Source organism: Aeromicrobium sp. Root472D3, from assembly GCF_001426485.1.
Classification (GTDB): domain Bacteria; phylum Actinomycetota; class Actinomycetes; order Propionibacteriales; family Nocardioidaceae; genus Aeromicrobium.
Genome location: NZ_LMET01000001.1, coordinates 1,320,012 through 1,376,423 on the forward strand (window position 1 = coordinate 1,320,012; position 56,412 = coordinate 1,376,423).

General features: G+C 72.2%; 52 protein-coding genes and 1 pseudogene (1 of these 53 cut by a window edge). 35 read left to right on the plus strand and 18 right to left on the minus strand.

Annotation, left to right across the window (positions count from 1 at the left end; genetic code table 11):
- Positions 1–94: 94 nt before the first annotated feature.
- The 7 genes and pseudogenes from groL to ASD10_RS06575 form a co-directional block, all read left to right on the plus strand.
- Positions 95–1,681, plus strand: a pseudogene (gene groL, locus ASD10_RS06540) (chaperonin GroEL); the annotation flags it as partial.
- 104 nt (positions 1,682–1,785) lie between these two features.
- Positions 1,786–3,201, plus strand: a complete 1,416-nt coding sequence (locus tag ASD10_RS06545; RefSeq protein WP_056606363.1) for an RNB domain-containing ribonuclease — start codon at positions 1,786–1,788, stop codon at positions 3,199–3,201.
- A gap of 55 nt (positions 3,202–3,256) precedes the next feature.
- Positions 3,257–4,246, plus strand: a complete 990-nt coding sequence (locus ASD10_RS06550; protein ID WP_157432477.1) for an ABC transporter substrate-binding protein — start codon at positions 3,257–3,259, stop codon at positions 4,244–4,246.
- 783 nt (positions 4,247–5,029) lie between these two features.
- Positions 5,030–6,541: an IMP dehydrogenase gene (gene guaB / locus ASD10_RS06560; RefSeq protein WP_056606367.1), complete on the plus strand. Its 1,512-nt coding sequence runs from the start codon at positions 5,030–5,032 to the stop codon at positions 6,539–6,541.
- Positions 6,542–6,652: 111 nt separating this feature from the next.
- The gene (locus tag ASD10_RS06565; protein ID WP_082556059.1) at positions 6,653–7,726 is read left to right on the plus strand and encodes an NYN domain-containing protein; all 1,074 of its coding nucleotides are present in this window, start codon (positions 6,653–6,655) and stop codon (positions 7,724–7,726) included.
- A 38-nt stretch (positions 7,727–7,764) separates the two neighbouring features.
- Positions 7,765–8,871, plus strand: a complete 1,107-nt coding sequence (locus ASD10_RS06570; protein ID WP_056606372.1) for a GuaB3 family IMP dehydrogenase-related protein — start codon at positions 7,765–7,767, stop codon at positions 8,869–8,871.
- Positions 8,868–9,356, plus strand: a complete 489-nt coding sequence (locus ASD10_RS06575; protein ID WP_056606375.1) for a GNAT family N-acetyltransferase — start codon at positions 8,868–8,870, stop codon at positions 9,354–9,356. The genes ASD10_RS06570 and ASD10_RS06575 overlap by 4 nt, the downstream gene beginning before the upstream one ends.
- 2 nt (positions 9,357–9,358) lie before the next feature.
- Here the strand turns inward: ASD10_RS06575 and ASD10_RS06580 are convergent, their stop codons facing one another.
- The gene (locus ASD10_RS06580) at positions 9,359–9,958 is read right to left on the minus strand and encodes a hypothetical protein (protein ID WP_056606378.1); all 600 of its coding nucleotides are present in this window, start codon (positions 9,956–9,958) and stop codon (positions 9,359–9,361) included.
- Positions 9,955–10,290 (minus strand): PadR family transcriptional regulator, encoded by a 336-nt coding sequence (locus ASD10_RS06585; RefSeq protein WP_056606380.1) that lies wholly within the window; start codon positions 10,288–10,290, stop codon positions 9,955–9,957. Before ASD10_RS06585 ends, ASD10_RS06580 begins: the two co-directional genes overlap by 4 nt.
- A 155-nt stretch (positions 10,291–10,445) precedes the next feature.
- Between ASD10_RS06585 and efeO the strand changes: the two genes are divergently transcribed.
- The 5 genes from efeO (at position 10,446) to ASD10_RS19490 (ending at position 16,802) form a co-directional block, all read left to right on the plus strand.
- A complete protein-coding gene (gene efeO, locus ASD10_RS06590; RefSeq protein ID WP_056606383.1) occupies positions 10,446–11,588 on the plus strand; it encodes an iron uptake system protein EfeO in 1,143 nt (380 codons plus the stop codon).
- Between the two features lie 28 nt (positions 11,589–11,616).
- A complete protein-coding gene (efeB, locus tag ASD10_RS06595; RefSeq protein ID WP_235501773.1) occupies positions 11,617–12,912 on the plus strand; it encodes an iron uptake transporter deferrochelatase/peroxidase subunit in 1,296 nt (431 codons plus the stop codon).
- Positions 12,913–12,984: 72 nt separating this feature from the next.
- Positions 12,985–14,691 (plus strand): GMC oxidoreductase, encoded by a 1,707-nt coding sequence (locus tag ASD10_RS06600; RefSeq protein ID WP_056606389.1) that lies wholly within the window; start codon positions 12,985–12,987, stop codon positions 14,689–14,691.
- Positions 14,692–15,038: 347 nt separating this feature from the next.
- Positions 15,039–16,598 carry a glutamine-hydrolyzing GMP synthase gene (guaA, locus tag ASD10_RS06605; RefSeq protein ID WP_056606392.1) on the plus strand — a complete coding sequence of 520 codons (1,560 nt, stop codon included), beginning with the start codon at positions 15,039–15,041 and terminating at the stop codon, positions 16,596–16,598.
- Between the two features lie 72 nt (positions 16,599–16,670).
- Complete coding sequence (locus ASD10_RS19490) at positions 16,671–16,802, plus strand: hypothetical protein (protein WP_255355116.1); 132 nt, start codon at positions 16,671–16,673, stop codon at positions 16,800–16,802.
- A gap of 22 nt (positions 16,803–16,824) precedes the next feature.
- Here the strand turns inward: ASD10_RS19490 and ASD10_RS06610 are convergent, their stop codons facing one another.
- Entirely contained in the window at positions 16,825–17,208 is a 384-nt protein-coding gene (locus ASD10_RS06610; protein WP_200938140.1) for a VOC family protein, read from the minus strand.
- Positions 17,209–17,298: 90 nt separating this feature from the next.
- On the opposite strand from ASD10_RS06610, the gene ASD10_RS06615 reads away from it, so the two are divergent.
- From ASD10_RS06615 to ASD10_RS06625, 3 genes are all read left to right on the plus strand, one after another.
- Positions 17,299–17,961: a hypothetical protein gene (locus ASD10_RS06615; protein ID WP_157432478.1), complete on the plus strand. Its 663-nt coding sequence runs from the start codon at positions 17,299–17,301 to the stop codon at positions 17,959–17,961.
- Positions 17,962–18,035: 74 nt separating this feature from the next.
- Positions 18,036–18,836 carry an SDR family NAD(P)-dependent oxidoreductase gene (locus ASD10_RS06620; protein WP_056606397.1) on the plus strand — a complete coding sequence of 267 codons (801 nt, stop codon included), beginning with the start codon at positions 18,036–18,038 and terminating at the stop codon, positions 18,834–18,836.
- 7 nt (positions 18,837–18,843) lie between these two features.
- A complete protein-coding gene (locus ASD10_RS06625; protein WP_056606399.1) occupies positions 18,844–19,644 on the plus strand; it encodes an alpha/beta fold hydrolase in 801 nt (266 codons plus the stop codon).
- A gap of 26 nt (positions 19,645–19,670) precedes the next feature.
- Here ASD10_RS06625 and ASD10_RS06630 read toward each other — a convergent pair whose 3' ends face one another.
- A complete protein-coding gene (locus ASD10_RS06630; protein WP_056606402.1) occupies positions 19,671–20,855 on the minus strand; it encodes an NAD(P)/FAD-dependent oxidoreductase in 1,185 nt (394 codons plus the stop codon).
- A 74-nt stretch (positions 20,856–20,929) separates the two neighbouring features.
- Here ASD10_RS06630 and zwf (ASD10_RS06635) point away from each other — a divergent pair, with 74 nt between their 5' ends.
- Both zwf (ASD10_RS06635) and ASD10_RS06640 read left to right on the plus strand, forming a co-directional pair.
- On the plus strand, positions 20,930–22,390 hold the full coding sequence (zwf, locus tag ASD10_RS06635; RefSeq protein ID WP_056606405.1) for a glucose-6-phosphate dehydrogenase: 1,461 nt from the start codon (positions 20,930–20,932) through the stop codon (positions 22,388–22,390).
- Positions 22,383–24,203, plus strand: a complete 1,821-nt coding sequence (locus tag ASD10_RS06640) for a glycoside hydrolase family 15 protein (protein ID WP_056606408.1) — start codon at positions 22,383–22,385, stop codon at positions 24,201–24,203. The genes zwf (ASD10_RS06635) and ASD10_RS06640 overlap by 8 nt, the downstream gene beginning before the upstream one ends.
- An 8-nt stretch (positions 24,204–24,211) precedes the next feature.
- On the opposite strand, the gene ASD10_RS06645 is transcribed toward ASD10_RS06640, so the two are convergent.
- Positions 24,212–24,907 carry a GAF and ANTAR domain-containing protein gene (locus ASD10_RS06645; protein ID WP_056606410.1) on the minus strand — a complete coding sequence of 232 codons (696 nt, stop codon included), beginning with the start codon at positions 24,905–24,907 and terminating at the stop codon, positions 24,212–24,214.
- A 75-nt stretch (positions 24,908–24,982) separates the two neighbouring features.
- Between ASD10_RS06645 and ASD10_RS06650 the strand changes: the two genes are divergently transcribed.
- Together ASD10_RS06650 and ASD10_RS06655 are read left to right on the plus strand one after the other, a co-directional pair.
- Positions 24,983–26,500, plus strand: a complete 1,518-nt coding sequence (locus ASD10_RS06650; protein ID WP_235501774.1) for a gamma-glutamyltransferase — start codon at positions 24,983–24,985, stop codon at positions 26,498–26,500.
- Between the two features lie 7 nt (positions 26,501–26,507).
- On the plus strand, positions 26,508–27,530 hold the full coding sequence (locus tag ASD10_RS06655) for a glycerophosphodiester phosphodiesterase family protein (protein WP_056606416.1): 1,023 nt from the start codon (positions 26,508–26,510) through the stop codon (positions 27,528–27,530).
- Here ASD10_RS06655 and ASD10_RS06660 read toward each other — a convergent pair.
- Genes ASD10_RS06660 through ASD10_RS06670 form a run of 3 tightly spaced genes read right to left on the minus strand, consistent with a single transcriptional unit; the run spans position 27,487 to position 29,145 of the window.
- Positions 27,487–27,741 (minus strand): PspC domain-containing protein, encoded by a 255-nt coding sequence (locus ASD10_RS06660; RefSeq protein ID WP_056606419.1) that lies wholly within the window; start codon positions 27,739–27,741, stop codon positions 27,487–27,489. The two genes, ASD10_RS06655 and ASD10_RS06660, sit on opposite strands and share 44 nt — an antisense overlap.
- A complete protein-coding gene (locus ASD10_RS06665) occupies positions 27,713–27,967 on the minus strand; it encodes a hypothetical protein (RefSeq protein WP_056606422.1) in 255 nt (84 codons plus the stop codon). The genes ASD10_RS06660 and ASD10_RS06665 overlap by 29 nt, the downstream gene beginning before the upstream one ends.
- Entirely contained in the window at positions 27,964–29,145 is a 1,182-nt protein-coding gene (locus tag ASD10_RS06670; RefSeq protein WP_056606425.1) for a PspC domain-containing protein, read from the minus strand. The genes ASD10_RS06665 and ASD10_RS06670 overlap by 4 nt, the downstream gene beginning before the upstream one ends.
- A gap of 141 nt (positions 29,146–29,286) precedes the next feature.
- Between ASD10_RS06670 and ASD10_RS06675 the strand changes: the two genes are divergently transcribed.
- Entirely contained in the window at positions 29,287–30,534 is a 1,248-nt protein-coding gene (locus ASD10_RS06675) for an ATP-binding protein (RefSeq protein WP_056606428.1), read from the plus strand.
- A complete protein-coding gene (locus tag ASD10_RS06680) occupies positions 30,531–31,172 on the plus strand; it encodes a response regulator transcription factor (RefSeq protein ID WP_056606431.1) in 642 nt (213 codons plus the stop codon). Before ASD10_RS06675 ends, ASD10_RS06680 begins: the two co-directional genes overlap by 4 nt.
- Before the next feature lies 1 nt (position 31,173).
- Here ASD10_RS06680 and ASD10_RS06685 read toward each other — a convergent pair whose 3' ends face one another.
- Positions 31,174–31,602 carry a DUF2000 domain-containing protein gene (locus ASD10_RS06685; protein ID WP_056606434.1) on the minus strand — a complete coding sequence of 143 codons (429 nt, stop codon included), beginning with the start codon at positions 31,600–31,602 and terminating at the stop codon, positions 31,174–31,176.
- Between the two features lie 49 nt (positions 31,603–31,651).
- Here ASD10_RS06685 and ASD10_RS06690 point away from each other — a divergent pair, with 49 nt between their 5' ends.
- The 3 genes from ASD10_RS06690 to ASD10_RS06700 all read left to right on the plus strand — a co-directional run bounded on the left by ASD10_RS06690 (position 31,652) and on the right by ASD10_RS06700 (position 36,440).
- Positions 31,652–32,449, plus strand: coding sequence for an AraC family transcriptional regulator (locus tag ASD10_RS06690; protein WP_056606437.1), 798 nt, complete (start codon positions 31,652–31,654; stop codon positions 32,447–32,449).
- A 116-nt stretch (positions 32,450–32,565) separates the two neighbouring features.
- Positions 32,566–35,679, plus strand: coding sequence for a BTAD domain-containing putative transcriptional regulator (locus ASD10_RS06695; protein ID WP_162248825.1), 3,114 nt, complete (start codon positions 32,566–32,568; stop codon positions 35,677–35,679).
- Positions 35,680–35,687: 8 nt separating this feature from the next.
- The gene (locus tag ASD10_RS06700; RefSeq protein ID WP_056606444.1) at positions 35,688–36,440 is read left to right on the plus strand and encodes a DUF2817 domain-containing protein; all 753 of its coding nucleotides are present in this window, start codon (positions 35,688–35,690) and stop codon (positions 36,438–36,440) included.
- A gap of 20 nt (positions 36,441–36,460) precedes the next feature.
- Here ASD10_RS06700 and ASD10_RS06705 read toward each other — a convergent pair whose 3' ends face one another.
- Both ASD10_RS06705 and ASD10_RS06710 read right to left on the minus strand, forming a co-directional pair.
- The gene (locus ASD10_RS06705; RefSeq protein ID WP_056606447.1) at positions 36,461–37,267 is read right to left on the minus strand and encodes an ABC transporter permease; all 807 of its coding nucleotides are present in this window, start codon (positions 37,265–37,267) and stop codon (positions 36,461–36,463) included.
- Complete coding sequence (locus ASD10_RS06710) at positions 37,264–38,241, minus strand: ATP-binding cassette domain-containing protein (protein ID WP_056606450.1); 978 nt, start codon at positions 38,239–38,241, stop codon at positions 37,264–37,266. The genes ASD10_RS06705 and ASD10_RS06710 overlap by 4 nt, the downstream gene beginning before the upstream one ends.
- 104 nt (positions 38,242–38,345) lie before the next feature.
- Here ASD10_RS06710 and ASD10_RS06715 point away from each other — a divergent pair, with 104 nt between their 5' ends.
- Together ASD10_RS06715 and zwf (ASD10_RS06720) are read left to right on the plus strand one after the other, a co-directional pair.
- The gene (locus ASD10_RS06715) at positions 38,346–40,052 is read left to right on the plus strand and encodes a sodium:proton antiporter (RefSeq protein ID WP_082556064.1); all 1,707 of its coding nucleotides are present in this window, start codon (positions 38,346–38,348) and stop codon (positions 40,050–40,052) included.
- 62 nt (positions 40,053–40,114) lie between these two features.
- Positions 40,115–41,551, plus strand: a complete 1,437-nt coding sequence (zwf, locus tag ASD10_RS06720; RefSeq protein ID WP_056606456.1) for a glucose-6-phosphate dehydrogenase — start codon at positions 40,115–40,117, stop codon at positions 41,549–41,551.
- Positions 41,552–41,554: 3 nt separating this feature from the next.
- Here zwf (ASD10_RS06720) and ASD10_RS18725 read toward each other — a convergent pair whose 3' ends face one another.
- From ASD10_RS18725 to ASD10_RS06730, 3 genes are all read right to left on the minus strand, one after another.
- On the minus strand, positions 41,555–41,725 hold the full coding sequence (locus ASD10_RS18725) for a hypothetical protein (RefSeq protein WP_157432479.1): 171 nt from the start codon (positions 41,723–41,725) through the stop codon (positions 41,555–41,557).
- A 61-nt stretch (positions 41,726–41,786) separates the two neighbouring features.
- The gene (locus ASD10_RS06725) at positions 41,787–42,137 is read right to left on the minus strand and encodes a GntR family transcriptional regulator (protein WP_056606459.1); all 351 of its coding nucleotides are present in this window, start codon (positions 42,135–42,137) and stop codon (positions 41,787–41,789) included.
- Entirely contained in the window at positions 42,134–42,571 is a 438-nt protein-coding gene (locus ASD10_RS06730) for a GNAT family N-acetyltransferase (protein ID WP_056606462.1), read from the minus strand. The genes ASD10_RS06725 and ASD10_RS06730 overlap by 4 nt, the downstream gene beginning before the upstream one ends.
- A 71-nt stretch (positions 42,572–42,642) precedes the next feature.
- Here ASD10_RS06730 and pcrA point away from each other — a divergent pair, with 71 nt between their 5' ends.
- Positions 42,643–45,018 (plus strand): DNA helicase PcrA, encoded by a 2,376-nt coding sequence (gene pcrA / locus ASD10_RS06735; RefSeq protein WP_082556065.1) that lies wholly within the window; start codon positions 42,643–42,645, stop codon positions 45,016–45,018.
- 114 nt (positions 45,019–45,132) lie between these two features.
- Here pcrA and ASD10_RS06740 read toward each other — a convergent pair whose 3' ends face one another.
- On the minus strand, positions 45,133–45,867 hold the full coding sequence (locus tag ASD10_RS06740) for a M23 family metallopeptidase (RefSeq protein WP_157432480.1): 735 nt from the start codon (positions 45,865–45,867) through the stop codon (positions 45,133–45,135).
- Positions 45,868–46,082: 215 nt separating this feature from the next.
- Here ASD10_RS06740 and ASD10_RS06745 point away from each other — a divergent pair, with 215 nt between their 5' ends.
- The 3 genes from ASD10_RS06745 to sucD all read left to right on the plus strand — a co-directional run bounded on the left by ASD10_RS06745 (position 46,083) and on the right by sucD (position 48,524).
- The gene (locus tag ASD10_RS06745) at positions 46,083–46,340 is read left to right on the plus strand and encodes a hypothetical protein (protein WP_056606470.1); all 258 of its coding nucleotides are present in this window, start codon (positions 46,083–46,085) and stop codon (positions 46,338–46,340) included.
- Between the two features lie 113 nt (positions 46,341–46,453).
- Positions 46,454–47,620: an ADP-forming succinate--CoA ligase subunit beta gene (gene sucC, locus ASD10_RS06750; protein WP_056606473.1), complete on the plus strand. Its 1,167-nt coding sequence runs from the start codon at positions 46,454–46,456 to the stop codon at positions 47,618–47,620.
- 10 nt (positions 47,621–47,630) lie between these two features.
- Complete coding sequence (gene sucD, locus ASD10_RS06755; RefSeq protein WP_056606476.1) at positions 47,631–48,524, plus strand: succinate--CoA ligase subunit alpha; 894 nt, start codon at positions 47,631–47,633, stop codon at positions 48,522–48,524.
- 182 nt (positions 48,525–48,706) lie between these two features.
- Here the strand turns inward: sucD and ASD10_RS06760 are convergent, their stop codons facing one another.
- The gene (locus ASD10_RS06760; RefSeq protein WP_056606479.1) at positions 48,707–50,521 is read right to left on the minus strand and encodes a hypothetical protein; all 1,815 of its coding nucleotides are present in this window, start codon (positions 50,519–50,521) and stop codon (positions 48,707–48,709) included.
- Between the two features lie 67 nt (positions 50,522–50,588).
- Here ASD10_RS06760 and ASD10_RS18730 point away from each other — a divergent pair, with 67 nt between their 5' ends.
- The 4 genes from ASD10_RS18730 to ASD10_RS06780 are packed head-to-tail and all read left to right on the plus strand — an operon-like array spanning position 50,589 to position 54,858.
- Positions 50,589–51,803: a DUF6350 family protein gene (locus ASD10_RS18730; RefSeq protein ID WP_157432481.1), complete on the plus strand. Its 1,215-nt coding sequence runs from the start codon at positions 50,589–50,591 to the stop codon at positions 51,801–51,803.
- Complete coding sequence (gene purN, locus ASD10_RS06770) at positions 51,736–52,356, plus strand: phosphoribosylglycinamide formyltransferase (protein WP_235501775.1); 621 nt, start codon at positions 51,736–51,738, stop codon at positions 52,354–52,356. Before ASD10_RS18730 ends, purN begins: the two co-directional genes overlap by 68 nt.
- 10 nt (positions 52,357–52,366) lie before the next feature.
- A complete protein-coding gene (gene purH, locus ASD10_RS06775) occupies positions 52,367–53,926 on the plus strand; it encodes a bifunctional phosphoribosylaminoimidazolecarboxamide formyltransferase/IMP cyclohydrolase (RefSeq protein WP_056606487.1) in 1,560 nt (519 codons plus the stop codon).
- Between the two features lie 5 nt (positions 53,927–53,931).
- Positions 53,932–54,858: a DMT family transporter gene (locus ASD10_RS06780; protein WP_056606490.1), complete on the plus strand. Its 927-nt coding sequence runs from the start codon at positions 53,932–53,934 to the stop codon at positions 54,856–54,858.
- A 21-nt stretch (positions 54,859–54,879) separates the two neighbouring features.
- Here ASD10_RS06780 and ASD10_RS06785 read toward each other — a convergent pair whose 3' ends face one another.
- Positions 54,880–55,416: a YbaK/EbsC family protein gene (locus tag ASD10_RS06785; protein WP_056606493.1), complete on the minus strand. Its 537-nt coding sequence runs from the start codon at positions 55,414–55,416 to the stop codon at positions 54,880–54,882.
- Positions 55,413–56,066 (minus strand): TetR/AcrR family transcriptional regulator, encoded by a 654-nt coding sequence (locus ASD10_RS06790; RefSeq protein WP_056606496.1) that lies wholly within the window; start codon positions 56,064–56,066, stop codon positions 55,413–55,415. Before ASD10_RS06790 ends, ASD10_RS06785 begins: the two co-directional genes overlap by 4 nt.
- 151 nt (positions 56,067–56,217) lie before the next feature.
- Between ASD10_RS06790 and ASD10_RS06795 the strand changes: the two genes are divergently transcribed.
- On the plus strand, positions 56,218–56,412 hold the beginning of the coding sequence (locus tag ASD10_RS06795; RefSeq protein WP_056606499.1) for a bifunctional methylenetetrahydrofolate dehydrogenase/methenyltetrahydrofolate cyclohydrolase. 657 nt of this gene lie beyond the right edge of the window; 195 of the gene's 852 nt are visible here — the first part of the coding sequence; its start codon is at positions 56,218–56,220; its stop codon lies off the right edge, out of view.

Genomic DNA, 56,412 nt, shown 5'->3' on the forward strand with positions numbered 1-56,412 from the left:
GGCGCCCCCTCGTGGGGCGCCGGGGCTCTCACGCCCCCACCAGCAGCACCCATTGATTTCCTGAAAGAGGCTGACATGCCCAAGATCCTCGAANTTCGACGAGAACGCCCGCCGTTCACTCGAGCGCGGCGTCGACAAGCTCGCCAACACCGTCAAGGTCACGCTCGGCCCCAAGGGTCGCTACGTCGTCCTCGACAAGAAGTGGGGAGCCCCCACGATCACGAACGACGGCGTCACGGTGGCCCGCGAGGTCGAGCTCGACGACCCGTTCGAGAACCTCGGCGCCCAGCTCGCCAAGGAGGTCGCGACCAAGACCAACGACGTCGCCGGTGACGGCACGACGACCGCGACCGTCCTGGCCCAGGCCATGGTCCACGAGGGCCTGCGCGCCGTCGCGGCCGGCGCCAACCCGGTCGGCCTGAAGAAGGGCATCGAGGCCGCTGTCAAGGCCGTCGTCGAGCAGCTCCACTCGGTCGCCCGCGAGGTCGACGACATCAAGGACATGACCGACGTCGCCACGGTGTCGTCGCGCGACGCCCACATCGGCGAGCTCATCGCCGAGGCCTTCGACAAGGTCGGCAAGGACGGCGTGATCACGGTCGAGGAGTCCAACACGATGGGCACCGAGCTCGAGTTCACCGAGGGCATGCAGTTCGACAAGGGCTACCTGTCGCCCTACATGGTCACCGACACCGAGCGCATGGAGGTCGTCCTCGACGATCCCTACATCCTGGTCAACCAGGGCAAGATCTCGTCGGTCAGCGACCTCCTGCCGATCCTCGAGAAGGTCGTCCAGGCCGGCAAGCCGCTGTTCATCATCGCCGAGGACATCGAGGGCGAGGCCCTGTCGACGCTGGTCGTCAACAAGATCAAGGGCACGTTCACGTCGGCCGCCGTCAAGGCGCCCGCGTTCGGCGACCGCCGCAAGGCCATGCTGCAGGACATCGCGACCCTCACGGGCGCCGAGGTCGTGACGCCCGACGTCGGTCTCAAGCTCGACACGATCGGCCTCGAGGCCCTCGGCACCGCGCGCCGCGTCGTCATCACCAAGGACGACACGACGATCATCGAGGGCGGCGGCGACAAGGCCGGCGTCGACGGTCGCGTGGCCCAGATCAAGGCCGAGATCAAGAACACCGACTCCGACTGGGACCGCGAGAAGCTGCAGGAGCGCCTGGCCAAGCTGGCCGGCGGCGTCTGCGTCATCCAGGTCGGCGCGGCCACCGAGGTCGAGCTCAAGGAGAAGAAGCACCGCATCGAGGACGCCGTCTCGGCGACCCGCGCGGCGATCGAGGAGGGCATCGTCGCCGGTGGCGGCTCGGCGCTCGTCCACGCCGTCTCGGTCCTCGACGACAACCTCGGCCTCACGGGCGACGAGGCCGTCGGTGTCCGCATCGTCCGCATCGGTGCCGACGCCCCGCTCGAGTGGATCGCCCGCAACGGCGGCGTCTCCGGCGAGGTCGTCGTCAACAAGGTCCGCGAGAGCGGCGAGGGCTACAACGCGGCCTCCGACACCTACGGCGACCTGGTCGCCCAGGGCGTCCTCGACCCGGTCAAGGTCACGCGCTCGGCGCTCGCCAACGCCGCGTCGATCACCGCGATGCTGCTCACGACCGAGACGCTGATCGTCGAGAAGCCGGCCGAGGAGGCCGACGACGCGCACGCGGGTCACAACCACTGACGTAGCGCGCGCTGCATCGACCGCACCACAGGCGGGCCGTCCCCTCGGGGGCGGCCCGTCCGCGTCGTGGGGCGGGCGGGTGCCCCGGCGAGTACGGTCGTGACGTGCCCCACGACTTCGCCGCCCTGAGGGCCGAGCTCGACCTGCCCCCGGCCTCGGCCACGGACCGTTTCCCCGCCGACGTGCTGGCCGAGGCCACCGTCGTCGCCGAGCTGGGGCTGCCCGACGTCCCGGACGAGACCGACGTCCCGTTCGTGACGATCGACCCGCCCGGCTCGCGCGACCTCGACCAGGCGGTCTTCCTCGAGCGGGTCGGCACGGGGTTCCGGGTGCACTACGCGATCGCCGACCTCGGCTCGGTGATCCCCGCGGGCGGGGCGATCGACGCCGAGGCCCGGCGACGCGGGCAGACGATCTACCTGCCCGACGGTCGCGTGCCGCTGCACCCGCCGGTGCTGTCGGAGGACGCGCTGAGCCTCCTGCCCGACCAGGTGCGTCGCGCGGCGCTCTGGTCGATCGACGTCGACGAGAACGGTGTCGCCGGACGGGCGACGGTGCGCCGGGCCCGCGTCCGGTCGGTCGCGCGGCTCGGCTACGAGGGCGTGCAGGCCTCGTTCGACGCCGGCACGCCGCACCCGTCGGTCGAGGCGCTGGCCGATCTCGGCCGTGCCCGGCGTGCCCTGCGGGTGTCGCTCGGGGCGATCGAGCTCGCGCTGCCCGAGCAGGAGGTCGTGGCCCGCGGCGACTCGTGGGCCGTGCGGATGGCGCGGCGCACCGAGGTCGACGCGTGGAACGCCGAGGTCTCGCTGCTGACGGGGATGGCCGCGGCCCAGCTCATGCTCGAGGCCGGCACCGGCCTGCTGCGGACGCTGCCCGCGGCCGGCGACGACGCGCTCCGGGGCTTCCTGCGCACGGCGCGGACGCTCGGGGTCCCGGTGCCCGAGGGGGCCACCGCCTCGGAGGTGCTGGCCGCGCTCGACCCCGCCCTGCCCGCGTCGATCGTGCTGATGCGCGAGGCGACGGGGCTGCTGCGGGGAGCCGGCTACGAGGCGTTCGACGGGGCTGCGCCCGAGCAGCCGCTGCACGCCGGCATCGGAGCGCCGTACGCGCACGTCACGGCACCGCTGAGGCGCCTGGCCGACCGCTTCGGCACCGAGGTCTGCCTGGCGATCTGCGCCGGTGTCGAGGTGCCCGCGTGGGTGCGCGAGGCCCTCCCGTCGCTCGGCGAGACCATGCGGACGTCCGATCAGCGGGCGTCGCGGGCCGATCGCGGGGCGATCGACCTGGCCGAGGCCTGGGAGCTCGCGGGACGGGTGGGGGAGTCGTTCGACGCGATCGTGGTGCGCGCCGACGACGACGGCGGTGGCGGCGAGGTCATGCTGGTCGAGCCCCCCGTCGTCGCGCGCTGCGCGGGTCGCGACCTCCCCGAGGGCCGGCTCGTCGCGGTCGAGCTGACGGAGGTCGACGTGGCCGGAGGGCACGTGTCGTTCGCCTATGACGAGGCCCACACCTCAGCTTAGGCAAACCTAGGTTAGGCTCCCCTTCGTACTGGCGCCCGACCCTGGAGAAGAACCTGTGAACCGACGTATCACCGCCGCCCTAGCGGCCGCAGCAGCCCTGGTGACCCTGGCGGCCTGCGGCTCGTCCGACTCGGACGGGGGATCGGCCGACACCGCCGCGTTCTCGTTCACCGACGACATCGGCACGACGATCGAGCTCGACGAGATGCCCGACCGCCTCGTCGTCCAGTCGTCGATGGCGGCCGCCCTGACCGACCTCGGCCTCGGCGACAAGATCGTCGGCGTGTTCGGACCGCTGCGCGCCGACGGCGACGCGGCGCAGGTCGCCGGTCTCGACGTCGACGCGGTCGAGGACGTCACGGGTGGCGGCGAGTACGGAGACGTCGACGTCGAGAAGGTCGTCGCGCTGAAGCCCGACCTCGTCATCACGAGCCAGTACCTCGCCCCCGACCTCTGGTACGTCAACGAGGCGTCGGCCACCGAGCTGAAGAAGCTCGCCCCGATCCTCGTCGTCGACTTCGACGGCAAGACGCTGCCCGAGCTGCTGGACGGCACGGAGCGCGCGGCCGAGGCGCTCGGCGCCGACCTCGACTCGGCGAAGGTCACGGCCTCGCACGAGCAGTTCGAGGCGGCGGCCGACCGGGTCAGGGCCGTCGGCGAGCAGCTCGGCGACCGCACGATCCTGGCCGGTTCGTACTCGACCGACCTCTTCTACGTCTCGAACCCGAAGGTCAGCCCCGACCTGTCGTACTGGGTCGACGAGCTCGGCCTGCCCATCACGGTGCCGGACAACCCCGACGAGGGCGGCTACTTCGAGAGCCTCAGCTGGGAGAAGGCCGACACCTACCCCGCCGACGTCTTCCTGTACGACGACCGCATCGGTGCGGCGGGTCTGACGTCGCTCAAGGCCGAGAAGGTCTTCGGCACGCTGACGGCGGCCCAGGACGATGCCTACGTGCCGTGGACGTCGGTCGCCCCGCCCAGCTACCAGGCGTACGCCGACCTGATGGACCGTCTGGCCGACGACCTCGGCGCCTTCGCCTGATCATGCGGCCGGNTGACGTCCCCCGGGGGACGTCACCGGCGATGCGGCCGGGCGGGGGAGCTCCCCTATTCGGCGTCGAGACGCCGGGCGGCGAGCCCCGCGATNGAAGATCTCGAGCTTGCGGTCGTACATGCCGCGCCCGCTCCACACCTCGTCGTTGTCGTAGGCCTTGAGCACGGGGATGTCGTCGCGCCGCAGGTGGGCGCGCTCCATGCGCGCGAGGCGTGCCATCTGGGCCGAGCTGTCGAGGGCGAGCGCGATGACGAACTCGACCGCGACGGCGGCGTCTTCCGGCACGAAGTGCTGGTCGCGCAGCGCCGTGACCCAGGCGTCCATCATCGTCAGGACGGCCGGCGAGGGCTTGGGGGCCATCTGGGACGCGCGGTCCAGACCGGGGTGCGCGTCGCACGCGCGCCACACGGAGTGGCCGACCTCGCGCAGGAGCTCGTCCCAGGGCAGGTCGTCCGCGGGCCACGTGGTGGCGAGGAAGGCGCGGTCGAGGGCCTGGACGAGCAGGTCGTCGCGGTCGGTGACGTAGCGGTAGAGGCCTGAGTGGGCGACGCCGAGGCGGCGAGCGACCGAGGGCATGCTGAAGGTGGCGATTCCGTCCTCGAGCGCCGCAGCGGCGATGACGTCGACGGTGAGGGCTCGGGGGCGCCCTGGCTTGCGTTCCATGGACGCAGCGTACAACTGCGGCGGGAACCCGTCAGCGCGAAAGCGCTCCGGACGGGTCCGGAGCGGTAGGGCGTCCGTCACGGTGGGGACGAACGATACGATGGTCGCATGGATCAGACGGGTATTCCAGACAAGTTCGCGCCGCTCGGACTGACGTACGACGACGTGCTGCTGCTGCCGGGATTCTCCGATCTCAACCCCAGCGAGATCGACACGACCTCGCGCCTGACGCGTGAGATCTCGCTCAAGGTCCCGCTGGTCAGTGCCGCGATGGACACCGTCACCGAGTCGCGCATGGCGATCGCCATGGCGCGCCAGGGCGGCCTCGGCGTCCTGCACCGCAACCTGTCGCTGGAGGACCAGGCCTACCAGGTCGATCTCGTCAAGCGCACCCAGACCGGCATCATCTCCAACCCCGTCACGATCGGTCCCGAGGCGACCCTCGAGGACCTCGACCGCATCTGCGGCGAGTACCGCGTCTCGGGCCTGCCGGTCGTCGACACCGACAACCACCTGCTCGGCATCATCACGAACCGCGACCTGCGGTTCACGCCGCTGGCCGAGTGGGCCACGACGAAGGTCGACGAGATGATGACGCCGATGCCGCTGATCACCGGCGACGTCGGCATCAGCCGCGAGGACGCCACGCTGCTGCTGCGCAAGCACAAGCGCGAGCGGCTCCCGCTGGTCGACCGCGACGGCCGCCTCGCCGGACTCATCACCGTCAAGGACTTCGTCAAGGGCGAGCAGTTCCCCGACGCGTCGTACGACCGCGACGGCCGCCTCATGGTCGGTGCCGCGATCGGCTACTTCGGCGACGCGTGGGAGCGTGCCACGACGCTGATCGAGGCGGGCGTCGACGTGCTGGTGGCCGACACGGCCCACGGGCACGTGCGGATGCTGCTCGAGATCGTCAAGAAGCTCAAGACCGATCCGGCGACCCGTCACGTGCAGGTCATCGGCGGCAACGTGGCGACGCGCGACGGGGCGCAGGCCTTCGTCGACGCCGGGGCCGACGCCGTCAAGGTCGGCTTCGGGCCGGGCTCGATCTGCACGACCCGTGTCGTCACGGGCTGCGGCGTCCCGCAGGTGACGGCGGTCTACGAGGCCTCGCTGGCGTGCGCGCCGGCCGGTGTGCCGGTCATCGCCGACGGCGGCCTCCAGCAGTCGGGCGACATCGCCAAGGCGCTGGTCGCCGGTGCCGAGACCGTCATGATCGGCTCGATGCTGGCCGGTGTCGAGGAGTCGCCGGGCGAGGTCATCTTCGTCAACGGCAAGCAGTTCAAGGCGTACCGCGGCATGGGGTCGCTCAGCGCGATGAGCAGCCGGGGCAAGAAGTCGTACTCCAAGGACCGCTACTTCCAGGCCGAGGTCACGAGCGACGACAAGATCGTGCCCGAGGGCGTCGAGGGGCAGGTCGCCTACCGGGGGCCGCTGTCGGCCGTCGCGCACCAGCTGATCGGCGGGCTCAACCAGTCGATGTTCTACGTCGGCGCCCGCACGATCCCCGAGCTGCAGGACAAGGGCCGCTTCGTGCGCATCACGTCGGCCTCGCTCAAGGAGAGCCACCCCCACGACATCCAGATGACCGCCGAGGCCCCGAACTACTCGAGCCGCTGAGCCGCCGTCCTGCGCGGCGTGGCGAGCGATCAGGATCGCTCCGGCCCACGCCGCGCCGCGTGACGGCGAGGGATTGGGCCGGCGTGGCCCGCGAGCGATAACCTCACTCAGGTGACCAATCGCAACGTGGCCGTGTTCATCGACGCCGAGAACCTCTTCAAGGGGTACGGCAAGCTCGAGATCCCCGACATCTCGATGGAGCAGATCCTCGAGCAGCTCGAGACGGCCGCGGCGCGCGAGGCCGGCGCCGGCAGCATCGCGCTGGCCCGCGCGTACGCCGACTGGGGCGCGCTGGGGCTGGAGGACTACCGCCGCGACGTCGAGCGGGCCGGTGTCGAGACCGTCCAGGTGTTCTCGGTCAGCAAGGCCGAGAAGAACGCCGCCGACATCGTCCTGGTCGTCGACTGCCTGCGGGCCGCCGGCGACCTCGACCAGCTCGAGGTGTTCATCCTGGTGTCGGCCGACGGCGACTTCGTGCCCCTGGTGCGGCGCCTGCACGAGCTCGACAAGTACGTCATCGGCGCGACGCTGGCCGACCACCCCGTCAACAACGTGCTCGAGCGCGAGGTCGACCAGTACGTGCCCCTCAAGGTCAAGCCCGTCCCGCCGGCCGCGGCGCTGCAGCCGATCTTCTCGGGCGACCCGTCGTCCGCGGCCGCCGTGCTGCCCCGTCAGCCGGCCCGGGTCGCACCGGTCGAGCCGCGCGCCGACAAGAAGGTCGAGAAGCAGCCGGAGCCGCGCCGGTCCGAGAAGAAGGCCGAGCCCAAGAAGGCCCAGAAGCGGCAGGAGCCGGCCAAGAAGGCCAAGATCTCGTGGCACGACCTGGCCAAGGAGATCGAGGTCGTCCACGACGGGCCGGCCGCCTCCCCGGCCGAGTACAAGCAGATCGTCGAGAAGGTGCTCGCCGACGACACGGTCCGCAGCTTCAGCGACCAGCTCGCCAACCAGGGTGGTCCGCTGCCGATGCTCGCGATGGCCCTGAAGGCCGCCGCGCCGCGCCTCAGCCCGTCGGACGCCCGGGTCAGCTCGCTGTCGCGCGCGCTGCGCTTCGCCCTGGCCGACACGCCGTACGCGCTGGCCCGCGAGAGCGACGACGTCCAGCCCGTCCTGGTGCGCCGCTCGACCGATCCGGCGGGCATGCTGACCGACCTGTCGCTCGACGACATCCAGCGCGGGGTCCAGTAGGTCACGGGCCGACGGAGCCTCGCACTAGGCTGTACGGCATGGCAGACATCGAGATCGGGACGGCCAAGCGCGGCCGTCGGGCGTACTCCTTCGACGACATCGCGATCGTCCCGAGCCGCCGGACGCGCGACCCCGAGGAGGTGTCGACCGCCTGGCAGATCGACGCCTACCGGTTCGACCTCCCGGTGCTGGCCGCTCCGATGGACTCCGTCATGAGCCCCGACACCGCGATCGCGCTCGGACGGCACGGCGGTCTCGGCGTGCTCGACCTCGAGGGTCTGTGGACGCGCTACGAGAACCCCGAGAGCCTGCTCGACGAGGTCGCCGGCATCGAGGGACCGCTGGCGACCAAGCGGCTGCAGGAGATCTACGCCGAGCCGATCAAGGCCGAGCTCATCACGGCCCGTCTGCAGCAGGTGCGCGAGGCCGGTGTCACGGTCGCGGGTGCGCTGTCGCCGCAGCGCACCAAGCAGTTCGCCGACGCCGTGGTCGACGCGGGCGTCGACCTGTTCGTGATCCGTGGCACGACGGTCTCGGCCGAGCACGTCTCGGGCCAGACCGAGCCGCTCAACCTCAAGGAGTTCATCTACGAGCTCGACGTCCCGGTCATCGTCGGCGGGTGCGCGACCTACCAGGCCGCGCTGCACCTCATGCGCACCGGCGCGGCCGGCGTGCTGGTCGGCTTCGGTGGCGGGGCCGCCCACACGACCCGCTCCGTGCTCGGCATCGCGGTGCCGATGGCGTCCGCGGTGGCCGACGTGGCCGCGGCGCGGCGCGACTACCTCGACGAGTCGGGCGGACGGTACGTGCACGTCATCGCCGACGGCTCGATCGGGCGCAGCGGCGACATCGCCAAGGCGATCGCGTGCGGCGCCGACGCCGTCATGATCGGCTCACCCTTCGCGCGGGCCGTCGAGGCCCCGGGTCGCGGCTTCCACTGGGGCGCCGAGGCGTGGCACCCTGACCTGCCGCGCGGCGGCCGGGTCGACATCGGCACGGTCGGCGACCTCGAGTCGGTGCTGTTCGGCCCGTCGTCGGTGCCCGACGGCACGATGAACCTGATCGGCGCCCTGCGCCGCGCCATGGCGACGACCGGCTACACCGACCTCAAGGAGTTCCAGCGGGTCGAGGTCGTCGTCGGGTGAGCCCGTACCGACTCGTCCGGGTGGGGTTCGAGCACCCTGACGCCGTCGAGCTGCGCGACGAGCACGTCATGCTGGGCGACCAGCTGTACGCCGACGACCCCGCCGCCGCCCACCGCGGCGGGTCCGAGGGCATCGATCCGTCGTCGATCGTCGCGACGTTCGTCGCCTACGACGGCGAGCGCCCGGTCGGCCACGCGTGCCTGCGCCGCCTCGACGGCGACCTGGCCGGCGAGCTCGAGATGAAGCGGCTGTACGTCCGTGAGGACGCGCGCGGCAGCGGGGTCGCGGACGACCTGCTCGCCGCGGTCGAGGGCGTCGTGCGCGACGACGAGGGGGCGCCCCGCATCGTCATCCACACCGGCGACCGTCAGCACGCGGCGCTGACGTTCTACGGGCGGCGCGGGTACACGCCGATCCCGGTGTTCGCGCCGTACGAGGCCGTCACGTACTCCCTGTGCTTCGAGAAGGTCTTCGCGGCGGGCTGACCTCAGGCGGTGCGGGGCACCCGCGCCGAGCGGGCCAGGTGGATCGTCGTCAGGACCGGCACGACGACGAGCACCGCGACGACCACGAGGCCGACCCAGCCGGGCGGTCCGGTGGTCTCGGTGACCGTCGTGCACGTCGATCCCGCGCAGGACTGGATCTCCGACGAGCCGGACGTGGCGAACCCGCCGACGATCAGCAGGGGTCCGAGGCCGCCGGGCCACAGGAACGTCCCGATCAGCTTGTCGCGGGTCGACCACCGGTCCGACGTCCACAGCAGGACGACGCCGACGACCCAGCCGATCACGAACACGATGATGCCGCCCAGCAGCAGCACCAGGGCGATGATCTCCTGGGCGCGGAGCCGGGCGGCGGGCGCCGTGGACGGGGGAGCGGCAGGCGCGGGCTGCTCGGCGGCGACGATGTCGGCGGGGCTGCCGAGACGCTGGATCACGTCCTCGACGGACCGGCCGTCCGCGACGGCTGCCTCCAGGTGCTCGCCGATGTCGGCGACGAGCTCGTCGGCCCGCTGGGAGCCGAGCCGTTCGGCGGCGACCGAGCGCAGGTCGTCGAGGTATCCGCGGGCGAGGGGTGGGGTCGTCATGGGGTGTCCTTCCGGAGGGTCTCGTCGACGGCGTCGCGGAATGCTCGCCAGTCGGTCTCGAACCGGTCGAGCGCACGGCGCCCGTCACGGGTCAGCTGGTAGTAGCGGCGGGGCGGTCCCTGCTCGGACTCCCGCTGCTCGGTGAGCACCAGGCCCTCCTTGCGCAGTCTCGACAGCAGCGGGTAGATCGTGCCCTCGCTCGTGACCAGGGACGGGTGCCGCCCGAGCTCGGTCACGAGGTCGACGGCGTAGCGGGGCTCGTCCTGCAGCAGCGCCAGCACGCAGTACTCGAGCGCACCACGGCGCAGCTGCGACAGCGCTCCCGGTTCCATGCGTCACAAGGTAGCAGTACCTTGCGACGCATGGAACCACGTCCGCGCCCGCACGGTGCACGTCACACGTCCGCGTGCTGTTCGCCGCGGTCAGGTGTGCCTTAGCATGGTGAGGCTAGCCTCACGTCGGCCAGCCTCGACACGAAGGACGACCCATGAACAAGCTCCTCGCCTCGGTCGGCATCGCCGCACTGGCCACCGTCGGCCTCGCCGCCTGCGCGTCCGACCCGTCCGAGACCTCGTCGGCCTCCGGCGCCCTCACGGTCAAGGCCACCGACTCCGACTGCACCGTCTCGGCCAGCAAGCTCGACGCCGGACCGTCGACGTTCAAGGTCACGAACGCGGGCTCCAAGGTCACCGAGTTCTACGTGTACGCCGACGGCGACCGCATCATGGGCGAGGTCGAGAACGTCGGGCCCGGCCTGACCCGCAACCTGATCGTCGACCTGCCGAAGGGCACCTACGAGGGGGCCTGCAAGCCCGGCATGATCGGCGACGGCATCCGCCAGACCCTCACCGTCACGGGCGAGGCCACCGCGCCGCTGTCGGACTCCGAGGAGCTCACGGCCGCCGCCGACAGCTACGCCCGCTACGTCAAGTCGCAGTCCGACACCCTGGTCGTCAAGACGACCGAGTTCGTCGACGCAGTCAAGGCCGGCGACGTCGAGGGGGCCAAGAAGCTGTTCCCGATCGCCCGCACCTACTGGGAGCGCATCGAGCCCGTCGCCGAGCAGTTCGGCGACCTCGACCCCATCACCGACGGGCGCGAGCCCGATGCGAAGGCCGAGGGCGTCGACTTCACGGGCTGGCACCGCATCGAGAAGCAGCTGTGGGTCGAGGGCAACACCGAGGGCATGGACCCGTACGCCGACCAGCTGCTGTCGAACGTCAAGCAGATCGTCGCGAAGGGCCAGGACGCCCCGCTGACGGCGCTCGAGCTCGCCCAGGGATCGAAGGGCCTGCTCGACGAGGTCGCGACGGGCAAGATCACAGGCGAGGAGGACGAGTTCAGCCACACCGACCTGTGGGACTTCAAGGCCAACATCGAGGGCTCGCAGGCCGCCATCTCGTCGCTGCGCCCGGTCCTGATCGACCAGGACCCCGACCTCGTCAAGGACATCGACGCCAAGTTCGCGGCGCTCGACACCGAGCTCAACCAGTACCAGGACAAGAGCACGGGCGAGTGGACGTTCTACGACCAGCTGACCGAGCAGCAGATCAAGCAGCTGTCCGACTCCGTCGCGGCGCTCAGCGAGCCGATCAGCAAGGTCGCCGCCGTCGTCGCGAAGTCGGCCTGACACCCGGTCTCCTGAGACACTGACCGACGTGAACGACCGCGACACGACGCCCGCCGCCGGACTCTCCCGCAGGAAGCTGCTGGGAGCGGCCGGCGTCGGCGCGCTGACGGTCGGGGCCCTCGGCGCGGGCGCCGGGTACGCGGTGGGCGACAAGCCCGTCGCCGTCGTCCCCGACCGGGACGCCCTGCCGATCGACTTCGACGGGCGTCACCAGGCCGGCATCGTCACGCCGGCGCAGGACCGCCTGCACTTCGCGGTCTTCGACATGACGACCGAGGAGCGCGACGACCTCGTCTCGCTGCTGAAGGACTGGACGAAGGCTGCCCGGCAGATGGCGCAGGGCAACGACATCGGCGACTTCGGCGCCGTCGCCGGTGCGCCCTACTCGCCGCCGGAGGACACCGGCGAGGCCCTCGGCCTGCCGCCGTCCGGGCTGACCGTCACGATCGGGTTCGGCCGCAGCCTGTTCGTCGACGCCTCCGGGGCGCCGCGCTTCGGTCTCGACGGGCAGCTGCCCGACCGCCTCGTCGTGATGCCGGGGTTCTCCGGCGACCGGCTCGACCCCGCGATCAGCGACGGCGACATCGCGATCCAGGCCTGCGCCAACGACCCGCAGATCGCGGTGCACGCGATCCGCAACCTCGCCCGCATCGCCTTCGGGCGCGCCTCGGTGCGCTACTCGCAGATGGGCTTCGGCCGCACGTCGTCGACGTCGACGGCGCAGGTCACGGCGCGCAACCTGTTCGGCTTCAAGGACGGCACGGCCAACATCAAGGTCGAGGAGAAGAAGGACGTCGAGGACTTCGTGTGGGTGCAGGACGGCGACGGTCCGGCCTGGATGACGGGCGGCTCGTACCTCGTGTCGCGCAAGATCGACATGCGCATCGAGACCTGGGACCGCGAGCCCCTCAACGGCCAGGAGACGATCGTCGGCCGGGCCAAGGGCTCGGGCGGCCCGCTGTCGGGCGGCGACGAGTTCGCCGCGATCGACTTCGACGCCAAGGACGACGCCGGCCAGCCGCTGATCGACATGAAGTCCCACCTGCGCCTGGCCCACCCCGACACCAACGGCGGCGCCAAGCTGCTGCGTCGCGGGTACAACTTCGTCGACGGCTCCAACGGTCTCGGCCAGCTGTCGGCCGGGTTGTTCTTCATCGCCTACCAGCGCGATCCGGAGGCGCAGTTCGTCCGCATCCAGCGCTCGCTGGCGGGCCTGCAGAACGATCTGCTGAGCGAGTACATCGTGCACGTCGGCTCGGGTCTGTTCGCGTGCCCGCCCGGCGTCGGTCCGCAGGGGTACTGGGGCGAGGGCCTGTTCGCCTGAGCCCGGTGTGGGGGTCGACACGGTCGTTACCGACCAGTAGCGATGTGACATCGCCGGTGTCATACTCGGGGTATGAGCTCCCGTGACACGGCATTCGACTACGACGTCCTGATCATCGGCTCGGGCTTCGGCGGCAGCGTCTCGGCGCTGCGGCTGACCGAGAAGGGCTACCGGGTCGCGGTGCTCGAGGCCGGCAAGCGCTTCGAGGACGCCGACTTCGCCAAGAACTCCTGGCGCCTGCGCAAGTTCCTGTGGATGCCCCAGTTGGGCTGCTACGGCATCCAGCGCATCGACAAGCTCAAGGACGTGCTGATCCTGTCGGGCGCCGGCGTCGGCGGCGGTTCGCTGGTCTACGCCAACACGCTCTACGAGCCGCTCGACCCGTTCTACCAGGACCCGGCGTGGGGCCACATCACCGACTGGCGCTCCGAGCTCGAGCCCTACTACGACCAGGCCAAGCGCATGCTCGGCGTCACGGTCTACCCGCACGTGACCCCCGCCGACACCGTGATGCGCGAGGTCGCCGAGAAGATGGGCGTCGGCGGCACCTTCCACCACACGCCCGTCGGCGTGTTCTTCGGCGCCGACCCCGGCGAGACCGCGGACGATCCCTACTTCGGCGGTGCCGGGCCGGCCCGCTCGGGCTGCACCAACTGCGGTGAGTGCATGACGGGCTGCCGCCACAACGCCAAGAACACGCTGGTCAAGAACTACCTGTACCTGGCCGAGTCCGCCGGCGCCGAGGTGCACCCGATGACGACCGTGACGGCCGTCCGGCCGCGGGAGGGCGGCGGGTACGAGGTCGAGACGCGTCGCACGAACAGGCGGTTCCGGCCGCACCGCACCATCACGGCCGAGCAGGTCATCTTCTCGGCCAGCACGATGGGCACGCAGAAGCTGCTGCACCGCATGCGCGACACGGGCTCGCTGCCGCGGGTGTCGCAGCGCCTCGGCCTGCTGACCCGCACCAACTCCGAGGCGCTGCTCGGCTCGATCGCCGACGGCAACGACGTCGACTACAGCGAGGGGGTCGCGATCACGTCCTCGTTCCACCCCGACGAGCACACCCACATCGAGCCGTGCCGCTACGGCAGGGGCTCGAACGCGATGTCGCTGATGCAGACCGTCCTGACCGACGGCGGTGGCTCGACGCCCCGCTGGCGGGTGTGGCTGCGCGAGATGTGGAAGCAGAAGACCAAGCTCTTCAAGCTGTACGACCTGCGGCACTGGTCGGAGCGCACCGTCATCGCGCTGGTCATGCAGACGCACGACAACTCGATCACGACGTACACCAAGCGGGGGCTGACCGGCCGTCGCCGGCTCACGTCCCGCCAGGGCCACGGGGCGCCGAACCCGTCGTTCATCGAGCCCGGACACCGCGCCGTCCAGCACATGGCCGACGAGATGAAGGGGACGCCCGGCGGCACGATCGGCGAGCCCTTCAACGTGCCGCTGACGGCGCACTTCATGGGCGGCTGCGCGATCGGCGACTCGCCCGAGACGGGGGTCGTCGACCCATACCAGCGTCTCTACGGCCACCCGGGCCTGCACGTCGCCGACGGCTCGACCATCACGGCGAACCTCGGCGTCAACCCGTCGCTGACGATCACGGCGCAGACCGAGCGCGCGATGTCGTACTGGCCTAACAAGGGCGAGACCGACCTGCGTCCGTCGATCGACGAGCCGTACCGCCGCATGGAGCCGATCGCCCCCAAGAGCCCCGTCGTCCCCGACGACGCCCCGGCGGCCCTGCGCCTGCCCATCGTCGGCGTCAGCTAGCGCGCAGGGTTCGAAGGCTCGCTCGACCACAGAACGCCACCACAGGTCGAGCGAGCGCAGCGAGCGAGACAGTGGCCCCGCGCGCAGCGCGGCAGCTGGGGGCACCTCCCGCGAGCGCCAGCGAGTGGGGGACGCAGTCGCTGGCAGGGCGAAGCCCTGCGCCACGCACAGGACCCGGCCTGGAGGGAGTCCACGGGCCGGGTCCTGTTGTGCCACGAGGAGCAGCACATGATCTAACGGGAGGGAGTGTTGTTAGATCCACCGTGTAAAACGACGCTCCGACACCGGGGTTACGAGGTTGTCACGGTAATTTTTTCGCGCGCTCGGCGCCCGATAGGGTGGCTCCCGTGACCCCCGATCATGACCTTGTCCTCGTCGTCGACTTCGGGGCGCAGTACGCCCAGCTCATCGCCCGTCGGGTGAGGGAGGCGCGGGTGTACTCCGAGATCGTCCCGCACACGATGCCGGTCGACGAGATGCTCGCCAAGAAGCCCGCCGCGATCATCCTGTCGGGTGGTCCGTCCTCGGTCTACGAGGCCGGCGCACCGCAGCTCGACGCGGCGATGTTCGAGGCCGAGACCCCCGTCTTCGGCATCTGCTACGGCTTCATGGCGATGGCCCAGGCCCTCGGCGGCACCGTCGCCCACACCGGCCAGCGCGAGTACGGACGCACCAGCGTGAGCGTGCTCGAGCCCGGCACCCTGCTGGCCGACCTGCCCGAGTCGCTGACGTCGTGGATGTCGCACGGCGACGAGGTCGTCGCGGCGCCCGAGGGCTTCCGCGTCAACGCCCGCTCGCCGCGCGCGACGGTCGCCGCGTTCGAGGACACCGACCGTCGCCTCGCCGGCGTGCAGTGGCACCCCGAGGTGCTGCACAGCGAGCACGGCCAGCGCGTCCTCGAGACGTTCCTGGTCGACATCGCGGGCTGCCGCCAGACGTGGACGAGCAGCAACATCGTCGAGGAGCAGGTCGAGCTGATCCGCCAGCAGGTCGGTGACGCCCGCGTCATCTCCGCGCTGTCGGGCGGTGTCGACTCCGCGGTCTCGACGGCCCTCGTGCAGCGCGCGATCGGCGACCAGCTCACCGCGGTCTTCGTCGACCACGGCCTGCTGCGCCAGGGCGAGGCCGAGCAGGTCGAGAAGGACTACGTCGAGGCCACGGGCGTCGACCTCAAGGTCGTCGACGCCAAGGAGCAGTTCCTCGGCTTCCTGGCCGGCGTCTCCGACCCCGAGCAGAAGCGCAAGATCATCGGCCGCGAGTTCATCCGCGTGTTCGAGGCCGCCGAGCGCGAGGTGCTCGCGACGCCGGGTGCCCCGGTCAAGTTCCTCGTGCAGGGCACGCTCTACCCCGACGTCGTCGAGTCGGGCGGGGGAGCGGGCGCCTCGAACATCAAGAGCCACCACAACGTCGGCGGCCTGCCCGAGGACCTCGAGTTCAGCCTGATCGAGCCGCTGCGCACGCTGTTCAAGGACGAGGTGCGCGACGTCGGCCGTCAGCTCGGCATCCCCGAGGCGATCGTCGGACGGCACCCGTTCCCCGGCCCCGGCCTGGCGATCCGCATCGTCGGCGCGGTCGACGAGGAGCGTCTGACGATCCTGCGCGAGGCCGACGCGATCGTCCGCGAGGAGACCACCGCGGCGGGCCTGGACGGCGAGATCTGGCAGTTCCCGGTCGTGCTGCTGGCCGACGTCCGCTCGGTCGGCGTGCAGGGCGACGGCCGCACCTACGGCCACCCGATCGTGCTGCGGCCGGTCTCGAGCGAGGACGCCATGACGGCCGACTGGAGCCGCCTGCCGTACGAGGTGCTCGAGCGGATCTCGACCCGCATCACCAACGAGGTCGACGAGGTCAACCGCGTCGTCCTCGACATCACGAGCAAGCCGCCGGGAACCATCGAGTGGGAGTGAGCCGGGCGGCCCGACGTCCGCGGGTCCTGCGCGGACATGTCGAGGCGCGGGACCGCGAGTAGGCTCCACGCCATGCTGATGCCCCACGCGCTGTCGACGCTCACGCACTCGACCGGGGCCGGCGGGATCGACGGGCCGTGGGCGCTGCCCCTGTTCATCGTGTTCGCGGTGTGCGTGATGGCCTACCGGTACCTGCGCAAGTAGCCGCGACTCCCGCGGACCGCGCTCAGGCCGCCGGGGGCTCCCACAGCTCGACGGCGTTGCCGTCGGGGTCGTGGACGCGCGCGAACCGGCCCGTCTCGGAGGAGTCCCACTCGTCCCTGGTCTCGACCTCGACCCCCGCGGCGCGCAGCGACACGACCAGCCCGTCCAGGTCGCTGACGCGCAGGTTGAGCATGACCTGCTGGGCGCCCGGCCAGTAGTCGGTGTCGGCGGGGAACGGCGCGAACACCAGCGGACCGCCCTCCGTCCGCCACGACCACTCGTCGGCCTCGCCCGCCGACGGCGCGGCGAGGCCCGGGCCGACGCCGAGGTGGGTGCGGTACCAGGTGCTCAACGCATCCGGGTGCTGCGACCGCAGGAAGACTCCGCCCACTCCGAGCACCGGCACGATCGTTCTCCTCTGGTCGACGGGCCTCCATCGTAGGGCGGGAGGCCGGCGGTTGTTAGGCTCGATCGCAGTCGATCGGAAGGCACCACCGTGAGTCAGTCCGCATTCCCGCGGAACAAGTACGTCGCCATCGTCATGGTCCTGCTGGTCGTGGCGGCCGTGGTCGTCGTGGCCGTGCTGCGCCTCGACGGCGACGACGAGGCCGAGCCGCTGGCGACCGCCACCGAGCCGACGGCCACCGCGACGACGTCGACCCCGACGCCCGAGCAGACCACGACGTCCCCGACCCCCACGCCCACCCCGACCCCCACGCCGGGCGGCGGTCCGACGTGCGAGGGGCCCGACACGGTCTTCAACGAGGAGGGCACCGAGAAGGACTCCCTGCTGCCCGACTGCGGCGTCGCCCCGGTGACCCAGCCCGAGCAGGAGAAGTCCGGCCTGAGCCTGGCCTGCGGCGGTTCCTACCCCGTGATCCTCTACAAGACCACGACGTCCGGCGCGAAGACGTCGATCTGCGGTCGCGACAGCTCCGGCGCCGACTTCCGGTTCGTGACGCAGCCGAAGGGCGGCGACGTCGTCGACCTCCCCGGCACCTACGAGTCGCAGCTCGACGCGTTCGCGGCCAAGGACGGCTCGACCCGCTACACGGTCCTGGCGTACGACGGCACCCTCGTGGTGAACAAGGACGGGCAGAAGACCCGGCAGAAGTCGTCCGACTGGATCTCGCTCGACAACGAGCCCGACACCGACTGATCGTCTGCCGCTCGCCGGGTGTCGCCGGCGGGTAGTGGGGTACTCCGCCGGCGAACCCCATCGAAAGGCACACCGTGGATCTCGGCATCTCAGGACGCATCGCACTCGTCACCGGCGGCGACTCCGGCATCGGCTGGCACACCGCCCGCCTCCTGCTCGAGGAGGGCGCGACGGTCGTCCTGTCCGACCGCGACCAGGACTCCCTCGACGAGGCCGCCGCGAAGCTCGACGCCCCCAAGAAGCGCCTGCACGCGATCGCCGCCGACCTCGACTCGGTCGAGTCGATCTTCGCGCTGCGCGACGCCGTCACCGAGGCCGTCGGCGACATCGACATCCTCGTGCAGTCGGCCGGCGTGACGGGGGCCCAGGGCCTGTTCCACGAGATCGACGACGCGGGATGGGTCGACACCCTGACGACCGACCTGCTCGCCCCGATCCGCCTGACCCGTGCCTTCCTGCCCGCGCTGCGCTCGGGCGGCTGGGGCCGTGCGGTCTACCTCGCGTCGGAGGACGCCGTGCAGCCGTACGACGACGAGCTGCCGTACTGCGCCGCGAAGGCCGGCATCCTGGCGTTCGCCAAGGGCCTGTCGCGGACGTACGCCAAGGAGGGCCTGCTCGTGAACTGCGTGTCGCCCGCGTTCATCAGCACCCCGATGACCGACGCGATGATGGAGAAGCGCGCCACGGAGCTGGGCACCGACACCGACCAGGCGATCGAGAGCTTCCTCGACGAGGAGCGCCCCTACATGGAGCTCGGCCGCCGCGGCGAGCCCGAGGAGGTCGCCGCCGTGGTCGCGTTCCTGTGCTCCGACCTGGCCAGCTTCGTCAACGGGTCGAACTACCGCGTCGACTCCGGCTCCGTCGCGACGATCTGACGCGTCCGTGTCCGCCCCCGCCCCCGCCCCCGTCGTCCACCACGTCGACCACGGCGGGGGCGGTCACGTCGTCGTCCTGCTGCACGCGTTCCCGCTCGACTCGGTCATGTTCGACCGCCTCGTCCCCCTGCTCGCCGGGACGGCACGGGTCGTCGCGATCGACCTGCCGGGGCTGGGGCGCAGCCCCGTGCCGTCGCAGGCACCGACGATGGACGCCGTCGCGCACGCCGTGACGGGGGTGCTCGACGACCTGGACGTCGAGAGGGCGGTCGTCCTGGGCATCTCGACGGGGGGCTACGCCGCGCTGCAGCTCGCCGCGCAGGCGCCCGACCGGGTCTCCGCGCTCGTGCTCGGCAGCACGACGACCCGTCGCATCGAGCCCGACGTGCCCGACGAGCGGCGCGACGTCGCGGACGAGGTCGAGTCGTCGCAATCGACCGAGGCCGTCGCCGACAGCGCCGACGAGGGGCTCGGCGACACGGCGCACCGCGAGCAGCCCGAGCTCGTCGAGGGGCTGCGCAGGACGATCTCCGCGGCCGACCCCGACGGCGTCGCCTGGATGGCCCGCGCCATCGCGGCCAGGGCCGACACGACGACGACGCTGCGCGAGCTCGACCGACCGGTCGTGCTGCTGTTCGGCGCCGAGGACGAGGCGACGCCGCCCGAGCGCGGCGAGGAGATGCTCGCCGTGCGGGGCGACCGCCCGACCCGCTTGGTCGTGCTCGGGTCGACCGGCCACCTGACGGCCCTCGAGTCGCCGCAGCAGGTCGCCGACGTGGTCGGCGACCTGCTGCGCGACCTCGGCTGAGGCCGGACCTCAGGTCTGGTCGGTGCTCAGATCAGGTCGGTGAAGGAGTCCGGCACGGTGTGCGCCGCCAGCACCTTCTTGGCCGGCTCGACGCCGTCGCCGACCTTCCACAGCAGGACGCCCGCGACCTCGTCGCCGTCGACGTAGTAGACGACCTTGCCGCCGTCCTCCTTGTCGACGACCTCGGTGCGCAGGCTCGCGTCGAGCGTCCCGACCGCCTCGTACCAGGCGTCGAACAGGTCGGAGTAGAACATCGGGGTGTGGTCGTAGACCTCGTCCGAGCCGGCGAGGATGCGCCCCGCGGCCGCGCCCATCTCGTTGGCGTTGTCGACGTGCTCGACGCGGCGGCGGCCCAGGATGTGGTCGGGGTACTCCGCCACGTCACCTGCCGCCAGGACGTCGGGGTCGGCGGTCGTGAGGCGCTCGTCGACGACGATGCCGCCGTCCGACGACGTCTCGAGGCCCGAGCGACGGGCCAGCACGCCGGCCGGCTCGATGCCGAGGCCGATCACGGCCAGGTCGGCCGTCACCGTCGTGCCGTCGCTGAGGTCGAGGCGCACGCCGTCTGGTGACGTCGACCCGCCGTCGACCTTCGCGCCGCCGTGCACCGTCACGCCGGCGTCGGTGAACATCGCCTGGATCTCGTCGGCGACGACCGACGGGAACGTCGGCGAGCCCAGCACGTCGTCGGGGTGGATCAGGGTGACGGTGCTGCCGTCCTGCACGAGCGCGGCGGCGATCTCGGTGCCGATGTATCCGCCGCCGACGACCGCGACGTGCGGGTGGTCGGCGACCGCCGCGCGCAGGCGGTGGTAGTGCTCGAGCGTGCGGTAGTAGATGACGCGGTCGCTCGGCGTCAGCCCCGGGATCTGCCGCGGGTGCCCGCCCGTCGCGAGCAGCAGGCGGCGGTAGCCGAAGGTGTCGCCCGTGCTGGTCGTCACGCTCTTGGCGTCCCGGTCGATCGTGTCGGCGCGGGCGCCGAGGTGCAGCGTCGCACCGGTCTCGTCGACGGTGTCGAGTGCGGCGTCGTCCTCGGAGAAGTCGTCGTCGGTCCAGAGCTTCTTCGACAGCGCGGGCCGCGGGAACGGTGCGGTCGACTCCTCGCCGACGATGCCGATCGTGCCGTCGGCGTCGATCTCGCGGATGCCCTTGGCGGCGGTGTCGGCCGTCATGCCGCCGCCGATGATGAGGTAGTCGTAGTCGTGGCTCATGCGGTGGGCAGTACCCCTGCCGGTCGCCGACAATCTCCCGTTGCGGCTCAGGCGCAGGTGCCTACGCTGGCATCGTGGCCACTGACACCCAGACCCCCGACGACACGACCTCCGACCCCGAGACGCCGGCGCGAGAGACCCCCGCCCCGCACGTCTTCGTCCTCTTCGGCGCGACCGGCGACCTCGCCAAGCGCAAGCTCTTCCCCGGCATCTACCGCCTCGCCGCCGCCTCCCGTCTGCCCGACGACTACGCGATCATCGGATCGGGCCGCCACTCGCCCGGCTCCGACGACGAGTTCCGCGAGAAGATCAGGTCGTCGCTCGAGGAGTTCGTCGACGACCTCGACGCCGGCGTCGCCGACGACGTCCTGGGCCGGCTGACGTTCCAGACGTCCGACGCCGACGACGGCAAGGACCTCGCGGCCGCGGTCGACGAGGCCCTCTCGGGTCTCGGCGACGACGCCAAGAAGCTCATCTACCTGTCGGTGCCGCCGTCGGCGATGGAGCCCATGATCGGCATGCTGGGTCGCGAGGGCCTGGCCGACGACGCGCGCCTGGTGATCGAGAAGCCGTTCGGCACCGATCTCGAGACGGCCCGCGAGCTCGACGCGACGCTCAAGGACGTCGTGACGGAGGACCAGGTCTTCCGCATCGACCACTTCCTCGGCAAGGAGGCGGTGCAGAACATCCTGGCGCTGCGCTTCGCCAACGGGCTGATCGAGCCGGCCTGGAACCGCGACCACATCTGCTCGGTGCAGATCGACGTCCCCGAGGAGCTGACGGTCGAGGGCCGCGGCAGCTTCTACGAGTCGACCGGCTGCTTCCGCGACATGATCTCGACCCACCTCAGCCAGGTGCTGGGCTTCGTCGCGATGGAGCCGCCCGTCCACCTCGACGCGCTGGCGCTGCGCAACGAGAAGTCGAAGGTCTTCGCCGCGATGCGTCCCCTCGACCCCGAGCGCGTCGTGTTCGGCCAGTACGAGGGCTACCGCGACGAGGAGGACGTCGACGCCGACTCCGAGGTCGAGACGTTCGTCGCGCTCGAGGCGTACGTCGACACCGAGCGCTGGCAGGGCGTCCCGTTCTACCTGCGCACCGGCAAGTCGCTCGGCGCGACCCGACGCACCATCACCCTGACGTTCCGCACGCCGCCCATGGGCCGCTTCGGCGACAACGCCTACGGACCCAACGAGCTGGTGCTCGAGCTGACCGACTCGCCCAAGATCACGGTCGACCTGCACGCCAAGCGCCCCGGCCCGACGATGGACCTGATGGACTCGTCGCTGCACCTCGACCTGTCGCAGGACGACCCGGGCGACACGCCCCTCGAGGCGTACGAGCGCCTGCTGCTCGACGTCATGCGGGGCGACCAGACGCTGTTCACCCGCTCCGACGAGGTCGACCGTCTGTGGCAGATCTGCCAGCCCGTGCTCGACGACCCGCCGAAGACGCAGCAGTACGCCAAGGGCTCGTGGGGACCCGACGACGCCCTCGAGCTGCCGGGCGAGCGCGGCTGGCGGCTGCCGGATGCCTGAGACCGGCCCCGACTGGCCGGGGATCGCCGACCACGGGCTGATCGGCGACCTGCGCACCGCAGCACTCGTCGGCACCGACGGCACGATCGACTGGTTCTGCGCGCCGCGCTTCGACTCGCCGAGCATCTTCGCGTCGATCCTCGACCGCGAGAACGGCGGCTCGTGGAAGATCGCCCCGGCCGACGGGGCCGTGCGCACGCAGCAGTTCTACTTCCCGGAGTCGGCGGTGCTCGCGACGCGGTTCCTGACCGAGAACGGCGTCGTCGAGGTGCACGACTTCATGCCGGTGCTGCAGCCCGGCGACCCCGACCACCGTCAGCGGCTCGTGCGGCGCGTCATGGCCGTCCGTGGCTCGACGACGGTGCACATGCGGCTCGACGCGCGTCCCGACTACGCCCGCGCGACGTGCGAGGCCGAGACGCTCGAGCACGGTGTCGTCCTGACCGGCGACGGGGTCCGCCTGGGTCTCAGCGCGACGTCCGACCTGACGGTCGACGGCGGGTGCGTGACGGCCGACGTCGACCTGGCCGAGGGCGAGGTCGCGCTGTTCGTGCTCGAGGTGCTGGACGACGACGACGAGCTCGACGACGCCGACCTCGACGACACCGCCTCGCTGTTCGACGCGACCCTGTCGTTCTGGCGCACGTGGCTGTCGCAGTCGACCTACCGCGGACGGTGGCGCGAGACCGTCAACCGGTCGGCGATCACGCTCAAGCTGCTGACGCACGAGCCGTCCGGCGCGATCGTCGCGGCACCGACCACGAGCCTGCCCGAGCTGATCGGTGGCGACCGCAACTGGGACTACCGCTACGTCTGGATGCGCGACGCGGCCTTCAGCCTCTACGCGCTCCTGCGACTCGGCTTCACGCAGGAGGCCAAGTCCTTCATGGTGTGGCTCTCGGAGCGCCTCGGCGAGGACAAGGACCACGGTCTCGGACCGCTGCGGGTGCTTTACGACATCGACGGCAACCAGCCGCAGGACGAGTTCATGCTCGACCACCTGACGGGCTACCGCGACTCCGGGCCCGTGCGCGTGGGCAACGCCGCGGTCGACCAGCTGCAGCTCGACATCTACGGCGAGCTGATCGACTCGGTCTACCTGTTCAACAAGTACGGCGACGGCATCAGCAGCGACGCGTGGTCCGACGTCACCCGCGTCGTCGACTGGGTGTGCGAGAACTGGGACCGCGAGGACGCCGGCATGTGGGAGACCCGTGCGGGCTCGCAGGCCCACACGACCTCGCGCCTGATGTGCTGGGTCGCGATCGAGCGGACGATCCGCATGGCGCGCCAGCGCGGTCTGCCGGGCGACATCTCGGCGTGGGCGAAGGTGCGCGACGAGATCTACGAGCGGATCATGGACAGGTCGTGGAACAGCGAGCTGCGGGCGTTCACGCAGACCGAGGACGGCGACGCCCTCGACGCCGGCGTGCTGCTGATGCCGATGGTCAAGTTCCTGTCGTCGGCCGATCCCAAGTTCCTGTCGACGCTCGACGCGATCGAGGACCGGCTCGTCGTCGACAGCCTGGTGTTCCGCTACGACCCGTCGATCAGCCCCGACGGGCTGGAGGGCGAGGAGGGCACGTTCTCGCTGTGCTCGTTCTGGTACGTCGAGGCGCTCACGCGCGCGGGACGGTTGGAGGACGCGCGGCTCGCGCTCGAGAAGATGTTCACCTACGCCAACCACCTCGGCCTGTATGCCGAGGAGGTCGGCACGACGGGCGACCAGCTCGGCAACTTCCCGCAGGCGTTCACCCACCTGGCCCTGATCAGCGCGGCGACCAACCTCGACAAGGCCCTCGACGGCGGCTGACCCCCTCCTCAGCGGGGTGGTGCGAGGGTCAGGCGGCCGTCGACGACGGCCGCCGCGACCGTGCCGAGCTCCTCGCCCCGCGCGAAGGCCATGGCCCTGAGCAGGGCCAGGGCGTCCTCGTAGCGGACGCCGGCCGCGACCTCGACGGCGTGCGTGGCGCGGTGGACGACGTCCCGGTCGGGCAGCACCTCGGCGAACACGTGGCTCTGGGCTCCGATGGCGGGGTTCTGCAGCACCGCGGTGCCGACCGCGGCGCCGAGGAACCGCGCGTCGCCGGGATCGGTGCCGCGTGGGAGGCCCTCGCGGTGCGCCATGAGGACGCCGCGCAGCGCCAGCTCCGACCGCAGCGGGATCGCGATCAACGCACCGGTGAACCCCAGCGCGGCGATCTCGCGCCGCAGGGCGGGCCACCGGTCGTCGTCCGTGCCGGGCGAGAAGTCGCCGACGACGACCTCACCGGTCGCGAGCGACTCGATCAGCGGGCCCTCGCCGCTCGAGTCCTGGAGCGACTCGAGCCGGCGCGACAGCAGCTGCGTCCACGCCACCGTCGTCCGTCCGTCGGGCACGGTCTCGCTGGTGATGACCGCCCCGTCGGCGTCGAGGAGGAGACGGCACGCCTCGCACAGCCGTTCCTGGAGGGTGTCGAGCGATTGCACGGAGGCAAGGACGGCCGTGAAGCGGGCCAGTGCGTCGCTGAACGTCATGGAGGTGGTTGCCCCCGACGGCGGCTCCCCAAACATCCGGCGTGCGCCGACGCGTGCGACAGATAGCCTTCGCTGGTGCCAGACGTGTCCATCGCCGCCCCCAACGAAGCCTCCGCCGACGCCGGCGAGCAGGTCGCGCGCGCCGGCGGCAACGCGGTCGACGCCGCGGTGGCCGCGGTGCTCGTGACGATGGTCAACGAGGTGGGGCTGGTCTCGCTGAGCTCGGGCGGCTTCGTCACGGTGCAGCCGCCCGACGGCAGCGCCCCGCAGACCGTCGACGGGTGGATGGACATGCCGGGTCGCGGGCGCGCCCTCGGCGGCGGCACGTGGGACGTCGACACCGAGTACGGCGGGGGCGTCACGATCACGATCGGTGCGGGCTCGGTCGCGGCGCACGGCTCGGTCGCGGCGCTCGAGGAGGCCCACCGCCGCTGGGGCAGCCTGCCGTGGCGCGACCTCGTGACACCCGCCATCGAGGTCGCGAGGCGCGGCTTCCGGCTGAGCTCGGCGTCGCGGTACTACCTCGAGTACGTCCACGACGACATCTTCGGCTGGGACGACGAGAGCCGTGCGGCGGTGCACGACGAGGACGGCGCGATCCGCACCGGTCTGGTGGTCGTGCCCGACCTGGCCGCCTCCCTCGAGCTGATCGCGGCCGACGGGTCCGCCGCCCTGCACACCGGCGAGCTGGCGCGGCTGGTCAGCGACGACGTGATCCGGCGCGGCGGCATCCTCGGCGCCGCCGACCTCGCCGAGTACCGCCCCGTCGTCCGCCCGTCGCTGCTGAGCCGCGTGGGCGACTGGACGTTCGGCACCAACCCGCCCCCGTCGGTCGGGGGCGTCTGCGTCACCGCGATGCTCCGCCTGCTCGACGGACGGCCGCACGGCCCGTGGGACGACGGCGACGTCGAGCACCTCGTGCGCGTGCAACGGGCCGTCCTCGGCCACCGGCTCGACGTCCTCGACGTCAGCGACGACCTGGCGCGCGACGCGGGAGCCTTCCTCGCGCTCGTCGACCGCGACCACCTCGCGGTGCTGGAGTCGGGCTCGACGGCGCACGTCTCGGCCACCGACAGCGACGGCGGCGCGTGCTCGGTCACGGTGTCGTCGGGCTACAGCTCGGGGATGATCGCCCGCGGCACCGGCATCTGGCTCAACAACTGCCTCGGCGAGCAGGAGCTCAACGCCCGAGGTCTGCACGGCCTCGCGCCCGGCTCGCGGCTGCTCTCCAACATGGCGCCGACGGTCGGGCACCACGTCGACGGCTCGGCCCTCGCGATCGGCTCGCCCGGCGCCGACCGCATCACGACCGCCGTCGTCCAGGCGATCGCCGGCTTCGTCAACGGAGGGCTGGGCCTGCAGGAGGCCATCGACCACCCGCGGGTCCACGTGCACCGGGCCGGCCGTCCCGACGAGGTCGTCAAGGTCGAGACCGACCTGACGATGTACTACGGCGGGGTCTCGGCGACGCTCCGCCGTCCGGCGAAGGGCCTCGCGGGCGACGACGCGATGGTCGCGGCCGCCGACCCACGCCGCGACGGTGCCGTACGTCTCGTCCGCGAGACCCCACAGGAGCCCCCGACTGCGCTTTGATGGACGGGTGTCCTCCCCGACGCCACCCATCGTGATCGGCCACCGCGGCGTGCCCGGCGAGCGGCTCGAGCACACGCGGCCGTCGTACCTGCTCGCGATCGAGCAGGGCTGCGACTACATCGAGCCCGACGTCGTCGCGACCCGTGACGGCGTGCTGGTCGTGCGCCACGAGAACGAGATCAGCGGCACGACCGACGTCGCGAGCCGTCCGGAGTTCGCGGACCGCAAGGTCGCCAAGGTCGTCGACGGCGTGCCGTACGTCGGCTGGTTCACGGAGGACTTCACGCTGGCCGAGCTCAAGACGTTGCGCGTCCGCGAGCGCCTGCCCCAGCTGCGGCCGCAGAACATCCCCCTCGCCCGCACCGAGCAGATCCTGACGTTCGACGAGGTGCTCGACATCGCCGAGCAGGCGGGTACCGAGGGGCGCGACGAGCCCGTGGGCGTCTACGTCGAGACCAAGCACCCGACGTACTTCGCCGGCCTCGGGCTCGACCTGGACGACCTGCTCGTCGAGACCCTCGAACGCCGCGGGCTCAACCACGCCGGCGCCAGGATCGTGATCCAGTCGATGGAGACCGGCAACCTGCGGGCCCTGCGCGACCGCACACCCGTGACGCTGATCCAGCTGATGGACCGCGTGGGTGCTCCGTTCGACCTGCGGGCCGCCGGCGACCCGCGCACCTACTGGGCGATGCGCAAGCCGCCCGAGCTCGAGAAGATCGCGGCCTACGCCGACGGCATCGGCCCCAACAAGAGCCAGGTCATCAAGCGCGACCTGCGAGCGCGGCTGGCCAAGACCACCAAGCTCGTGCGCCGCGCCCACGACCTGGGCCTCGTCGTGCACATCTGGACGATGCGCGACGAGAACAACTTCCTGCCCACCGACCTGCGCACCAGCAGGGACAAGGCCGCCCACGGCGACGCCGTGGGCGAGTACCTCGCGTTCCTCGACGCGGGGGTCGACGGGGTGTTCTCCGACTACACCGCTACCGCGGTGCGGGCCCGGTCCCTGTGGCTGGAGCGTCAGTAGCCTGCGCCCTCACGGTGTCGTGGCGGGGCCGCCGCGGCACCAGCACCCAGGCCGCGACGTAGCCGAGCACGAGCGACCCGGCGCCGAGGACCGTGCACACGACCAGGACGACGCGGACGATCGAGGTGTCGGTGCCGGTGTAGTCGGCGATGCCGCCGCACACCCCGGCGATCCACCGGTCGTCACGGGACCGGGTGAGCTGCTTCGTCATGATCGTCTCCTTCGAGGGTCGGTGGGGTGACGGCAGGTGCGGGGCGGGCCTGCCGCAGCGTGGCGGCGACGCCGACCAGTCCGAGGACGATCAGCACCCCCGCGGCGGTGAGGCTGAGCTGGCGGGACGTCAGCAGGTCGCCGCGCCACACGGCCCACTGGCCGACCGCGGCGAGGAACATCATCGAGAAGGCGAGGCTTCCCCACCGGAACGGGTGGCGGTTCATCGGCTGATCACCTCGACCTGACCGAGGTCCTGGTCGATGTCGATCCTCAGGGCCGAGCCGTCCGGCCGGTCCGCGACGTCGGCGAGCGAGACGTCCGTGCCGTCCTCCAGGCGTCCGAACAGGTCGATCTGGCCGGCGCGGACGTGCGCGTCGACGTCGACCGGCAGCCCGTCGGGCACGACGACCGTCGTCTGGCCGATGCCGGCGTCGATCGAGATGGTGCGGCCGGCGAGCCGCTCGACGTCGGACACCCGGGTCAGGTCGAGCTCGAGCTCGCCGACGCCGTGCCGGTACGTCGGTCTGACGTCGGCCGCGACGGTCGGGGTCGGGGTCTGCGAGCCGATGCGGCCGCTCGGGAACAGCGAGCCGATCGCGAGCGTGACCGCCAGCGCGAGGCCGATCGCGATGAGCGGTCCGCCGTCGCCGACCACCGTCCCGACCAGCAGCCCCACGGCGACGACGGCCAGGGCGACCGCGACGTACGTCGTCCAGTGGACGTCCCGCTGCGTCTCGTCGTAGATCCAGGTCGCGGCGAGCGCGATCGCCGCGACGGACGTCGTCAGGACGACCAGGGCGGGGGAGCGGGGCGCGCGGGCCGGCCCGGTCGGCGTGGGGGTCGGCTGCGGCGCCGTCGCGTCGACGCCCGCGGCGGACGGACCGGCCGGGAAGGCCGCGACCGTCGCCGCACGGGCGTGCCGTCGCCGCCGGGGGCGCAGCCACACGACGTAGAGCACGAGGGCGAACGGGACGAGCCACCACGCCGTGTCGCCCCACCAGGCCCAGCTGCTGTCGCCGACGATCGACAGGACCGCGAGGACCGCCGCACCGACGAGGCCGGCGACCCTCACCTGGGGCTCGTTGCGGTCGAGCCTGAACCACTCGGCCGCAAGGCTCTTCTCGGCGTCGTCGGAGGGCAGCAGGATCCAGGCCGCGACGTAGAGGATCGCACCCGCGAACCCGGCGATCGTCAGCACCGCCACGACGACCCGCACCACGACCGGGTCGACGTCCAGGTACCGCGCCGTTCCGGCGCACACCCCCGCGACGACGCGGTCGTCGGACGAGCGCTGCACGTCGGCGACGGTGCGCAGGCGTCGCGGGTCGAACTCGTCGTCCGGCGGAGGGGGAGGGGTGCCCGGGGGCTGCTGCGGCGGGGGCAGGTGCTGGGTGTCGTCCATGGGCCCATCGTGCTCGAGCGGGCCGGTGTCGCGCATCGGGTACGACCCTGAATCCGTCCCCGACCACCTCGGGGTGACCGGGGGGCGTGCCGGGGACGATCCTGGTGGCGCGGGGGTGCACGAGCGTGTGACGATCGTCCGGTGACGTCCTACCCGTACCGCCGCGCGCGCCGACCGGCCGACCGCCGGCTCGTGGGCGGCGTCGCGACGGGACTGGCCGACCACCTCGGGGTGCCGGTCCTCTCCGTCCGCCTCGCCTTCGTCGTCGCCACGTGGTTCCAGGGCGTCGGCGTCGTCGCCTACCTGCTGCTGTGGCGTCTGCTGCCCCTGCAGCGCCCCGAGCTGTCGCCCGGCCTCGAGTCGGCGACGCGGCGGGGGCTGCGGGGCGACGGCACCCGCACGGGGCCGACCGAGATCGCCCAGACCGTGGCGCTCGGCGCGATCGGCGTCGGGGTGCTGCTGCTGATCCAGGCCACCGGGCGCGGCCTCGACGACGGCCTGTTCGGCCCTCTGCTGGTCGCGGTCGTCGGTGTCGCGGTGGTGTGGCGCCAGCTCGACGACGTCGCGTGGGGACGCTGGATGCGCGAGACCCGCGGGTGGGCGTTCGCCTCGCGGGTCGCGGCCGGCACGGGTCTGGTGGCGCTCGCCGCGATCTACCTCGTGACGAAGGAGGGCGGCTGGGGAGCTGCCGTCAGCCTCGCCTCCGCCCTGGTCATCGCGGTGCTGGGGCTCGGCCTGATCCTCGGGCCGTGGATCGTCCGCCTCATGGGCGACCTGTCCGACGAGCGCCGTGAGCGCGTGCGCTCGCAGGAGCGCGCCGACGTCGCCGCGCACCTGCACGACTCGGTGCTGCAGACGCTGGCGCTGCTGCAGAAGAACGCCCACGACTCCGCGGCGGTCGCGACGCTGGCCCGGCGTCAGGAGCGCGAGCTGCGCGACTGGCTCTACGGCAACGACGAGCGCCCCGGCGACTCGCTGCTCGCGGCGCTCCGCTCGGCGGCCGCCGACGTCGAGGACGCGCACCACGTGCCGGTCGAGCTGATCTCGGTCGGCGACGTGCCCCTCGACGACGACATGGCAGCCCTCGCACGCGCCGCCCGCGAGGCGATGGTCAACGCCGCCAAGCACGCGGGCGTCGACCGGATCGACGTCTACGCCGAGGCCGACGGCCGGGCCGCCGAGGTGTTCGTGCGCGACCGCGGACGCGGCTTCGACCCCGGCACGATCGCCGACGACCGCATGGGCGTCCGGGCCTCGATCGTCGGGCGGGTCGAGCGCCACGGCGGCACCGCGTCGATCCGCAGCCGTCCCGGAGAGGGCACCGAGGTCGCCCTGCGGGTGCCGGTCCGCGCACCCGAGCCCGTCCCGACCGAAGGACCCCCCTCATGACCACCCTGCGCGTCGCGATCGTCGACGACCACGCGATGTTCCGCACCGGGGTGCGGTCCGAGGTCGACGGGGTCCTCGACGTCGTCGGCGAGGCCGAGGACGTCGAGTCGGCGGTCGCGCTGATCGCCGCGACGACGCCCGACGTCGTGCTGCTCGACGTCCACATGCCGGGCGGCGGCGGGATCGAGGTCATCAGGCGCCTGCACGTGCGCCACCCCGACGTCCGCTTCCTGGCGCTGTCGGTCAGCGACGCCGCGGAGGACGTCATCGGCGTCATCCGCGCCGGCGCGCGGGGCTACGTCACCAAGAACATCTCGGGGTCCGAGCTGCTCGACGCGATCACGCGGGTGGCCGCCGGCGACGCGGTGTTCTCGCCCCGGCTCGCCGGCTTCGTGCTCGACGCCTTCGCCGGGACGATCGAGGTCGCCCAGGTCGACGAGGACCTCGACCGGCTGACGGCCCGCGAGCGCGAGGTCATGCGGCTGATCGCCCGCGGGTACGCCTACAAGGAGGTCGCCACGGAGCTGTTCATCTCGGTCAAGACCGTCGAGACGCACGTCTCCAGCGTCCTGCGCAAGCTGCAGCTGTCGAGCCGTCACGAGCTGACCCGCTGGGCCAACGACCGTCGGCTGATCTGACTCAGCGGTGCAGGGCCGCGCCCTTGAACGTCTTGTCGACGGCGTTCCTCGGGCCGTGCACCGCGATGCCGACGAGGTCGAGGTCGGCGGTGGCGACGGCGCGCACGGCGGCCCGGTTGTCGCGGTCGTTGCCGGTCGCGAACATCTCGCGGGTGTAGACCGACGTCGCCAGCCCGCGCGACACGGCCTTGGCGTGCACCGAGGTCAGCCGCTCGGCATCGCCCTCGAACACCACGACCGGCTGCCGGATCATCGCGAGGTACCCGATGCCGTCGGCGTCCTCGTACGGGTCGCCGATCAGGTCGGGGACGTGCGCGGCGACGCCGCTGACGAGGAACGCCGTGACGTTGAGGGCCTGCCACTGCTCGAGGTCGTCGCGCAGCAGCACCGCGACCTTGGTGTCGAATCGGATGGGTTCGGGGGTGTCCATGCGTCCAGCCTCGGTGAGGCGGGGCCGAGCGGTCTTGTACGTTCCTGACATGACGTCGGACGAGCGCGTGCGGGCCTGGCGGCCGGACGTCCCGGGCGTCGGCGAGGTGCTGCACGCGCACTTCACCGAGCACGCCTACCCGGCCCACACCCACGACCTCTGGACCGTCCTGCTGGTCGACACCGGCGGCGTGTCCTACGAGCTCGAGCGCCGCCCGCTCGACGCCCCGGCCGGATCGGTGACCCTGCTGCCGCCGCACGTGCCGCACGACGGCAGGGCCGTCTCGCCGACGGGGTTCGACAAGCGCGTGATCTACCTCGACGAGCGGTGGCTGCCGCTGGGTCTGACCGGTGCCGCCGTCGCCGGTCCCACGCTCGACGACGGCGAGCTGGTCCGGTCGGTGGCCGCCCTGCACGGGGCACTCGCGCGTCCGGGCGACGAGCTCGAGGCCGAGACCCGGCTCGCGATGGTCTCCGAGCGGATGGTCGCGCACCTCGACCGCTCCGCGGGGGTGCCGCGCGACGGCAGGGAGCCGGGCCTGGCCCGACGGGTCCGCGACCTGCTCGACCGCGACCTCGTCGAGGCGCCCACGCTCGAGTCGCTGGCCGACGACCTCGACACCCACGCGACCCACCTCGTCCGCGCCTTCGGCCGCGAGTACGGGCTGCCACCGCACCGGTACGTGACGGGACGCCGCGTCGACCGCGCCCGGGGCCTGCTGCTCGACGGCATGCCGGCCGCCGAGGTGGCGACGACGGTCGGCTTCCACGACCAGGCGCACCTGATCCGGCACTTCCGCCGCACCCTCGGCGTCACGCCCGGCGCGTACGTCCGGTCGGCCGCCTGATCGAGCGGCGCACTCCGGGCCGCGAGTGGTGCGATGTGGTCGGACACGCCGTCCCAGAACGTCCACCCCGCACCACTCGCGACTCGGGCGTGGGTGGGGAGGGGCAGAATGGCCACGTGCAGGTGGACCTCCTCGGACCGTTGCGGGTGCGCGTCGACGACCGTGAGGTCGACCTCGGCGGCGCGCGCAGCCGCGCCCTGGTGGCCCGTCTGGCCTTGGCGGCCGGACGTCCGGTCAGCCCTCCGACCCTGATCGACGACCTGTGGGGCGACGAGGTGCCGGCCGATGCGACCAACGCCCTGCAGTCGGTCGTGTCGCGCACCCGGCGTCGCCTGCCGGACGGCACGCTCGACCTGACGTCGGCCGGCTACGTGCTGCACTGCGCCGTCGACGTGGCCGAGTTCGAGCGACTGCTGTCGGCCGGACGCTGCGACGAGGCGCTCGTCGTGTGGCGCGGCGAGGCGCTCGCGGGTCTCCTCGACGTCCCGTTCGTCGCCGCGGAGGCCGGCCGGCTCGGCGAGCTCCGCCTCACGGCCGTCGAGTCGGCGCTCGAGGCGCGGGTGCTCTCCGACCCGACGGTCGTCGCCGAGCTGGCCGCCCTGACCGCGGCTCACCCCTACCGCGACGGGCTGTGGCGTCTGCACCTGACGGCGCTGGTCGCGAACGGACGGGCGGGCGAGGCGCTCGCCGCGTACGAGCGGCTCCGCACGGCGCTCGCGGACGACCTGGGGGCCGATCCGTCCCCCGAGCTGCAGGAGCTGCACGTGTCGATCCTGCGGGGCGACCGCCGGGCCCCGCGCGCTCGCGCGGCGCTGCCGGCCGGGCTCACGTCGTTCGTCGGGCGCGAGGGCGCCATCGACGACCTGCGGTCCGCGCTCGGGAGTCACCGTCTCGTGACGGTGCTCGGTCCGGGCGGTGCCGGCAAGACCCGTCTGGCGATCGAGACCGCCCGCGCGACGCTCGACCGGTTCGAGGACGTCTGGCTCACCGAGCTGGCCCCCGTGACGGGCGACGACGGCATCGTCCGGGCCGTCCTCTCGGGCATGGGGCTGCTGGAGGTCGCAGTGATCGATCGCCCACCCACCGCGCCCCGCCCCGACGAGCGGAGCCGGCTGCTGGAGGCGGCTCGCGACGTCGAGGGGCTCCTGCTGCTCGACAACTGCGAGCACCTCGTCGACGCCGTGGCACGGCTCGCCGACGACCTGCTGTCGCACGCGCCCCGGCTCCGGGTGCTCGCCACGAGCCGCGAGCCGCTGCGGATCATCGGCGAGTACGCCTACCAGCTCAGCCCGCTCACGATGCCGTCCGCCGACGACCCGGTCGAGGCCGCGCGGACCCACAGCGCGATCCAGCTGTTCGTGCTGCGGGCCCAGGCCGTCGACCGGTCGTTCGAGCTGACCGAGACGACGCTGCCGGCCGTGCGCGAGATCTGCGGACGGCTGGACGGCCAGCCCCTCGCGATCGAGCTGGCGGCCGCCCGCCTGCGCACGCTGACGGCGGGCCAGGTCGCGGCCCGCCTGTCCGACCGCTTCCGCCTGCTCACCGGGGGGAGCCGGACCGCCCTGCCGCGTCACCGGACCCTGCGCGCCGTCGTGGAGTGGAGCTGGGACCTGCTGGACGACGACGAGCGCCTGCTCGCCGAGCGCCTGGCGGTCTTCCCGGGCGGCGTGACGGTCGAGAGCGCGGCATCCGTGCACGACGGCGGCGCCGACACCGAGGAGCTGCTGGAGTCGCTGGCCGACAAGTCGCTGCTGGTGGCGGTGCGGGGGAGCACACCGCGGTTCAGGATGCTCGAGACGCTGCGCGAGTACGGCGTCGAGCGCCTGATCGAGCGCGGCGTGGCCGACACCGTCCGCGAGAGGCACCTCGACCACTTCGTGGCGCTCGTCGAGGCGCAGGCCGAGGCCCTGCGGGGCGCCGACCAGGTCGAGGCGCTCGACCGCCTCGACGCCGACCACGGCAACGTCATGGCGGCGTTGCGGTTCGCGATCGACCGGGGCGACCGCGCTCGCGCGGGGCGTCTCGTGACGGGTCTCGGGTGGTACTGGTCGATCCGCAGCCAGCACCAGGAGTCGTTCGAGTGGGCGACGACGGTCCTCGACCTGCCGGGCACGGCCGATCCCGCCAGCGAGATCTGCCTCGAGGCGCTGGGCATCGCCGGCATCCTCGCGGCGACCCAGTTCGACACGGGGCCCGACGCCGCGTGGCGGGAGCCGGTCGAGCGGGTGCTGGCGCTCTGGGACGAGCACCACCCCGACCACCCCGTCGTCCACGTCGTGATGGCGGCGCTGGACTTCTTCGGCGTCGCGGGCGACCGCGAGCTCGACCTCGGCGACGACCCCTGGACGCTGGCGATGATCGACCTGCTGCAGGTCGTGACGCTCGACAACTCCGGGCGGCTCGACGAGACCGTCGAGCTCGTCGGGCCGCTGATCGAGGCGTTCCGCACGATCGGCGACCGGTGGGGCCTGGCGATCGGCCTGATGCAGAGAGCCACGATCCAGGCCCTCGACGGCGACGTCGCGGGTGCGCTCGCGTCGTGGTGGGAGGCGCTGCCGCTGCTGGTCGAGCTCGGGGCGACGGAGGACGCCGACTTCTCGTCCATGAGGGTCGTCGGCCTGCAGCTGGCCGTCGCCGACGCCGACGCGATGGTCGCCCTGCGTCGCGACCTCGAGGCGGCCCTCGCGCGCGCCGCGGCGTCGGGCAACCGCCGGCACGAGGCCGTCGCGCGGATGAACCTCGCCGCGCTCGAGCACGTCGTCGGTCGCGACGCCGAGGCGATCGTCCACCTCGAGCACGTCCTGGCACACCGCGATCCGACGTCGGAGTTCGGCAGCGGGCAGATGGAGGCGCTCGTGGGGTCGCTGCTGGCCCTGGCGCGTGCCGGGGTGGGAGACCTGGCGGGTGCCGACCGGCAGCTGGAGTCGGCGGCCCGGGTGGGCGTGGCGACCAGGGACATGCCGGTGCTGGCCGAGGTCGCCGCCGCGGCGGCCGTGCTCGCCCACCGGAACGGCCGCGACCGCGAGGCGGCCCGCCTGCTCGGGGCGTCGGCCGCCATCCGGGGCCGTGCCGACCGGTCGAACCGCGACGTCGCGGTGCTCGTCGAGGCCCTCGGACGCAGCCTGGGTGCCGACGAGCTGGAGCGGCTGCGGTCGGAGGGCGCGGCGCTCGACCAGCAGGCCGCCGTCGCGCTGGTCGTCCCCGGCGGGGCCCGTCGACCTTTGCGATGATGGGGCCCATGAAGTCTCTCGGGGTCTGGTCGCTGTCCGTCGCGCTCGTCGCACCGCTGGCGGCGACCGTCGTCGGGGGATCGCCGGCCACCGCCGACCCGAGGCGTCCGGCCGTCGTCGAGACGCGCGTCATCGGGCACAGCGTCAAGGGCCGCGACATCGTCGCGTGGCGGCTCGGCGATCCGTCGTCGAAGAAGAAGGTGCTGCTGCTCGCCGCGATGCACGGCGACGAGAAGGGCTCGATCCAGACGCTGCGCAACCTGCGCGACGGCCGGCCGATCTCCGGCGCCGACATCTGGGTCGTCCCCGTCGTGAACCCCGACGGCTACGCCAGCAACAGGCGTCAGAACGCCCACGGCGTCGACCTCAACCGCAACTTCGGGGCGAAGTGGCGCAAGATCGGCGGAGCCACCAACTCGGGCCGCCGGGCGTTCTCGGAGCCCGAGACGCGGGCCGTCCGCGACCTCGCGAACGAGATCGACCCGACGTACACCGTGAGCTACCACCAGCCGCTGAACGGGATCGACGTCCGCGACACCGGCAACCGGGCCTGGGCCAAGCGGCTCGCGTCGCGCGTCCGGCTCCCGCAGAAGGCCTTCGACTGCTTCTCGCGGTGCTTCGGCACGTACTCGATGTGGTTCCGTGCGAAGCACCGCTCGGGCGCCGTCATCACGGTCGAGCTGCCGAGGAGCCCGTCCCGGAAGTACCTCCGCGAGGTCGCTCCCCGAGCGATCCTCGGCAGCCTCGGCGCCGAGCGCTAAGGCTGCCGGGGCCCCCGTCGTCAGGCCTTCGTGCGGTAGGCCCGCACGGCCAGCGGCGCGAAGACCGCCAGGATCAGTCCGCTGGTGCCGAGCGCGATCAGCGCGTCCTGCGCGACGGGGCCGCCCGTCAGCAGGCCCCGCATCGCGTCGGTCAGGTGCGTCACCGGGTTGATCCTGACCCAGGCCTGCAGCCAGCCCGGCATCGTGTCGGTGGCGGCGAACATGCTGGAGCCGAACGTCAGCGGGAACAGCGCCAGGAAGCCGATGCCCTGCACCGATCCGGCCTCGCGCATGATCATGCCCAGCCAGATCGCGATCCAGCACATGCACCACGCGAAGAACAGCACCAGCAGCATGGCCGCGACGATCCTGACCGGCGAGGTCGACGTGCGGAAGCCCATCACGAAGCCCGCGACCATCGTGACGCCGATCGTGATGGCGTACCGCAGGCACTCGGCGATCGTGGCCCCGACGAGCGGCGCCGAGCGGGGGATCGGCAGCGACCTGAACCGGTCGAAGACGCCCTCCTTGATGTCGGTGTTGAGGTTGACGCCGATCGCGATGGTGCTGAAGAGCACGGTCTGGATCAGGATGCCGGGCAGGACGAACTGCAGGTAGTCCTGCGTCGATCCGGCGATGGCCCCGCCCAGCACGTACACGAAGATGATCAGGAACAGCACGGGCTGCAGCGTCACGTCGAAGAACTGCTCGGGGTGGCGCACCATCTTCCTGACCGAGCGGCCGGCCAGCGACAGCGAGTGGCGCAGCCAGGGCAGGGACGACGGGGGGCGCGGCTGCGCGACCTGCGGGACGGTCATGGTGGTCATGCGAGCTCCTTGGCGGTGGCGGTGGCGGTGGCGGACGCCTGGGCGCCCTGGCCGGTGAGGGTGAAGAAGACCTCGTCGAGGCTCGGCAGGCTCAGCGAGATCTCGGTGACGGGGATGCCGCGCGAGGCGAGGTCGACCACGACGTTCGTGAACTGCTGCTCGTCCTCGACGGGGGCGGTCAGCAGGCCGCGGGTGGGCTCGCCGACCGGACGGCCCGTGACACGGCTGAGGACGGCGCGGATGTCGGCGACGTCCCGGAGGTGGGCCGGGCGGACCTGCAGGGAGCGGCCGCCCACGACCTGCTTGAGCTCGGCGGCCGTCCCGTGGGCGATGACCCGGCCCAGGTCGATGACGGTGATGGCATCGGCCAGGGCGTCGGCCTCCTCGAGGTACTGCGTCGTCAGCAGCACCGTCGTGCCCTCGGACGTCAGCAGCCGGACCATGTTCCAGACGTCGTCGCGCTTGCTGGGGTCGAGGCCCGTCGTCGGCTCGTCGAGGAAGATCACGGCGGGCCGCCCGACCAGGCTCGCGGCGAGGTCGAGGCGGCGCCGCATGCCGCCGGAGTACGTCTTGGCGCGTCGGTCGGCGGCGTCGTCGAGGCCGAACTGGGCGAGGAGCTCGGCGGCGCGGGCCCGGGCGTCCGGGCGCGTGAAGTCCAGCAGCCGGGCGAAGAGCTCGAGGTTCTCGCGCCCGCTCAGCTGCTCGTCGACCGAGGCGTACTGGCCCGTCAGGCCGATCGATCGGCGGACGGCGTCGGGGTCCCCGAGGACGTCGTGCCCGGCGACCGTCGCCCGTCCCGCGTCGGGCCGCAGGAGCGTCGCGAGGATGCGGACGGCCGTGGTCTTGCCGGCGCCGTTGGGTCCGAGGACCCCGAGCACGGTGCCCTCGGGGACGGCGAGGTCGATGCCGTCGAGTGCCGTGGTGGTGCCGTAGCGCTTCGTGAGCCCCTCGGCGTGGATCGCGTGGTTGGTCATGCCCCCACGGTGCGCCGCGCCGCTGGCACGACGCTGTCACGGCGCTGACGGCGTCCGCGGCCGCTGACAGCGACCTCTCAGCGTCCGGTGGCACGATCGACGTCATGGACCTCACGATCCTCGGCGTGCTCGCCCTGACCGTCATCGTCGCCGCGTCGGTGCTGGCCCCGAAGGTCGGCGTCGCGGCCCCGCTCGTCCTCGTGGGCGCGGGGGTCCTGCTCGCGCTGGTGCCCGGTGTCCCGCGCATCGAGCCCGAGCCCGAGCTGATCCTGGCCGGGGTGCTGCCGCCGCTGCTGTACGCGGCGTCGGTCAACATGCCGGCGATGGACTTCCGCCGCGACCTCAGGTCGATCGGCTGGCTCTCGATCGTCGTCGTGGTCTCGTCGGCCCTCGCGATCGGCTGGGTCGTCGAGACGTTCGTGCCCGGGCTGGGGTTCGCCGAGGGGGTCGCCCTCGGCGCGATCGTCAGCCCGACGGACGCCGTGGCGACCTCGATCGTGAAGCGCACGGGGGTCGCGCCGCGACTCGTCACGGTGCTCGAGGGCGAGAGCATGATCAACGACGCCTCGGCGCTCGTGCTGCTGCGGTCCGCCGTGGCCGCCACGGGCGTCTCGGTGTCGGTGCTCGACGTGTCGGTCGACTTCGTCGTGGCGATCGCGGTCGCGGCGGTGGTCGGGCTGGTGGTCGGCGCCGCCAGCGTCGCGGTGCGCGCCCGCCTGCACGACGCCACGGTCAACACCGCGATCTCGTTCGCCGTCCCGTTCATCGCCTACGCCCCCGCCGAGCACCTGGGCGCGTCAGGCCTCGTCGCGGTCGTCACGACGGGCCTCGTCACGGGCTACTGGGGGCCGTCGGTGCTGAGGGCGCAGGACCGGCTCGCCGAGGCCGTGAACTGGCGGACGGTCGCCTTCCTGCTCGAGGGCGGCGTGTTCCTGCTCATGGGCCTCGAGCTGGGCCCGCTGCTCGACGACTTCCGGTCCGAGGACGGCGACTTCCGGCGGCTCGCGGTGCTGAGCGCCCTGTGCCTCGGGATCCTGCTGGCGGTGCGCGGCCTGTACGTCGTGGCGCTGCTGTGGAGCCTGCTGAAGGCGCGGCAGGGGGCCGGGCGGACCGTCGAGCCGCGGCTCAACCGGGTGCGCGACTACCTCGCGTCGGACGAGTCGTCGGCCCTGCCCGCCCACCGTCTGCGGCGCATCCACCAGATGGTCACCCGCCGCGAGGCCGACCTGCGGTTCTACGAGGAGGAACGCCTCGACCGCCGCGCGGGGGCGGTGCTGGTCTGGGCCGGCATGCGGGGGAGCGTGACGCTCGCCGCGGCGCAGACGCTGCCGACGGGCTTCGAGCAGCGTGAGCTGCTGATCCTGGTCGCGTTCACCGTCGCGGTGTCGTCGCTGGTGCTGCAGGGCGGGACGCTGGCGTGGGTCGTGCGACGTCTCGAGGTCGAGTCCGACCGCCGCGAGATCGACCGCCAGCAGCTCGCGGCGCTGTCGCAGATGCTGGCAGACGTCGCGGCGTCGCGGTGCGCCGAGGTCGCCGACGACGGCCTCGACGGGCGGGCGCTCGAGCCCGTCGTCCTCGACCAGGTGCAGGACGACAGCCACCCCGAGCGGACGACCCGGTGGGCCGGCGAGGGGGACGACGGGGTCGCCCAGCGGCTGCGCGACTACGTCGACCTGCGCCGCGCCGTGCTGGCCGACCAGCGCGACGCCCTGATCGACGCCCGGTCGTCGGGCCGCTTCGACTCCGAGAACCTCAACCGCATGCTGCGGCGCGTCGACGCTGGCGACATGGCGATGGACCGGCTGGACTGACGTCCGGGGCCCGCGTGTCGCGAGTTCACCCCCGCGCAACCTCACGGGTCTAGCCTGAGGCCATGGACGAGCCCCACCTGATCGTGCTCTTCGGCGCCACCGGCGACCTGGCCCGCCGCAAGCTGCTGCCGGGCATCATGCACCTGCTGCAGTCGGGCCTCGTCCCCGACTCGCGCATCATCGGCGTCTCGCTCGACGACTTCGACGACGACTCGTTCCGCGAGTTCGCCGAGAAGGCGTACCGCGAGTTCAGCACCCGCGACGTCGACGACGCGAAGTGGGCCGCGTTCGCCCCCAAGCTGTCGTACGTCAACGTCACGGCGGGCCCCGAGGCGCTGGCGGCTGCTGCAGCGGTCCTCGAGGCCGAGCTGGGCGGCACGCCGCGGCGCCTGCACTACCTCAGCGTGCCGCCGAAGGCCGCCCTCGACGTGATCCACACGCTCGACGCGGCGCAGCTGGTCGAGCGGTCGCGCATCATCATGGAGAAGCCGTTCGGCACCGACCTGGCGAGCGCGAAGGCCCTCAACGCCGAGATCCACGAGGTCTTCGACGAGCAGCAGATCTTCCGGATCGACCACTTCCTCGGCAAGGAGGCGGCCCTCAACATCTTGGCCTTCCGGTTCGCCAACGGCCTGTTCGAGCCGATCTGGAACCGCAACTTCATCGACCACGTGCAGATCGACGTGCCCGAGACGCTGTCGCTCGACGGTCGCTCGGGCTTCTACGAGGGCACGGGCGCGTTCAAGGACATGGTCGTGACCCACCTGTTCCAGGTGCTGGCGTTCATGGCGATGGAGCCCCCGACGTCGCTCGACTCCGACTCGATCTCGGAGGAGAAGAACAAGGTCTTCCGCTCGATGCTCCCGCTCGACCCGCACTACGTCGTCCGCGGCCAGTACCAGGGGTACCGCGACGAGAAGGGCGTCGCGGCCGACTCCGAGACCGACACGTTCGTGGCGCTGAGGGCCGAGATCGACAACTGGCGGTGGGCCGGCGTGCCGTTCTACCTGCGCACCGGCAAGAAGATGGCCGAGGGTGCGCGCATCATCTCGATCGCGTTCCGCGAGCCGCCCAAGAGCATGTTCCCGGCCGGGTCCGGTGTCGGCCTGCAGGGCCCGGACCACCTGACGTTCGACCTCGCGGACGCGTCGCGGATGTCGCTGTCGTTCTACGGCAAGCGGCCAGGTCCGGGCATGCGGCTCGACAAGCTCAGCATGCAGTTCGCGATGCAGGAGAACGAGCGGGCCGGCGAGGTGCTCGAGGCGTACGAGCGGCTGATCTACGACGCGATGCGCGGCGAGCGCACGCTGTTCACGACGTCCGAGGGCATCGAGCGGCTGTGGGAGATCTCCGAGCCGCTGCTCGCCGACAACCCGCCGGTGCGGCCGTACCAGCCGGGCACGTGGGGACCCAACGCGATCCACCAGCTCATCGCGCCGAGGGCGTGGCGGCTGCCGTTCGAGCGCAGCTGGCGCAAGCCCAACCCGAGCGCCGAGTAGGCGCTAGCGGGCGCCGGGATCGTTGCGCTTGCGCAGCCGCTCGTCGACCTCGTGCCCCGGCATGCGCGGGGGCTTCTCGTGGGAGCGGTCAGGGCTGCCGTAGCCGCTCAGGGCGAGGCCGATGAGGGCGACGCCGGCGATCAGCAGCAGCAGGAGGACGATTTCGAACGGCACGTGCCCACGCTAGCGGTCGCCCGCAACCGCGCGGGTGCCGCGGGCGTGGGGGAGGGGCGTGTCAGCCCCAGTGGGAGTCGAGCAGCCGCGCGGCCTCGTCGCGCGACAGGCCCTGGCGGCGGGCCTCGAGCGCGAAGGCCCGCGCGGCGGCGTCGGTCGCGCCGTCGGGGGCGGTGCGACTCGCCACGAAGGTGCCGGCCCGCCCGCGCGTCTCGATCACGCCGTCGACCTCGAGCGCCCGGTAGGCCTTGGCCACGGTGTTGGGGGCCAGGTCGAGCGCCTCGGCCAGGGCGCGGACGGTGGGCAGCTTGTGCCCGGCCGGGAAGGCCCCGGACGTCGCGCGCTCGGCGACCTGCCGTCGCACCTGCTCGAACGGCGCCTCGCCGCTCAGCACGTCGATCTCGATCGTCATCGGGTCAGCACCACCATCGGATAGGGACGCCCGGCGGCGTCGGTCTCGCGGCGTCGGGTCTCGGTGAAGCCGCGCGAGCGGTAGAACCCGACGCCCGTCGTGTTGTCGGCGTACACCTCGACGCTGCGCGCGCCGCCCGGGCCGACCTCGGCCAGCAGGCGGGTGCCGAGGCCCCGCCCGTGGAACGGCGGGTCGACGTACAGCAGCTCGACGTGGCCGTCGGCGGAGCCGACGAACGCCACCGCCGCCCCGTCGACGTCGACCAGCCGGACGTGCATCGACGGCAGGTAGGAGTCGCGGATGAAGGGCCGCAGGGCGTCGAAGTCGCCGGCGTCCATGAAGTCGTGCGACGAGCGGGCGGCCCGCTCCCAGACGTCCGTCAGCTCGTCGAGATCGGCCTCGTGGGCCGTCCTGATGCAGACGGCGGGCTCCATGGCAGCCGAGTCTACGTCCGCACCGGCCCGTGCCGCCGCTGTCGGCCGCGGCAACTAGGCTGGAGGGCACGATGACGTTGCCGTTCCCCACGCCCCCGATGGGCGGATCCCCCGCCGCCCCGGGCGCCGCCGACCGGCGACGCCCGCGGTCCGACTCCCTGCTCGACGGTCTGAACGACGCGCAGCAGGCGGCCGTCTCCCACCCCGGCGGGCCCCTGCTGGTCGTGGCGGGCGCGGGCTCGGGCAAGACCCGCGTGCTGACCCGCCGCATCGCGTGGCTCATCGCGGCCCGCGGCGCCCACCCCGGCTCGATCCTGGCCATCACGTTCACCAACAAGGCCGCCGCCGAGATGCGCGAGCGCGTCGCCGACCTCGTGGGCCCGCGGGCCCGCATGATGTGGGTCTCGACGTTCCACTCCGCCTGCGTGCGCATCCTGCGTCGCGAGGCCACCCGCTTCGGCTTCACGTCGTCGTTCACGATCTACGACTCCGCCGACCAGCGCCGCCTCATGACGCTGATCTGCCGCGACATGGACCTCGACCCCAAGAAGATCAACCCGCGGGCCGTCCTCAACTGGATCTCCAACCTCAAGAACGAGCTCGTCGACCACGAGGCGGCCGGCGGCAAGGCGCAGAACCCGACGGAGGAGATCTACGCCGAGGTCTACACGGCCTACCAGGCACGCCTGCAGGCCGCCAACGCGATGGACTTCGACGACCTGATCATGAACACGGTCCACCTGTTCCAGGCGTGGCCCGACGTGCGCGAGACGTACCGCCGCCGCTTCCGGCACATCCTGGTCGACGAGTACCAGGACACCAACCACGCGCAGTACCAGCTCATCAAGGAGCTCACCGACGCCGAGTCCGACCTGCTGGTCGTCGGCGACTCCGACCAGTCGATCTACGCGTTCCGCGGCGCCAACATCCGCAACATCCTCGAGTTCGAGGACGACTTCCCGAACGCCGCGACGATCCTGCTCGAGCAGAACTACCGCTCGACCCAGACGATCCTGTCGGCGGCCAACGCCGTCATCAGCCGCAACGAGGGCCGCAAGGACAAGCAGCTGTGGTCGGCCGAGGGCGACGGCGAGAAGATCGTCGGCTACGTCGGCGACGACGAGCGCGACGAGGCGCAGTTCATCGCCGACGAGATCGACACGCTCGTCGACCGCGGCGACATCGCGCCGAAGGACGCCGCGATCTTCTACCGCACCAACGCCCAGAGCCGCGTGTTCGAGGAGGTCTTCATCCGCGTCGGGCTGCCCTACAAGGTCGTCGGCGGGGTGCGGTTCTACGAGCGCAAGGAGATCAAGGACGCGCTGGCGTACGTCCGCGTGCTGGTCAACCCGCGCGACGCCGTCTCGCTGCGCCGCATCATCAACGAGCCCAAGCGCGGCATCGGCGACCGCGCCGAGGCGTCGATCCAGCGACTCGCGACGCTGCACGACCTGAGCTACTGGGACGCGCTGATGCGCGCCAACGAGGCCAACGACCTCGCGACCCGGTCGTTGAACGCGATCCAGGCGTTCACGACCGTGATGTCCGACCTGATGGCGATGGCCGACTCGGGGGCGCCCGCCGACGCGGTGCTCGAGGCGGCGCTGACCCGCAGCGGCTACCTCGCCGCGCTCGAGCAGAGCACCGACCCGCAGGACGAGACCCGGGTCGAGAACCTCGCCGAGCTCGTCGCGGTGGCCCGCGAGTTCGTCGTGGGCGCCAGCACGGTCGACGACGAGTCCGCCGAGGGCGACGACGCCGAGACCGACGAGCCGACCGAGGCCGTCGCGGCGATCCCCGACGAGCCCGCCCTGGGCGCCGGATCGCTCGGCGCGTTCCTCGAGCAGGTCGCGCTGGTGGCCGACGCCGACCAGATCCCCGACGACGGCGAGGGCGTCGTCACCCTCATGACGCTGCACACCGCCAAGGGGCTGGAGTTCCCGGTCGTCTTCCTGACGGGTCTCGAGGACGGCATCTTCCCGCACATGCGGTCGCTGGCCGACGTCAAGGAGCTCGAGGAGGAGCGCCGGCTCGCGTACGTCGGCATCACCCGCGCCGAGAAGCGGCTCTACGTCACCCGCGCCACGACCCGCGCCGCGTGGGGAGCCCCCGCGTACAACCCGGCGTCCCGCTTCCTCGACGAGCTGCCCGAGCCGCTGGTCGACTGGCGGCGGCTGGCCTCGCCGCCGACGCAGTGGACCCCGAGCCAGCCGTCGGCCACGGCGCAGGCGTCGTTCCGCACGTCCAACGTCGCCGCCCGCTCCAAGAAGGCCGACCGCGCCGTCGTCTCGCTGGCACCGGGCGACCGGGTCGTGCACGACAGCTTCGGCATGGGCACGGTCGTCGCGGTCGAGGGCCAGGCCGAGAAGTCGGTCGCGTCGGTCGACTTCGGCTCGCAGGGCGTCAAGCGCCTGCTGCTGCGCTACGCGCCGGTCGAGAAGCTCTGACCCCGACCCCGACCCCGACCCGGACCCGGACCCGTACCCGCGAGTGGCGCACGACTGTTGGGTGGCGGCCTTCCGGCCAACCATCCTGCGCCACTCGCGGAACTCGCGGTGCCGTTAGGGGGTGACGTCGTGCTCGACGAGCGCGGTGTACGGGTCGACGGGTCCGCCGCCACCCGGGTGCACCTCGAGGTGCAGGTGGGGGCCGGTCACGTTGCCGGTCGAGCCGGTGAAGCCGATGACGTCGCCGGGGCCGACCTTGTCGCCGGCCTTGACGCCGAAACGGCTCTGGTGGCAGTACCAGATGTCGGTGCCGTCCTCGAGACGGATGACGGTGCGGTTGCCGTAGGCGCCCTCGTAGTCGGCCGACACGACGGTGCCCGCCGCGACCGAGACGATCGTCGAGCCGGACGGACCGGCGAAGTCGAGACCCGTGTGCACGGTCGACCACAGTCCGCTGCGCTGGCCGAAGCGGGCGGTCAGGCGGTAGCCCGTGACCGGGACGACCCACCGGTTGGCCTTGAACTCGTCAGCGGTCTTGCCGACGCGCTGGGCGAGCTCGGCCTGGGCGGCCTGCGTCTGCTCGGCCTGCTCCTTGGCCTGGCGGTCGAGCGTCGCGCGGTCGAAGCTGCGGCTGACGTCGACCTCGGGGGCCGTCTGGCCCTGGCTGGTGTACGTCTGGTTGACGGTCTGGTACTGGTCGGCCTTGAGCGAGTTGGCGTCGTCGCCACTGCTGACGACGGCCGTGCCGAAGGCGGCGAGCACCAGGGCGAAGGCACCGGCCATCGCGGGAGTCGGGGCGAACGATCGTGCGCGGCTCGTGCGGCGCTGTGCGGCTCGCTTGCCGGCCACCCGCTGCGGGGTCTGCTGGCGATGGTCGAGTCGGCGTTTGGGCGCAGACGAAGACACGCAGATGACCTCCAGGAGGCGACGACAGGACCTCACGAGACTAGCCGAGGATCGGGTCCGAACGAAACCGAATTCCGATTCCGTCCGAGGTCGGGACGTCGGTCCCGTGGGAGATCGGGGCTCCGTGTGACGCCTTTCACCTGTGGCACGATCGGCTCATGACCCCGCACCGCATCGTCGTCGGCGCGATCGGCGACGACTCCGGGGCGACGGCCGCGGCCCGCAGGCTGCGCGACGAGGGGCACGAGATCGTGTTCGTCGGGGGCGGACAGTCGCCCGAGCAGCTCGCCCGCACCGCCGTGGCCGAGGACGCCCGGCGGCTCGTCGTCGACGCCGACACCGACGGCCTGGAGCTCGTCCGCGACGCGTGCGCGCGCCTCGACGCCACCGACATCGTCATCGAGCCGGCCGTGTGACGTAACCGACGCGACGTCTCCCTGTGTTAGCGGATACAGTCGCAACGGCCTGTTCGTGGCGACATCACGCCGATCGCGGCAGAGCTGCACTCCAACCAAGGACGGACACCACCGTGGATTTGATGGAATACCAGGCGAAGGAGCTCTTCGCCAAGCATGGCGTCGCGACGACGCTCGGCGTCGTCGTTCAGACCGCCGACGAGGCCAAGGCCGCTGCCGAGCAGATCGGCGGCGTGACCGTCGTCAAGGCACAGGTCAAGGCCGGAGGCCGCGGCAAGGCCGGAGGCGTCAAGCTCGCCAAGACCCCCGACGAGGCGTTCGAGCACGCGTCGAACATCCTCGGCATGGAGATCAAGGGACTGACGGTCAACCGCGTCCTGGTCACGCCGGCGACGCCGCCGGTGGAGGAGTACTACTTCTCCTTCCTGCTCGACCGGTCGAACCGCAGCTACCTGTGCATCGCGAGCGTCGAGGGTGGTGTGGAGATCGAGGAGGTCGCCAAGACCAACCCCGAGGCCGTCCGTCAGATCCCCGTCGACGCCGGCACCGGTGTCGACGAGGCCAAGGCCCGCGCGATCGTCGAGGAGGCCAAGTTCCCCGCCGAGCTCGCCGACCAGGCGGTCACCCTCGTGCAGGCGCTCTGGAAGGTCTTCGTCGAGGAGGACGCCACGCTCGTCGAGGTCAACCCCCTCGCGCGGCTCGACGGCGACCGCCTCGAGGCCCTCGACGGCAAGGTGTCGCTCGACGACAACGCGTCGGAGTTCCGCCACCCCGAGCACGAGGACTTCGTCATCCACGAGGAGGCCGACCCGCTCGAGGCCAAGGCCAAGGCCAAGGGCCTCAACTACGTCAAGCTCGACGGCGAGGTCGGCATCATCGGCAACGGCGCGGGGCTCGTCATGAGCACGCTCGACGTCGTCGCGTACGCCGGCGAGAAGCACGGCAACGTCAAGCCGGCCAACTTCCTCGACATCGGCGGAGGAGCGTCGGCCGAGGTCATGGCCAACGGTCTGGACGTCATCCTGAACGACCCGCAGGTCAAGAGCGTGTTCGTCAACGTCTTCGGCGGCATCACGTCGTGCGACGCGGTCGCCAACGGCATCAAGGGCGCCCTCGAGCTGCTCGGTGACGAGGCCACGAAGCCGCTGGTCGTCCGTCTCGACGGCAACAACGTCGACGAGGGTCGCGCGATCCTCGACGAGATGAACCACCCGCTGGTCACGCAGGTGGACACCATGGACGGCGCGGCCGACAAGGCCGCCGAGCTGGCGAACGGCTGAGGGGCGCACAATGTCGATCTTTCTGAACAAGGACTCCAAGGTCATCGTCCAGGGCATCACCGGCGGTGAGGGCTCCAAGCACACGGCCCGCATGCTGGCCGCCGGCACGCAGGTCGTGGGCGGCGTCAACGCCCGCAAGGCCGGCACGACCGTCACCCACACCGACGCCTCCGGCGCCGAGGTGGAGCTGCCGGTCTTCGGCACGGTCGCCGAGGCCATCGCGCAGACGGGCGCCGACGTGTCGGTCGCCTTCGTCCCGCCGGCGTTCACGCAGGACGCCGTGGTCGAGGCCATCGACGCCGAGATCCCGCTGCTCGTCATCATCACCGAGGGCGTGCCGGTGCAGGACAGCGCCGAGTTCTGGGCCTACGCCCAGGGCAAGAAGACGCGCATCATCGGCCCGAACTGCCCCGGCATCATCACGCCGGGCGAGGCGCTGGCGGGCATCACGCCGGCCAACATCGCCGGCAAGGGCCCCATCGGCCTGGTGTCGAAGTCGGGCACGCTGACGTACCAGATGATGTTCGAGCTGCGCGACTTCGGCTTCTCGACCGCCATCGGCATCGGCGGCGACCCGATCATCGGCACGACGCACATCGACGCCCTCGAGGCGTTCGAGGCCGACCCCGAGACGAAGGCCATCGTCATGATCGGCGAGATCGGCGGAGACGCCGAGGAGAAGGCCGCCGCCTACATCAAGGAGCACGTCACGAAGCCGGTCGTCGGCTACGTCGCGGGCTTCACGGCTCCCGAGGGCAAGACGATGGGCCACGCCGGCGCCATCGTGTCCGACGGCGCCGGCACGGCGCAGGGCAAGAAGGAGGCCCTCGAGGCCGCCGGCGTCAAGGTCGGCAAGACGCCGTCCGAGACCGCCGAGCTCATGCGGGCCATCCTCAACGGCTGACGCCCGCCTGATCGACCAGGCCCCCACCGCACCGCGGTGGGGGCCTCGTCATGTGCGGGATCCAGCTCGTGCTGACGAACGCCGACGAGTCAGCTGTGGCCCTCCGACGAGCACGTCCGCCGGGACCTGCCTGCGTCAGCGCGTGGCTCCTCGGAGGGCCGCAGCGGCGACTCCTCAGCTGGTCAGTCGGTGGCGTACTTGAGGCGGGTCGCGGCGCGCTCGGCGATGTCCCTGAACGCCCCCTGCGAGATGTCGAAGTCACCGGCCGGCGTGAACGTCACCTGCGCCACGTCGGCGCCGCGCCGGACGATCGCGGTGCGGTAGTAGACCTTCTTGCCGCCCTCGACCTCGAAGCCGACCCGCCACACCGTGCCGCTCGCGTCCTGCACCGAGACCTTGCGCTTCTGGTCGACCGTCGCCGACAGGATGTCGTCGCTGCAGCCGTCGATGCGGCCCGAGACCTTCTTGACGAAGGCCTTGGCCTTGTCGACCGACGAGAACCGTGCCGCGGTCTCGGCGACGCCGAACTCCGGCGGCAGCTCGGTGGCCTGGTAGAGGACGTACACGCGCGAGCCGGCCTTCGTGACGGACTTGCTGGTGTAGGTGGCCTTGTCGCACTGCGTCGCGGCGGGATTGGTCTGCGCCGGGAAGTCGGTGCCGGCCCACACCTTGTCGATCGCCGCGATCGGCGGGAGGTCGACGATGCCGAGGAACGACGGCGCCTCGGTGGTCGGCGGGGGATCGGACGGCAGCACCTCGATCGCGTCGGAGCACTCGCCGCCGCTGTCCTTGCAGACCTTGGCGACCGAGGCGTCGAGGGTCTTGGCGAACGACTCGATGCTGGGGCCCGCGGCACCGTCGACCTCGTGCACCAGGGTGCTCGTGATGGTGCCGGAGTGGCTGAAGCCGACCGTGAACGTCCGCTCGGGGGAGCGGTTCGAGCGCAGCGACAGGATCTGGAAGTCACCGAACGGACGCTTGACGGTGTACGACGCGACGAGCTGGGTGCGCGGGTGCTCGCAGTCGGAGTACCACTGGACGAGACGCTGGTACGCCTCAGTGGCGACCGCGTCGCTGCGCGAGACCTCGATCGCCTGCGCGACGCGGGCGTTGCCGAAGCCGTCGCCCGTGAACGTGCGCACGAAGACCTTGAGCGGGTCGGTGTCGGCGAACCGCTTGGTGGGGCACGTCGCGTAGGGCGTCGTGTTGGTGACGCTGTCGTCGGTGCTCTCGGTCGTCCACGTGCGCGAGGCGTCGAGCGTCGACAGCTGCCGGGGGGCCAGCAGGTTGCCGGCGTCGATCTTCTGCGCGTCGAGCACGACGTCGGGCCGCTCGGCACCGATCTTCTCGCGTCGCGGCAGGTCGGCGCCGGTGGCCAGGGCGTCGCCGTCGGTCGCGACGAGCCCGCCGCCGAAGATCAGGGCGATGGCGGCCGCGACGAGCAGCACGGTGTTGCGCTGGCGCCCGCGTCGCGCGGCGGTGCGGACGTCGGCCGCGGGGGGCATGTCGAGCGCGTCGGTGGCCGAGGCGAGCCCGTGCATGCGGCGCTCGATCGCGTCGATGCCCTCGCCGAGCGTGGTCTCGAGCGACGCCAGCGCCGTCGTGACGTTCTCGATGCCCTCCTCGGCGGGCAGACCCACCTCGCGGGACGCCTCCTCGAGGTCGGTGTTGCCGAGCGTCATGAGCACGATCAGGCGACGGTCGTCGACCGGCAGGTCGTGCAGCGCGGTCAGCAGGGCCGTGTCGCCGTCCTCCTCGTGCCGGCGGCGCAGCGGGTGGGTGCCCCGGCTCAGCGACGTGAGCTTCCAGGCCTCGTCGCGGACGTACGACAGCGGCCGGCGGTCGCGGATCTTGGACCAGTCGCGCCAGGCGCGGCGGTAGGCGTCGACGGTCGCCTCGAAGGCGACCTGGCGATCTCCGCACAGCGCGTACGTGACCTGCACCGCATCGGAGAAGGTCGAGGCGTAGAAGCTGTTGAACTCATCGACGCGAGTCATGTCCAGCCTCCTTCGACGTCCGGCGTGCCTGGGTGCAACGCAGCAACTCTACTGGGAGGATGAAGCGGTGCCCGCGCCCGTCGAGACCTCCTACCTGCGGCCGGCCTTCCTGACGGCGATCGTGGCCGCGATCGTGTCGTGGGCCGTCGCGGCCGTCGTCGTGGTGGTGGCGAGCGGGACGTCGGGCCTGTCGGCCGGCCCGCTGGCCCGCACCGCGATCCGGACGTGGCTCGTGGCGCTCGGCTCGGGCATCGACGCCGGGCCGGTCTCGATCGGGCTGCTGCCGCTCGGCGGGACGGTCCTGTGCACCGCACTGGTCGCGCGCGCCGCCGTGTGGGTCGTGGCCGACCCGCTCGACGAGCTCGCGGCCTTCGCCGCCGCCTCGGCCGGCGCGTTCGGGGCCGTCGCCGCGATCGCCTCGGCCGCGACCAACGTCGGCGACGTGCACACGTCGATCGTCCGGTCGGCCGCGACGGGCTTCGTCGTCGGCGGCCTCGGCGCCGCGTGGGGGTCGGTCCAGCGGCACCACGACGGCGAGCGGTGGTGGTTCACGGCCCCCGCCGAGGCCCGCACCGTCGTGCGCGCGGCCGTCCCGGGCCTGCTGACGGTGCTGGCCGCCGCGGCGGTGCTCGTGGTCGTCCTGCTCGTGACCAACGTCCGGCAGGCGGGCGACCTGTGGGCCCTGCTCGACCCGGGCTTCGGGGGCGGCATCGCGCTGGCGATCGGCTCGCTGCTGGCGGTCCCGACGCTGGTGCTCTGGACGGCGTCGGCGCTGGTCGGCCCCGGCTTCGCGATCGGCTCGGGGACGTCGGTCGACCTGACGGGCTCCCAGCTGGGCCAGGTGCCGGGCTTCCCGCTGCTGGCCGCGCTGCCGACGCCGGGCGAGTTCCCCGGGTGGGTCTTCGTGCTGGGCCTCGTGCCGCTGCTCGCCGGGATCGTCAGCGGGTGGCGGGTCGAGCCCGGCGAGCGCGAGGGCCTCGTGCCGCGCGTCGCGCTCGGCGCGGCGGCCGGTGCGCTCGCGGGCCTCGTGCTCGGCGTGCTGGTCGGCCTGTCGGGCGGCGCGATCGGTCCGGGACGTCTGACCGACGCCGGGCCGCCGCTGCTGACCCCGCTGCTGGTGGCCGTGCCCGTCATGGCGCTGGGCGGCGCACTGGGCGCGGTGCTCTCCCACTATCGTGGTGCCCGTGCCAACCGCCCCCCGGACACCAGCTCGCGTGGTCGTCCTCGTCTCTGGAAGCGGCACGAACCTGCAGGCGCTGATCGACGCGTCGGCGGCAGCTGACTACGGCGTCGAGATCGTCGCGGTCGGCGCCGACCGCGACGGCATCGAGGGGCTGGCGCGCGCCCGTCGGCACGACATCGAGACGTTCGTGCTGCGCACCGCCGACTTCGACGACCGGGCCGCCTGGGACGTCGCCCTCGCCGACCGGGTCGCGGCGTGCTCGCCCGACCTCGTGGTGCTGGCCGGGTTCATGAAGCTCACCGGACCGGCGTTCCTCGCGCTGTTCGGCGGACGCACGCTCAACACCCACCCGGCACTGTCGCCGGCCTTCCCCGGCATGCACGGTCCCCGCGACGCGCTCGCGTACGGCGTCAAGGTCACCGGCGCGACCCTGTTCGTCGTCGACGAGGGCGTCGACACCGGCCCGATCGTCGCCCAGGTCGCCGTCCCGGTGCTCGACGACGACGACGAGTCGTCGCTGCACGAGCGCATCAAGACCAGCGAGCGCGCCATGCTGGTCGAGTGGGTCGGCACCCTGGCCCGCCACGACTTCCACCTCGACGACCGCGCCGTCCGGCTCGGCCCCGACGCCCACCGCACGACCTCTCCGTGAAGGAACCTGCATGACCACCTCCTCGCCCCGTCCTCTCCGCCGTGCCCTCGTCTCGGTCTACGACAAGACCGGTCTCGAGCAGCTCGCCGCCGACCTGCACGCCGCGGGCGTGTCGATCGTCTCCACGGGCTCGACGGCGAAGACGATCGAGGCCACGGGCGTCCCCGTGACGCCGGTCGAGGAGCTGACGGGGTTCCCCGAGTGCCTCGACGGACGAGTCAAGACGCTGCACCCGCGCGTGCACGCGGGCATCCTGGCCGACCGGCGGCTCGACGACCACGTCGCCCAGCTCGCCGACCTCGAGATCGAGCCCTTCGACCTCGTCGTCGTGAACCTGTACCCCTTCAGCGCCACGGTCGCCTCGGGGGCGACGCCCGACGAGTGCGTCGAGCAGATCGACATCGGCGGCCCGTCGATGGTGCGGGCGGCCGCCAAGAACCACCCGAGCGTCGCGGTCGTCGTGTCGCCCGACCGCTACGCCGCCGTGGGCGAGGCCCTGGCCGCCGGCGGCTTCACGCTCGAGCAGCGCAAGCGCCTGGCCGCCGAGGCGTTCGCGCACACCGCCGACTACGACGCCGCCGTCTCGGCCTGGTTCGCCACGTCGTACGCGCCCGATCCCGAGTCGCCGTGGCCCGCCACCGTCAGCGAGACGTGGACGCTCGCCTCGACGCTGCGCTACGGCGAGAACCCGCACCAGCAGGCGGCGCTCTACACCGACGGGACGGGCGGTCTGGCCGCCGCCGAGCAGCTGCACGGCAAGGAGATGAGCTACAACAACTACGTCGACACCGACGCCGCGTGGCGTGCGGCGTTCGACCACGCCGACCCGGCGGTCGCGATCATCAAGCACGCCAACCCGTGCGGCATCGCGATCGGCACCGACGTCGCGCAGGCCCACGCGCGGGCTCACGCCTGCGACCCCGTCTCGGCCTTCGGCGGCGTCATCGCCGCGAACCGGCCCGTCAGCGTCGCGATGGCCCAGCAGGTCGCCGAGGTCTTCACCGAGGTCATCGTCGCCCCCGACTACGAGCCCGGCGCCGTCGAGGTGCTGCAGGGCAAGAAGAACATCCGCATCCTGCGCAGCACCGCCCAGGCGGGCGCGGCCACCGAGACGCGTGCCGTCAGCGGCGGACGCCTGGTGCAGCAGCGCGACCTGGTCGACGCCCCCGGCGACGACCCGTCGTCGTGGACGCTCGCCGCGGGCGAGCCCGCCGACGACGCGACGCTGGCCGACCTGGCGTTCGCGTGGACGGCCACGCGCGCCGTCAAGTCCAACGCGATCCTCCTGGCCAAGGACGGCGCCTCGGTCGGCGTCGGCATGGGCCAGGTCAACCGCGTCGACTCGTGCCGCCTCGCGGTCGAGCGCGCCGGTGCGGAGCGGGCCACGGGCTCGGTCGCGGCATCCGACGCGTTCTTCCCGTTCGCCGACGGCCTGCAGGTGCTGCTCGACGCCGGCGTCACGGCCGTCGTCCAGCCCGGCGGGTCGGTGCGCGACGACGAGTCGATCGAGGCCGCGCGCGCCGCCGGCGTCACGATGTACTTCACCGGCACCCGGCACTTCTTCCACTGACGCCCGTGAGCGCCCCCGCGCGGTCCACCGGCGCGAGACCCGGTGCGCTGGCGGGGGCGCTGCTCGTCGCGCTGTCGGCGGCGGCCTTCGGGTCGATGGCGATCTTCGGGGTGTGGGCGCAGGAGGACGGCGTCGACACCCCGGCGCTGATCTTCGTCCGCTTCGCGCTGGCGTCCGTCGTGCTGGTCGGCGTCATGCGCGCCCGCCGGTTCGCGCTGCCGCCGCTGCGCCGGTGCCTGCCGGTCGCCGCGATGGGCGGCATCGGCTACGTCGGGCAGTCGTACTGCTACTTCCTGGCCCTCGAGCACGCGCAGGCCAGTCTCGTGGCGCTGCTGCTGTACCTGTTCCCGGCGTTCGTGGCGGTGCTGGCGGCGGTGTTCCTGCGCGAGCACATCGGTCCGGTGACGGCGGCCGCGCTGGTGCTCGCGCTCGTCGGCTCGGCGCTCGTCGTCGGCGGGGGATCGGGGCGACCGCTCGGCATCGCGCTCGGCATCGGCGCCGCGGTGATCTACTCGGTCTACATCACGGTCGGCTCGGTCGTGACGGACGGCATGGACGTCCTCGCGGTCTCGACGATCGTGTGCGTCGCGGCCGCCGTCGTGTGCGGTGGCGTCGTCGCGGTCCTCGCGGTCGCCGGACGTCCCGCGGCCTTCCCGTCGTCGGGGCGGGGGTGGGGCACGCTGGTGGCGATCGCGCTGGTGTGCACGGTCGTCGCGATCCTGGCGTTCTTCGGCGGCCTGGCGCTGCTCGGACCGACGTCGACGTCCGTGCTGTCGACGCTCGAGCCGGTCGTCACGGTCGGGCTGGCCACGTGGCTGCTGTCGGAGTCGCTGACGGGCCTGCAGGCCGTCGGGGGAGCGCTCGTCCTGGTGGCCGTGGTGTGGCTCGCGGTGACGCACCGTGCGCCGGTCGAGTCCGCGCCGCCGGTGTGACCGGCGGGCGGTCGCTAGACGCTAGACGCCGAGGCCGTCGAGCACGCGGGCGCCGGGCAGGTCGGCCAGCGCCGCGCCCGGCACGACGAGCTTGGACCGGCGCAGCCCGCTGCCGATCACGACCCACGGCTGCTCCGTCACGGCACGGTCGACCAGGATCGGCCACGCCGCGGGCAGGCCCACCGGCGTGATGCCGCCGTGCTCCATGCCGCTCTCGCCGACGGCCCACTCCTGCGGGGCGAACGAGCACTTGCGGACGTCGAGGGTGCGCCGCACGAGCCCGTTGACGTCCGCGCGCGTGCTCGACAGCACGACGCAGGCCGCGGGGCGCTCGTCGGCGCCACGACGGCCCACGACCACGACGCAGTTGGCGCCCAGGTCGGCGTCGAGGTCGTACGCCGCGTTGAGGGCCTGGGTGTCGGCGAGGGCGGGATCGATCGCGACGACGAACGCCGACGCGGCCAGGTCGGGCAGCGTCGCCAGCAGGGCGGCCACGGGAGGTGCCACCAGGTCGGCCCGGTAGGGCTCGAGCGGCAGGGTGCCGACCGTTGGCGTCATGACGCGGGGACCGACGGCTGCAGCCCGGCGAGCGCCGACGTGACGGCGTCGGGACCGATCGCGTGACCGGCGACGAGGTTGCGGATCGACGCGCCGAGGAAGCGCGCCTCGGACTCCTCGGAGTAGACCCGTGACTGGCGACGCAGCGCCGTGCCGGCGATCAGGGACGTGATGCCCGCCGCGACCTCGTCGGACTCGGACACGCCCATCCGTGACAGCACGACGGTGGCGAGCCGCTCGAGCGACCGCAGGGCCTCGCCCGCGACGTCCTGCAGCACCGGCTCGCGCGAGGCGGCCAGGAAGATCGACAGGTGCAGGGCCGCGACCTCGGGATCGCGCTGCGTGAAGATGCCCGAGATGTAGGCCGTCGCGTCGTCGAGGCTGATCCCCGCGCCGATGTCGATCGCCGCGAGGGCGTCGAGGTCCTTGGACCACTGCGTGACGTGGGCGCCGAGCGCCTCGCGGATCAGCTCGTCGATCGACTCGAAGTAGTACGTCGTGGTGGCCGACGGCAGGCCGGCGCGCGCGGCGACGGCCCGGTGCGTGATGGCCCGGGCGCCCCCCTCGGCGAACAGCTCGATCGCGGCGGCGAGCAGCTCGCCGCGGCGCTGGCGGCTGCGCTCCTGCGTCAGCTGGGCGCGTGAGGTCATCGGGGATCCTTCCGGGGCAGGGATCGGCGTACCGGGTCGTGCTCCCGAACGCTCCCGCCGGGACGAAGTCTATGAGGCCGCCCCCGGACGCCACGTGCCGCCGGGCGTCGCCCGACGACGTGCGGGCCCCGGGGCGTGAAACACTCGTCCCGTGACTGCGCAGATCCTCGACGGCAAGGCGGCCGCTGCCGCGATCAAGGGCGAGCTTCGCGAGCGGGTGACCGCCTTGCGCGAGCGGGGCATCGTCCCCGGGCTCGGCACGATCCTGGTCGGCAACGATCCCGGCAGCCAGTGGTACGTCGCGGGCAAGCACCGCGACTGCGCCGAGGTCGGCATCGAGTCCATC

What these genes read in the sequence shown, in the direction of transcription:
- guaB (WP_056606367.1), top strand. Translation starts at nt 5,030, where the DNA reads ATGGATCAGACGGGTATTCCAGACAAGTTCGCGCCGCTCGGACTGACG.
- ASD10_RS06570 (WP_056606372.1), top strand. Translation starts at nt 7,765, where the DNA reads ATGGCAGACATCGAGATCGGGACGGCCAAGCGCGGCCGTCGGGCGTAC.
- ASD10_RS06580 (WP_056606378.1), bottom strand. Translation starts at nt 9,958, where the DNA reads ATGACGACCCCACCCCTCGCCCGCGGATACCTCGACGACCTGCGCTCG.
- ASD10_RS06585 (WP_056606380.1), bottom strand. Translation starts at nt 10,290, where the DNA reads ATGGAACCGGGAGCGCTGTCGCAGCTGCGCCGTGGTGCGCTCGAGTAC.
- efeO (WP_056606383.1), top strand. Translation starts at nt 10,446, where the DNA reads ATGAACAAGCTCCTCGCCTCGGTCGGCATCGCCGCACTGGCCACCGTC.
- ASD10_RS06600 (WP_056606389.1), top strand. Translation starts at nt 12,985, where the DNA reads ATGAGCTCCCGTGACACGGCATTCGACTACGACGTCCTGATCATCGGC.
- ASD10_RS19490 (WP_255355116.1), top strand. Translation starts at nt 16,671, where the DNA reads ATGCTGATGCCCCACGCGCTGTCGACGCTCACGCACTCGACCGGGGCC.
- ASD10_RS06630 (WP_056606402.1), bottom strand. Translation starts at nt 20,855, where the DNA reads ATGAGCCACGACTACGACTACCTCATCATCGGCGGCGGCATGACGGCC.
- ASD10_RS06640 (WP_056606408.1), top strand. Translation starts at nt 22,383, where the DNA reads ATGCCTGAGACCGGCCCCGACTGGCCGGGGATCGCCGACCACGGGCTG.
- ASD10_RS06645 (WP_056606410.1), bottom strand. Translation starts at nt 24,907, where the DNA reads ATGACGTTCAGCGACGCACTGGCCCGCTTCACGGCCGTCCTTGCCTCC.
- ASD10_RS06660 (WP_056606419.1), bottom strand. Translation starts at nt 27,741, where the DNA reads ATGACGAAGCAGCTCACCCGGTCCCGTGACGACCGGTGGATCGCCGGG.
- ASD10_RS06665 (WP_056606422.1), bottom strand. Translation starts at nt 27,967, where the DNA reads ATGAACCGCCACCCGTTCCGGTGGGGAAGCCTCGCCTTCTCGATGATG.
- ASD10_RS06670 (WP_056606425.1), bottom strand. Translation starts at nt 29,145, where the DNA reads ATGGACGACACCCAGCACCTGCCCCCGCCGCAGCAGCCCCCGGGCACC.
- ASD10_RS06680 (WP_056606431.1), top strand. Translation starts at nt 30,531, where the DNA reads ATGACCACCCTGCGCGTCGCGATCGTCGACGACCACGCGATGTTCCGC.
- ASD10_RS06685 (WP_056606434.1), bottom strand. Translation starts at nt 31,602, where the DNA reads ATGGACACCCCCGAACCCATCCGATTCGACACCAAGGTCGCGGTGCTG.
- ASD10_RS06690 (WP_056606437.1), top strand. Translation starts at nt 31,652, where the DNA reads ATGACGTCGGACGAGCGCGTGCGGGCCTGGCGGCCGGACGTCCCGGGC.
- ASD10_RS06700 (WP_056606444.1), top strand. Translation starts at nt 35,688, where the DNA reads ATGAAGTCTCTCGGGGTCTGGTCGCTGTCCGTCGCGCTCGTCGCACCG.
- ASD10_RS06705 (WP_056606447.1), bottom strand. Translation starts at nt 37,267, where the DNA reads ATGACCACCATGACCGTCCCGCAGGTCGCGCAGCCGCGCCCCCCGTCG.
- ASD10_RS06710 (WP_056606450.1), bottom strand. Translation starts at nt 38,241, where the DNA reads ATGACCAACCACGCGATCCACGCCGAGGGGCTCACGAAGCGCTACGGC.
- ASD10_RS06715 (WP_082556064.1), top strand. Translation starts at nt 38,346, where the DNA reads ATGGACCTCACGATCCTCGGCGTGCTCGCCCTGACCGTCATCGTCGCC.
- zwf (WP_056606456.1), top strand. Translation starts at nt 40,115, where the DNA reads ATGGACGAGCCCCACCTGATCGTGCTCTTCGGCGCCACCGGCGACCTG.
- ASD10_RS06725 (WP_056606459.1), bottom strand. Translation starts at nt 42,137, where the DNA reads ATGACGATCGAGATCGACGTGCTGAGCGGCGAGGCGCCGTTCGAGCAG.
- ASD10_RS06730 (WP_056606462.1), bottom strand. Translation starts at nt 42,571, where the DNA reads ATGGAGCCCGCCGTCTGCATCAGGACGGCCCACGAGGCCGATCTCGAC.
- pcrA (WP_082556065.1), top strand. Translation starts at nt 42,643, where the DNA reads ATGACGTTGCCGTTCCCCACGCCCCCGATGGGCGGATCCCCCGCCGCC.
- ASD10_RS06745 (WP_056606470.1), top strand. Translation starts at nt 46,083, where the DNA reads ATGACCCCGCACCGCATCGTCGTCGGCGCGATCGGCGACGACTCCGGG.
- sucD (WP_056606476.1), top strand. Translation starts at nt 47,631, where the DNA reads ATGTCGATCTTTCTGAACAAGGACTCCAAGGTCATCGTCCAGGGCATC.
- ASD10_RS06760 (WP_056606479.1), bottom strand. Translation starts at nt 50,521, where the DNA reads ATGACTCGCGTCGATGAGTTCAACAGCTTCTACGCCTCGACCTTCTCC.
- purH (WP_056606487.1), top strand. Translation starts at nt 52,367, where the DNA reads ATGACCACCTCCTCGCCCCGTCCTCTCCGCCGTGCCCTCGTCTCGGTC.
- ASD10_RS06785 (WP_056606493.1), bottom strand. Translation starts at nt 55,416, where the DNA reads ATGACGCCAACGGTCGGCACCCTGCCGCTCGAGCCCTACCGGGCCGAC.
- ASD10_RS06790 (WP_056606496.1), bottom strand. Translation starts at nt 56,066, where the DNA reads ATGACCTCACGCGCCCAGCTGACGCAGGAGCGCAGCCGCCAGCGCCGC.